We start from the raw sequence: 47,706 nt of genomic DNA, 5'->3' as shown, positions 1-47,706 counted from the left end.
GTTGAACTTCGCGCGGGGGATGCCCGCCTGCTCGCAGGCATCGAGAATCGCGACGCCGCACGGGTCCTCGGCCGGGACGTCGCGCAGCCGGACCGGGCCGTCGTGGCCGTGATGGTCGCCGGGCCGCGAGTTGTTCTCGAGCCGCTTGATCAACGGGAAGATCGCCTCGGATTCCCATCCGGCGCACCCGTACCCGGTCGCCCACTCGTCGAGATCCTCTCGCGGTGGCCAGAAGGCGATGCACGAGTTGTGCGAGGAGCAGCCGCCGAGCACGCGAGCGCGCGCGTGCCGCATGAACGAGTTGCCGTGTGCCTGCGGCTCGATGAGGTAGTCCCAGTCGAGACCCGACTCGAGCAGATTCATCCAGTCCTCGAGGACGAGCACCTCGTCGAGCCCGACGTCGCTCGGTCCCGCCTCGACGAGTGCCACCGTGACGGACTCGTCCTCGCTCAGCCGCGCCGCGACCGCCGCTCCCGCGGAACCGCCGCCGACGACGATGTAGTCGTACTCGTGCACCGAGCTCTGTCCGGCAGGATCGCGGTCCTCGGTCTGCATGAACGGCATGTCAGTTCTTCCCGTCTGCTGTGCCCGTGCGATCGGCGAACCAGCCGCTGACCCCGGGATCGATGTTCTGATAGACGTGCTTGGCCTCGCGGTACTCGTCGAGCCCGGTGGGACCGAGTTCGCGGCCGAAGCCCGATTCGCCGAACCCGCCCCACTCTGCCTGGGGGAGGTACGGGTGGAAGTCGTTGATCCACACCGTGCCCGCACGCATGCGATTCGCGACGCGCTGGGCGCGTCCGGCGTCCTGCGTCCACACCGCGCCGGCGAGGCCGTAGCGGGTGTCGTTCGCGATCCGCACGGCGTCGTCCTCGTCGGTGAACGTCTCGACGGTGACGACGGGCCCGAAGCCCTCGTCGACGACGACCGACATTCCCTGCTGCACGTCGTCGAGCACCGTCGGCAGATAGAAGAAGCCGTCCTCGAGGTCACCGGACCCCCATTCACCGCCACAGCGCAGGGTCGCACCCTCGGCGACCCCCCTGCGGACGTACTCGGTCACCTTGTCGCGGTGGGCAGCGGAGATGAGCGGGCCGGACTCCGCGTCGTCGTCGAACGGCCCGCCGAGACGGATCGCCCGGGCGCGCTCGACGAGCGCGTCGACGAACCGATCGTGGATCGACTCCTCGACGATGAGCCGCGCGCCGGCCGAGCACACCTGACCGGAGTGGACGAACCCCGCGTTGAGCGCGTTGTCGACTGCGGCGTCGAAGAGCGCGTCGGCGAACACGACGTTCGCGTTCTTGCCACCGAGCTCGAGCGCGACCTTCTTGACGGTCTGCGCGGCGGTGGCGGCGACGATCCGGCCGGTCACCAGTCCTCCGGTGAACGACACCATGTCGACATCCGGATGCTCGGAGAGCGGCGCTCCGGCGACCGCGCCGGCGCCGAGCACGAGATTCGCCGCTCCCGCGGGGACCCCGCACTCGGTGAGCAGATCCATGAGCAGGATCGCCGTCGCGGGCGTCAGCTCGCTCGGCTTGAGCACGAACGTGTTGCCGGCCGCGAGACACGGCGCGACCTTCCACGCGGCCTGCAGCAGCGGGTAGTTCCACGGCGAGATGAGGCCGCAGACGCCGACGGGCTCGTACTGGATGCGGCTCACGACGTTCGCGTCGCCCGCGTCGACGAGCCGCCCGGCGTCGTGCGCCGCGGTCGTGCCGAAGTACTCGAAGCACGCGGCGATGTCGTCCATGTCGATGCGGGCCTCGACGATGCGCTTGCCGGTGTCCAGGGCCTCGGCGCGGGCGAACTCCTCCTTGCGCTCGCGCAACCGGTCGGCGACACGGCGCAGGACACGAGCGCGTTCGGCGGCGACGGTGCGCGGCCACGGTCCGTGATCGAACGCCTCGCGGGCGGCGGCGATCGCCTGCGTGGTGTCGGAGGTCGTCGCCTCCGACACCGTCGCGACGTGGCGTCCGTCGGCGGGGCAGCGGATCTCGCGGGTACCGCCGTCGGAGGCGGCCACCCAGCGTCCGCCGATGTAGAGGCTGGTGGGTGCGGGGTCGGTCATGATGCTCACTCCAGGGTCGGTGTGTTGCGCAGCCGAAGGAACTCGATGTGCCGCTCGTACTGGTCGAGGACGTCGCCGATGAGTTGCTCGCGGGTGTAACCCATGACGTCGTACTGCTGGCTGCCCTCGGTGAGGTGGACCTCGAGGCGGTAGTACGCGGCGTCCTCGCTCTGCGAGTTCATCGCGAACGACGGGATGTCGTCCTTCTCGGGCCACAGCTGATAGTGGAAGCGTGGGTCGCCCTCGCCCATCTCGACGGTGAGGTCGAGATGCGGTATCCCGGTGCGTTCTTCGCGGTTCTCCTCGAGGTGTGCCGTGATGGACCGGGTCGCCAGTTCGTCGACGACCGCGGCGAGTGCGGGGCGCGCGGTCTCGTCGACGTAGCGCCGGACGCCCGTCCGGTCGGGATACGAGAGCGTACGGGCGAGGCGCTGGCGCCACGTTCGCTGCACTCCGCGTTCGCTGCCCACGCGTTCGGACAGCGACGAGTGCAGGACGGTGCGGCCGGTGCCGCGGAGCAGCACCTCGCTGCGGAGCGCTCGGTGCAGACCGGCCATGATGAGCAGCATCACGAACGAGAACGGCAGCCCCATGATGATGGTCGCGTTCTGGAGCGTGGTGACACCACCGACGATGAGCATCGCGAGCGTCAGCAGACCCGTGGCGACTGCCCAGAAGATGCGGCTCCACTTCGGGCCGTCGGTCTCCGGATCCTCCAGCCGCGACGTCAGATTCGTCATGACGAGGGCACCCGAGTCGGCGGACGTCACGTAGAAGAGCAGACCGGTGAACGTCGCGAGGCCCGCGCTGAACAACACTCCCGGGTACTGATCGAGTAGTGAGTAGAACGCGCTCTCGGGGGCGTTCATCGCCGTCTCGCCGAATGCGCCGTTGCCGCTGATGACGATGTCGAGCGCGGCGTTGCCGAAGATCGCGATCCACAGCGCGATGAACGCGAACGGGATCGTCAGCACGGCGACGATGAACTGGCGCAGCGTGCGGCCGCGCGAGATGCGCGCGAGGAACAGGCCGACGAACGGCGCCCACGCGATCCACCACGCCCAGAAGAACAGCGTCCACGCGTTGAGCCACTCCTGCGGCGCGTCGAATGCGAAGGTGTCCAGCGTCATTCCCGGGAACCGGCTGACGTAGTCGCCGACGTTCATCACGATGGCGTCGAGCAGGAACCGCGTCTTGCCGGTCACGAGGATGTAGAGCATGAGCACGAGTGCCAGCAGCGCGTTGAGTTCGGAGAGCCGCCGGATACCGCGGTCGACACCCGAGACGACGGACGCCGTCGCCATGAGGACGGCGACCGCGATGAGCGCGACCTGCATCGCGGTGTTCTGGGGGAGGTCGAACATGAAGCTCAGGCCGTAGTTCAACTGCACGACACCGATACCGAGCGAGGTCGCGATGCCGAAGATCGTGCCGATGACGGCCGCGATCTCGACGCCGTCGCCGACTGCGCCCTCGACCCGCTTGCCGATCACGGGATACAGCGCCGAACGGATCGACAGCGGCAGACCGCGGCGGTACGCGAAGTACGCGAGCGCGGCGCCCATGAGCGCGTACATCGCCCAGCCGGTGATGCCGTAGTGGAACAGCGTCCATACCACCGCCTGTCGCGCGGCCTCGGTGTTCGAGCCGTCCCCGACGGGCGGTGCGAGGTACTGCGTCACGGGCTCGGAGACCGAGAAGAACATGAGGTCGATACCGATGCCCGCCGCGAAGAGCATCGCGCCCCACGTGAAGACGTTGTATCGCGGGCGCGACTGGTCGGGGCCGAGCCGGATCGTCCCGTACCGGCTCAACGCGATGAACAGAACGAACACCACGATGAGGGTCGCGACGAGGAAGTACCACCAGCCGAATGCCGACGAGATCCATTCGACGACACTGCCGATCACGGTGTCGGCGTTGTCCGGCGCCGCGATCGCCCAGACCGTGATCGCGACGATGACGACGGACGAGATCGCGAAGACGGGTGTGTTGATCACCGCCTTCGCGGGAGATCTCGGCGGTGAGGCCGACTCTTGGTCCTCGGTCGAACTCACAGGTCCTCCTCATCGATGCGCGATGTCCGGTCCGGCGAGTGCGATCCGGCGAGTGCGGCCCGGGCGCGGACGGACGCTGCCAGGCTGCGCGCACTGCTCGGCAACGGATAGAAAGTACCGCCGCGACGTGCGGCCGCGGGGCGGTCCGGCGAGATCGGCGACGCCACGGGCCCGGCGCAGGTAGCCTCGCGCACGACGCAATTCGGGCAAGAAGTGCTGCGCACGACGACGATCGCGCGTGACCCGGAGTGCTCCGGTTCGGCCGGGTGGGAGTTCGCTCACACGGCGATCGGCGCGGTGCCGGGACCGCCGTCGGCGGCGCCCGGGCGGTCCGGGCGCGGACGCCGCGGCGGTATGGCCCTACTATTTCCGATTTGTGAACGATCGACACCGCGCCGAGGGCGCGCCCGGCCTCTCTCCCGCCGCCCCGGACCGGGGACGTCTGTTCGGCTGGACCCTCCACGGCGACGGCCGTTCGATCGGCGCCGGCGCGGTCGTCGCGCCCGACGAGCGGCTGAGCTGGCCGCGGACGATGGGCATCGGGATGCAGCACGTCGTCGCGATGTTCGGTGCGACGCTGCTCGTCCCGACGATCACCGGCTTCCCCGTCACGACGACCCTGCTGTTCTCGGGTATCGGTACGGTCCTGTTCCTGCTGATCACGCGCAACCGCGTGCCCAGCTACCTCGGCTCCTCGTTCGCCTTCATCGCACCGCTCACGGCGTCGGCCGGATCGGGCATCGGTGCTCAGCTCGGTGGCGTCCTCGTCGCCGGCGCGGCGCTGCTCCTCGTGGGCCTCGCGGTGAAGTTCGCGGGCGCCCGCGTGATCGACGCCGTGATGCCGCCCGTCGTGACGGGCGCCGTGGTCGTGCTCATCGGGCTCAATCTGGCGCCGGTCGCGACCGCGTCCTACGAGGCACAACCGCTCGTCGCGACGATCACGCTCGTCGCGATCGTCCTCGTGACCGTCGTCGGCCCGGGCATGCTCGGGCGGCTCGGCATTCTCGTGGGCGTCGTCGTCGGGTGGGTGTTCGCGGCGGTCTCGGGCGGGCTCTCGGAGGAGCGGGTCGCCGCACTCCGCGAGGCCGACTGGATCGGGCTTCCCACCTTCCACGCGCCCTCGTTCGAACTGGGCGTCATCGCGGTGACGCTGCCAGTCGTGATCGTCCTCGTGGCCGAGAACGTGGGTCACGTGAAGGCCGTCGCCGCGATGACGGGCCGTTCGCTCGACGACGTCGCGGGCGACGCCCTGCTCGCGGACGGACTCGCCACGACGCTCGCCGGCGCCGGAGGTGGATCCGGGACGACGACCTACGCGGAGAACATCGGCGTGATGGCAGCGACACGCGTCTATTCGACCGCCGCCTACTGGGTCGCGGCAGCGACCGCGATCGTGCTCGCGTTCTCGCCGAAGTTCGGCGCGCTCGTGTTCACGGTGCCGGACGGTGTGCTCGGCGGTGCGACGCTCGTGCTCTACGGCCTCATCGGCATTCTCGGCGTGCGCATCTGGATGGACGCGAAGGTCGACTTCACCGACCCGGTCAATCTCACGGTCGTCGCCGCCGCCCTCGTCGCCGGCATCGGCGATCTCACGCTCGCGATCGGCTCGGTCGAACTCGGCGGCATCGCCTGGGGTTCGGTCGGCATCCTCGTGCTCTACCCCGTGATGCGCCGGCTCGCGCGCCTGCGCCGGGCGTAGCCGCAGATCGCCGGGACCGCGGGCAACCCGACGAGTTCTCGGTCACGTTTCCCGATCGTCTGGGTCATTCACCACGTTCGCAGGGCGTCCTAGGCTCGTTCGCGAGGGGCCCGTGTGCGACGAGCGCCGGGCCGTCACTGGAACCGGCCCCGGGCGGGGCCGGAACGACATGAGGAGTCCGGCGTGGAACGCACCCTGTTCGAACCCGAGCACGAGATGTTCCGGGAGTCGTACCGGAAGTTTCTCGAACAGCACGTGGCGCCCTACCACGCGCAGTGGGAGGAACAGAACATCGTCGACCGCAGTGTCTGGGTCGAGGCCGGCAAGCAGGGGTTCCTCGGAACCGCAGTGCCGGAGGAGTACGGCGGCGGGGGAGTCAAGGACTTCCGGTACAACTCCATCGTCACCGAGGAGACGACCCGCGGCGGCTTCAGCGGAATCGGCTTCCCACTGCACAACGACGTCGTCGCGCCGTACCTGATCGAGCTCGCGAACGACGAGCAGAAGAAGCGCTGGCTCCCCGGCTTCGCGTCGGGCGAGATCATCACTGCGATCGCGATGACCGAGCCCGGCACCGGCAGCGACCTGCAGGGCATCCGTACCCGCGCGGTGCGTGACGGCGACGACTGGATCCTCGACGGCTCCAAGACCTTCATCACGAACGGCATCAACGCCGACCTCGTGATCGTGGTCGCCCAGACGAACCCGGAGGCAGGCGCGCAGGGCTTCTCGCTCCTCGTCGTCGAGCGCGACATGGAGGGCTTCGAGCGCGGCCGCAATCTCGACAAGATCGGCATGAAGGCACAGGACACGGCCGAGCTGAGCTTCTCCGACGTCCGCGTGCCCGGCGCGAATCTCCTGGGCGAGGAGGGCATGGGGTTCATCTACCTCATGAAGAACCTCCCGCAGGAGCGCCTCTCGATCGCCGTCGTCGCGGCCGCCGCGATGGAGGCGGTGCTCGATCAGACGACGCAGTACGCCCGCGACCGCAAGGCGTTCGGCAAGCCGATCGGACGCTTCCAGAACACGCGCTTCGTGCTCGCCGAACTCGCGACCGAGACCCAGATCGCGCGGGTCTTCGTCGACAAGTGCATCGAACTTCTCAACGCCGAGACGCTCACGGTCCAGGAGGCCGCGATGGCCAAGTGGTGGACGACGGAGAAGCAGGTCGAGCTGATCGACCGCTGCCTCCAGCTGCACGGCGGCTACGGCTACATGAAGGAATACCCCGTCGCGAAGGCCTACATGGATTCGCGCGTTCAGACGATCTACGGCGGTACGACCGAGATCATGAAGGAAATCATCGGCCGCGGCCTGAATCTCTGACACACGCGGCGGCCCCGGACGTCCGCTGCCGCCGTCCTTCTCGCCGACACGGGCCCGGCCACGCTTCGCGCGTGGCCGGGCCCGTGTCGTGTGTCAGGAGAGCTTGCGCATGACCGTGACGACCTTGCCGAGGATCACGGCGTCGTTGCCGTTGATCGGCTCGAACAGCTCGTTGTGCGGCATGAGCCATACGTCCTTGCCGGTGCGCTTGAACGTCTTGACGGTGGCCTCGCCGTCGATCATCGCGGCGACGACGTCGCCGTTGTCGGCGACGTTCTGCTGACGCACCACGACCCAGTCGCCGTCGCAGATCGCGGCGTCGACCATCGACTCGCCGACCACCTTGAGCAGGAACAGCGAACCCTGCCCGACCAGTTCACGCGGGAGCGGGAAGACGTCCTCGACGGCCTCCTCGGCGAGGATCGGGCCACCGGCGGCGATACGGCCCAGTACGGGCACCATCGTCGCCTCGGTGGGCGCGTCGAGCGTCGCGGGAGTCGTCTGCGGCGCGGGATCGGTGACGATCTGCACGTTGACCGCGCGGGGCCGGTTGGGATCGCGCTTGAGCAGCCCCTTGCGCTCGAGCGTGCGCAACTGGTGCGCGACCGACGAGGTGGAGTTCAGCCCCACGGCGTCGCCGATCTCGCGGATGCTCGGCGGATACCCGCGCTGCGCGACCGTGTCCCGGATCACGTTCAGGACGCGCCGCTGGCGGTCGGTGAGGCCGGCGAGCGGATCGGTGGGATCCGCCGCGGCGTCGGTCGAGGTCCTCTTCTTCATCGCGTGCCGTCCTTCTGCGTGCTGTGGGTTCTCGTCTGCTCGTGCTTACTGTTCGGTGCTTCGTACTTCGTGCTCGGTACTTCGTGCTCGGTACTTCGTGCCTCGGTGCTCGGTCGTCCGCAGGGGCCGTCGGCGCGTCCCGGTCGAGTGGATCGTTGTCGATGGGACGCAACGAGAGTCCTGTGACTCGAGTCGCCCCACGAATGTATCCGTTTCTCCGCGCGTTCTCAAACACGTGTTCGACGTCTGTGTGTTCGACCGGAGCTGTGGATGAATTCACTCCCTCGAACCGCCGAATCGAAGAAATGTTCGACGAATTCCTCGTTGCCTCGTGACAATGTCGGACCCGTCTGCAAGACTCGAACACACGTACTACGAAAGCGTGTTCGAGTGCCTCGAACCGTGAGTGGTCGGAAACGGTGAGTGGTCGGATTCGAGCGAGACGAGCGGGTGATGGGCATGCGAGCTGGGACGGCGGATATGGCGACGACGGCGATCGAGAAGGCTGTGGCGGCCGGGAAGACGAGGGCGGTGGAGAACGGGATGATGCTGCGTACGGTTCCGGGTACGGCGACCGCCGGTATGGCGGCACGTGCGGCAGGGGCCGAGCGACGCGCGCGGGTTCTCGATCGTCCCCGTGTGGCGGATCGGCGGCCACGCCCGGCGCAGCGCGGAACCCGATGCGCCGTGCCGGCCCGGCGTCCGGAGACGTCCGGATCGGCGGGGTGGCGAGGTGTCGCGGTTGCGGCGCTGGCGTCCGCGGTCTCCATTCTCGGTCTGGTCGGCGTCGCGAACCTCGCGGCAGGCCCCGCCCCGGCGCCGCTTCCCGCCGAGCACGTCGTCTCCGTCGAGCACGCCGGATCTGCGGCGGGGTCCTGATGCGCGGTGGGGCGAGCGGCCCGAGGTGCGGCGACCCCGTGCCACGCCCGGACACGTCGGTGCGGGGCCGGGTAGTCTCTGGCACTGACAGGCTCTCACTTCCACGTGGTCGTGGCCTCCGGGCCACGCACAGCGGCATCGACGTGCGTCGCGGCGGCCACGCCGGACCCGACGAAGGATCGCGCATGCACTGCCCGTACTGCCGTAACCCCGACTCGCGCGTCGTCGACTCGCGCGAGGTCGACGACGGGCAGGCCATCCGGCGTCGGCGTGCGTGCCCCGAGTGTGGCCGCCGATTCAGCACCGTCGAGACCGCGGTACTGTCCGTCGTCAAGCGCAGCGGCGTGACGGAGCCGTTCAGCAGGGAGAAGGTCAAGCGCGGTGTCGCGCGCGCGTGCCAGGGACGTCAGGTCGACGCCGATGCCCTCGACCAACTCGCCGCGCAGGTCGAGGACGCCGTCCGCGCGTCGGGTTCCGCGGAGATCCCGAGCAACGAAGTCGGGCTCGCGATCCTCGGACCGCTCCGCGATCTCGACGAGGTCGCCTACCTGCGGTTCGCCTCGGTGTACCGCTCGTTCAGCTCGGCAGAGGATTTCGCGCGGGAGATCGACGAGATGCGCCTTCACCGCGACGCCACCACGGACGACGCGTCCCGCAGCGAGAGTGCCGAGCAGCGCGTCTGAGCGGGAGGCCGCCCGTGTGGGTGGCCCAGTCGGTCCGCCGTCAGTCCTCGGTGCCGTCGTTGCGGCTCGGCGCGGCGCGTGTGCCTGCGGTGGTCGTGTCCGGGGTCTCCTGAGCAGTCGGAGCGACCGGCTCGTCTGTACCGGTCCCCGCGGCCGCGACCTGGAGCTGCGGAGCCCGCGCGCTCTCGATGCGAGCCGACACGACGAGTGCGGTGACGACGATCGCCACGCCCGCGGCCATGAGGCCGACGGTCATCGCGACGTCCGTCGACGGCGCGAGGAGATCGCGGCTCTCGCCGTCCCACGGCTGCCACGGCCACAGCGCGCGCAGCGATCCGGCGAGCAGTCCCGTCATGACGACGAGTGTGATGTGTCGATGCTCTTCGAGGAGCTTCTGCAGGACCTTGACGAACATCGACAGGCCGAGGAACGCACCCGTCGCGAACAGCAGGATGTAGCCGATCTCGCGGTTGTTGAGGGCGTCCATCGTCGTCGTGTACATGCCGAGAGCGAGCAGCATGAAGGCGCCCGAGAGTCCCGGGATCACGAGCGCGCAGATCGCGATCATCGCCGAGCCGACGACGAAGAGCGGTGCAGGATCGCTGACGTCGCTCGGGGGCAGTCCCGTGAGCATGAATGCCGCTGCGGCGGCCGCGAGTGCGAGGGCGACGTCGCGGGGTCGCCATGTGCCGCCGCTCGTCGAGAACGGCACCCACAGCGACGCCAGGACGAGCCCGAAGAAGAGTGCGTACGACCGCTGCGGGTGGGCTTCGACGAGCGGTGCGACGATGGCGGCGGAGATGACCACCATCACGGCCATGCCGGCGAGCACCCCGGCGACGAGCGGCCAGTCGATCCCACGGGCCTGCTCGCGTGCGCGCTGCGTTCCCGCTCCGCGCGGAACGTCGGTGACGACGGCGCGGATGCCGGACACGGCGTGCCCGGCGGACAGGATCAGCCTGTCGTAGATGTTGGTGATCAGGGCGACCGTCCCGGCGCTGACGCCGGGGATGGTCTCGACGACTCCCATCAGTCCGCCTCGGGCGATGTTGGCCGAGTGGGCACCCACGCCGGTGCGGGTCGACTGCTCTGCAGGGGCCGAAGTGCTCATCCGGCCGAGGGTAGTGGACCGGCCGGGGAACGGGGCGAAACGGACGCGCCGAGTATGACGCCACTCACAGCGCTCCTGGGAACCGCCCGGCCGTCAGCGCAGCGCGGCGATCGCGGTCGTGACCCGCTTCTCCGAGATCGGGCCGTCGGTGCCGAGCGACTGCGCGAACAGGCTCACCCGCAACTCCTCGATCGACCACAGCACGGCGTCCACCGCCCGCGAGGTCCGGCGCTGTTCGGGCATCCGGGCGAGCGCGGCGTCGAGCGCCCCGTACACGCGGTCGAGCGTGTCCATGCCCCGTTCGTCGCGGCCGGCCGACCCGGGAAGCGACTCGAGCCGCACCGCAGCGGCGGCGAGATAGCGCGGGAGATGCCGGAGCCGGGCGAGCCCGAGCTCGGCGACGAAGCCCGGGAAGACGAGCGAATCCCGTTGCTGCCGCACGTCCTCGACCGCGTCGCCCGATCCGCCGTCGAGCAGTGCCCGCACGCGACGATCGGCCTCGAGGACGGGGACGAGCGAACGGGCGAGGGCCGCGACGCCGCGCGCGAAGCCGGGGCGCACGTGCTCGGTGAACCGCGCGAACTCCTCGGGTGAGCGCACGGGGGAGTCGTACGTCGCGACGGCTCGGTCGGCGACCGCGCGTTTGCAGTCGTCGACGAGCGCGTCGATGCTTCCGTCGGGGTTCGCGCCGAGGGTGAGGCGATCGGCGTTGCCCAGCCCGCCGACGGCGGACCTCGTCGTGAGCGGCAGTGCATGGACGAGCAGCGTCCGCAACCCCGCGCGGTGGGCGGCGCGGGCCTCGGCCTCGGTCGTGAAGACGCGCACCGCCACACCCGGGCCCTCGACCGCGAGCGCGGGATGACCCGTGACCTGCTGCCCGGCGAGCGTGCGGGTGACCGACGGCGCGAGCGTGCCCAGTGTGTCCGCGGTCCACGTCGTCGCCGGCGGGCGTTCGGCACCGGTCGCGGCGCGCGAGACCTCGGCGCGGACCTTCGGCGCGAGGGAACGGCGCAGCGCGGCGAGGTCCTTGCCGCGGCCGAGTTCGCGGCCCTCCTCGTCGCGCACGACGAACGTCATCCGCAGGTGTGCGGGCAGTGCCGTCGGGTCGAAGTCGTCGGCGGCGATGTCGAGACCGCCGAGCCGCGACAGTTCGCGCGCGAGTGCCGAGGCGATCGGTTCGGACCGCGGCGTGACGGCGGCCAGCGCGGCCTCCGCGAAGTCGGGCGCGGGCACGACCTGACGGCGCAGGTGCTTGGGCAGCGTCTTGATCAGGGCGACCGCGAGGTCGGAGCGCATCCCGGGGACGAGCCAGTCGAATCCGACGGGCCGGACGACACCGAGGGTCGCGACGGGGATCGTCGCGGTCACGCCGTCGTCGTCGTGACCGGGCTCGAATTGATAGGAGAGCGGGAACTGTACGTCGCCCTGCCGCCAGGCGTCGGGGAACTCGCGGGCACTGACCGCGGCGGCGTCGGCGTTGAGGACGGTCGCCGTGGTGAAGTCGAGCAGATCGGGATCGCGGCGGCGTGCCTTCTTCCACCACGCGTCGAAGTGGCGCGCCGAGACGACGTCGGCGGGGATGCGTTCGTCGTAGAAGTCGTGCAGCGCGTCGTCGTCGACCACGATGTCGCGTCGGCGCGCGCGATGCTCGAGTTCCTCGACGTCGTCGAGCAGCGCCTTGTTGTCGTGGAAGAAGCGGTGGTGGGTCGTCCACTCGCCGTCGACGAGCGCGTGGCGGATGAACATCTCGCGCGCGACCTCGGGGTCGATCGCGCCGTAGTCGACGGCCCGCTTGGCGACGAGCGGAACGCCGAACAGCGTGACGCGCTCGTAGGCCATCGTCGCGCCGCGCCGAGAGGACCAGTGCGGTTCGGAATGGGTCCGTTTGACGAGCGGTCCCGCGAGCCGTTCCGCCCACTCGGGCTCGATGCGGCCGACGGTGCGCCCGAACAGCCGCGACGTCTCGACGAGTTCGGCGGCCATGACCCATCGGGGCGGTTTCTTCGCGAGGCTCGATCCGGGGAAGACGACGAACTTGCTGCCGCGGGCGCCCGCGAACTCGCGCGTCTCGCCCTCGCGGAGACCGATGTGCGAAAGCAGCCCCGACAGGAGCGAGCGATGGACGGCGTCCGGTCCGGCGGGGGCGTCGGCCTCGGTCCAGCCGAGGTCGCGGGTGATCCGCCGCAACTGTCCGTGCAGATCGTGCCATTCCCGGATCCGCAGGTAGTGCAGATACTCGTCGCGGCACATCCGGCGGAACCGGTTGGACGACAGGGCGTCGCGCTGCTCGCGCAGATAGCGCCACAGCGCGAGATAGGCGAGGAAGTCGGAGCCGTCGGCGTCGAAGCGGGCGTGCTTCTCGTCGGCCGCCTGACGGTGCTCGGCGGGCCGTTCGCGGACGTCCTGGATCGACAGGGCGGCGACGATCACGAGCAACTCGCGGAGTGCTCCCTCGTGGCGTGCCTGCACGAGCATCCGTGCCATCCGCGGGTCGACGGGGATGCGGGCGAGGTCGCGGCCGGTCGGTGTCAGCGTCGGATCGTCGCCGCGTGAGCCGGGTTCGAGGGCGCCCAGTTCCTCGAGGACGGCGATGCCGTCGCGGATGGCACGCGGGTCGGGCGGTTCGACGAAGGGGAACGCCGCGATGTCGCCGAGACCGAGGGCGGCCATCTGGAGGATCACCGACGCGAGGTTCGTGCGCAGGATCTCGGGTTCGGTGAAGGGCGGCCGGGAGAGGAAGTCCTCTTCCGAATACAGCCTGATGCAGATGCCGTCGGCGACTCGGCCGCACCTGCCGGTGCGCTGACGTGCCGACGCCTGCGAGACGGGTTCGATCGGCAGTCGCTGCACCTTCGTCCGGACCGAGTAGCGCGAGATGCGGGCCGTTCCGGGGTCGACGACGTACCGGATGCCGGGCACCGTGAGCGAGGTCTCGGCGACGTTGGTCGCGAGCACGACGCGCCTGCCGGTGTGGGAGGTGAAGACGCGGTTCTGTTCCGCGGCCGACAGCCGGGCGTAGAGCGGGAGGATCTCGAGATTGCGCAGTGTCAGCTCGGCGAGGGCGTCTGCGGTGTCGCGGATCTCGCGTTCGCCCGAGAGGAACACGAGGATGTCGCCGGGCGGTTCGGCGAGCAGTTCGCGGACGGCATCGCAGATCGCGTCGACCGGATCGCGGTCGACGATGCCGAGCGGCTCGGCGCGGTCGTCCTCGTCGTCGCCCCCGGTGGCGACCGCCAGCGGGCGGTACCGGACCTCGACGGGATACGTCCGGCCCGAGACCTCGACGATCGGTGCGGGGACGCCGTCGACGGCGAAATGCTGCGCGAATCGTTCCGGGTCGATCGTCGCGGACGTGACGATCACCTTGAGATCGGGCCGGCGGGGGAGCAGCTGCGCGAGATAGCCGAGGATGAAGTCGATGTTGAGGCTGCGCTCGTGCGCCTCGTCGATGATGATCGTGTCGTAGGCACGCAGCATGCGGTCGCGCTGGATCTCCGCGAGCAGGATGCCGTCCGTCATGAGTTTGACGAGGGTGTCGTCGGCGACCTTGTCGGTGAAGCGCACCGCGTAGCCCACCGCACCGCCGAGTTCGACGCCCAGCTCGTGCGCGATGCGGTCGGCGACGCTGCGGGCGGCGAGCCGGCGCGGCTGGGTGTGGCCGATTCGTCCGCGCACACCGCGGCCGAGTTGGAGGCAGATCTTGGGGATCTGGGTCGTCTTCCCCGATCCGGTCTCGCCCGCGACGATGACGACCTGATGGCGCTCGATCGCAGCGGCGATGTCGTCGCGGCGGGCGCTGACGGGCAGCTCGGCCGGAAAGCTCACGGGCGGCACGGCGGCGGCGCGGGAGGCGACGCGCGCCGCGGCGGCGTCGAGACGCTGCGCGGCGCGGGCGAGGGCCTGCTCGTCGCGGGCCTTGTCGATCGTGCGGCGCAGGCGTGCGGCGTCGGCGATCGAGACCTCGCTCAGGCGCTTCTTCAGCTCGGCTCGCGACGGTGTGTCGGACGCGGTGCGGTGATGTGTCGACATGACGGGTCCCAGGATATCGGGACGGGGACGCCCGGCCGTCGGGCGCGGGGTACGCGCAGGCGAGACCGACGCCGTCGTCGGCCGGCCGCCGGGGCGTGCGATAGTCGGCATCGTCCGAACGGGCGAACGGTGCACACGCCGGGCGAGTGGGAGTGGAGATCATGGAATCGAGCGAGAACAAGGCCGCGCGAGGCGAATTCAGGGCGTTGTGGCACGGCTTCGCGGACATGGGTGCGGTCACGGCGAACGGCCCCTTCACCCTCGTACGTGGTGACGGCGCGCTCGTGTACGACGATTCCGGACGTGAGTACCTCGACGCGACGGGCGGGCTGTGGTTCGCGAACGTGGGGCACGGCCGCCGGGAGATCGCCGATGCCGTCGCCGGTCAGCTCGGGACGCTCGCCCACTACTCGAACTTCGGCGACATCACCTCCGACATCACGTCGCGGCTCGCGGATCGGCTCGCGGCGCTCGCGCCGGTGCCCGGCAGCCGGGTCTTCTTCACGTCGGGTGGATCGGACTCCGTCGACACCGCCGCGAAGCTCGCCCGCCGTTACTGGAACGCCGTCGGCCGGCCCGAGAAGCGCACGCTCGTCGGCCGTCGGCGCGGGTACCACGGCATGCACGTCGCGGGTACGGCCCTCGCGGGCATTCCCGTCAACCACGAGGGCTACGGCGAGCTCATGCCCGACGCCCACAGCATCGAGTGGGACGACGCGAAGGCCCTGCTGCAGCTGATCGAGGAACGGGGCGCCGACACGATCGCCGCGTTCTTCTGCGAGCCGATCATCGGTGCCGGTGGCGTGTACGCGCCGCCGGAGGGGTATCTCGCCGAGGTCCGCCGGATCTGCCGCGACAACGACATCCTCTTCGTCGCCGACGAGGTGGTCACCGGGTTCGGCCGCATCGGCGGCGAGTGGTTCGCGTCCTCCCGCTGGGATCTCGAACCCGATCTGATGACGACGGCGAAGGGTCTCACGTCCGGGTACGTGCCGATGGGTGCGGTCTTCGTCGCGCCGCGCGTCGCCGAGCCGTTCTACGCCGGCGGGACGTGGTTCTGGCACGGATACACCTACGGCGGCCATGCGGGTGCGGCCGCCGCCGCGATGGCGAATCTCGACATCGTCGAACGCGAGGGACTGCTCGCGGAGTCGGCGCGACTCGAGGGGACGCTCGCGCAGGCACTGGCGCCGCTCGCCGATCATCCGCGGGTCGAGACGGTGCGCAGCGGCGTCGGAGCGGTCGCCGCGGTGCAGCTCGCCGATCCGGCGGAAGCGCCCGGATTCGTGCTCGACCTGCGTCGTCACGGTGTGTCGGGACGCGCGGCCGGGCAGGGGGCGCTGCAGATCTCACCGTCGTTCGTGATGACGGACGAGCAGGTCCAGGAACTCGCACGACGATTCGCCGCCGCTCTCGGCTAGGCACCGGCAAAGTTCCGGCGACCGTGACCTCACCGTTGCACAGCGGTGACGGAGACGACGTCGATCGGACATTGCGGACGCCCGAGCGGGGCCTTTCGGGTGGGGCTCGTCACAAACCGGCCGGTCCTGCTCGGGCGTTCGTGTGTCCGGGGAACGTGGCCGGAACAGCGCGGGAGTGCGCATCGCGCCCGTGTTCTGGTACCGGCGTTCCGTAAATATTGCTTCGTGACCTTTTCGTGATCATTGCGTTAGCGTCGATCGTGCCCGAAACAACCGGGCGAATGCCGGTCTCGCCACCGCTCTCCTCCCGCTCCGCGGGGTCGGCATGTTCCGAGAACACCATCGTCGGAGCGGGAGCCGCGCGAGGCGTGAGGTGAGCGGGCAACGAGAGGATGCAGCGCGCATGACCAAGATCTTCATCAAGCGAACCATGGGCGTCGTGGCCGCGACCGGATCGCTGATCGCGATTCCGCTCGTGCTCGGAACCGGTACCGCCGGTGCCCAGGGGTACGACTGGTCGGGCGTCGCTCAGTGCGAGAGCGGCGGCAACTGGAGCACGAACACCGGCAACGGCTACTACGGTGGCCTGCAGTTCTCGCAGAGCACGTGGGAGTCGCACGGCGGATCCGGCAACGCCGCGAACGCCAGCCAGTCCGAGCAGATCGCCGTCGCCGAGCGCGTCCTCCAGACGCAGGGCCCGGGTGCGTGGCCGACGTGCGGCCAGTACCTCACCGGCGGCACCACACCGGCGGCCTCCGGCTACACCGACACGAGCAGCCAGTGGACCGAGCCCACCTACCAGGAACAGGCGGCGTCCTCGCAGTGGACCGAGCCCACCTACACGGAGCCCACCACCACCGAGCCCACCACCACGGAGCCGTCCACGACGTCGGCGCAGTCGACCGGTTCGTCGAGCGCCAAGTGGGAGGGCGGCAACTACGTCGTGAAGGAAGGCGACACGCTGACCACGATCGCGGCCGAGCAGGGCGCGGACTTCGACGCTCTCGCCCAGCAGGTCGACGACGTCGATCTCATCTTCGTCGGGCAGCACCTCGACGTCTGATCGTGACGCCGGGTGATTGCCACCCGTGACATGCGCGGGGCCCCGTCCGGATGATTCCGGACGGGGCCCCGACGCGTGAGAAGGTGGAAGGTCCTACTGGATCTTCGCTTCCTCGATGGCGATCGCCTGGGCGACGCCGGCGAGGGTCGCGGCGACCTTGACGGCCTCCCAGACCTGCTCCTTGGTCAGCCCTTCCTTGCGGACGACGGCGTCGTGCGCCGAGGTGCAGTCGTGGCAGCCGTTGATCGTGGACACCGCGAGGCTCCACAGCTCGAAGTCGGCCTTCTCGATGCCGGGGTTGCCGATGATGTTCATCCGCAGCCCCATGCGCACCTGGGCGTAGTCACCGCCGAGGAAGCCCTTCGCGCGGTAGGCGACGTTGTTCATGCCCATGATCGTCGCGGCGCCGAGGGCGGCGTCGTACGCCTCCGCCGACAGCACGTCGGCGGCGTCCTCGGAGACCTCGCGCAGCACGGTCGCGTTCTTCGTCGCGGCGGCCGACGCGAGGAACGTGCCCCACAGCTGCTGCTCGCCGAGCTCGGTCGAGCGGGCGAGCGAGCCGAGGTTCAGCTTGAGATCCTTGGCGTACTCGGGCAGTGCGTTCTTGAGGTTCTCGATCGACATGGTGATCAGACGCTCGCGGTCAGGAGCTCGCCGGCGTCGATCGTCGGGTCGCCCTTCTTCCAGTTGCACGCGCACAGCTCGTCGGACTGCAGTGCGTCGAGGACGCGGAGGACCTCGTCGACGTTGCGGCCGACCGAGCCCGCGGTGACGGAGACGAACTGGATCTCGTTGTTCGGGTCGATGATGAACGTCGCGCGATCGGCGACACCGTCGGCGTTGAGAACGCCTGCGGCCGAAGCGAGTTCACGCTTGAGGTCCGAGAGCATCGGGAACGGGAGGGTCTTGAGATCCTCGTGCTGCGCGCGCCACTGGAAGTGCACGAACTCGTTGTCGACCGAGGCGCCGAGCACCTGGGCGTCGCGGTCGGCGAACTCGTCGTTCAGCTTGCCGAAGGCCGCGATCTCGGTGGGGCACACGAAGGTGAAGTCCTTCGGCCAGAAGAAGACGATGCGCCACTTGCCGGCGTAGTCGTCGCTCGTGACCTGCGTGAAGTAGTCGTCGGGCTGCTGCGCGTCGACCTTGGACAGGTCGCCGCCGATCACGGCCGTGAGGTTGTAGGCGGGAAACTGGTCACCGATGGTGAGCAGAGCCATGGTTCTCTCCTTCTCGTGGCATACGCCTTCGGGGAATCGAACGACCGAAGAGGCGCCGAACGTGGGGCACGACACGTGCACCGCTCGACGCCTTTTCTGGTGTGAGTCCAACTTTTCACGGGTCCTTTGAAAAGTAAAGGTGATAGCTCGCACTAGACTGATAGGCATGCCCGATCAGAGTTATCAGCCCACGCTGTCACAGCTGCGTGCCTTCGTGACGGTCGCCGAGTTTCGTCATTTCGGCACTGCCGCAGCGCATTTGAATGTGAGCCAACCCACACTGTCGCAGGCGCTCGCGGCGCTCGAGTCGGGGCTCGGCGTTCGGCTGATCGAACGATCGACGCGGCGCGTCATGGTGACGACGACCGGGAACCATCTGCTCGGGTACGCCAAGGCCGTCCTCGACGCATCCGATGCCTTCGTCACCGCGGCGGACGGCGTGGGCGAAGGTCTCACGGGACCGATCCGCATCGGTCTCATCCCCACGGTCGCGCCGTATCTGCTGCCCGCCATGCTGCCCGCGATGCACGAGGCGCTCCCGTCGGTGACGCCGCGCATCGTCGAGGATCGCACCGCGCGGCTCCTCGAGTCGTTGCGCTCCGGGCTGCTCGACGTCGCCGTCCTCGCGTTGCCGTCGGAACAGCACGGCGTCACCGAAATACCCCTCTACGACGAGGATTTCGTGATCGTGACGCCCGCGGCACACGAGTTCGCCGGCCGCCGGGAGGTCGCCGTCGACGCCCTCGACGGGCTGCCGCTGCTGTTGCTCGACGAAGGCCACTGCCTGCGCGACCAGGCGCTCGACCTGTGCCGCTCGGTCGATGCGCGCCCCGTCGCGCGGGATACGCGGGCGACATCGCTGTCGACGGTGATCCAGTGTGTCGCAGGAGGTCTCGGGGTGACGCTGGTACCCGACTCCGCAGTCGGTGTCGAGACTGCGCGCGCGCAACTGGGCACAGCGAGGTTCGGTGACCCGGCGCCCGGGCGCACGATCGGGCTGGTGTTCCGTGCGTCCAGCGCGCGAGCCGACGACTATGCGGCGCTGGCGGAGATCGTCGCCGCGGCGGCGCCGAGCCCGTGCCGCCGCCACTCGGCGACGTCCGCCGCCTGACCTGTCGGTGCTACCGGCGCCGTCGTCCCCGCGGCGAACCCGATCGCGTGCCCTTGGCTCCGGAGCGGCCGCGCTGCCGGGGCGGGTTCTCGCTCCGCTTGCGGCGCGCGTCGGACTCGCCGGTGCGAGTACGGGCCTCCGCTGGCGCGCCGCGGCCCCGTGACGAGTTCGCCGTCCTGCCGCGGACGATCCCCACGAGTTCCTCGGTCGCGTCGGTCGCGCGGTCCGCGAGCCACGCGAGGGCGACGGACGATCGGGGAGCGTCGGTGACCGTGCGGTAGGTGAGATCGCTCCGGTGATGCAGCCGGGCGAGCGAGAGCGGGACGATCACGCAGCCGAGCCCGCTCGCCACCCAGTCGACGGCGACGGCGGCCGACGCGGGGGCGTGCTCCGAGAAGCGCTGCTCCGGCGGCCAGTCGAGGACGTCGTCGGCGGGCCGGAGCAGCACGTCGTCGGCGAGATCGGCGAGGGAGACCTCGTCGGCGGCGGTCGCGACGTGATCCTTGGGAACGACGACGACCGAGACTTCCTCGTACAGTGCGATCGCCGCGATTCCGTCGCGATCACGCAGCCGGATCAGCCCGGCGTCGACCTCGCCCCGCCGGACGAGGGCCTCGGCGTCGGCGACGTCCACCGGAACCAGTTCCAGCTCGACGTCGGGCATCCGTTCTGCCCATACACGCGCCCATTTCGCAGGGGTGACGCCCGGCGCGAACGCGAGCGCGAACCGGGAGCGGGACGGCTCGCTCATGCCCGTGACGATACCCGCCGCGGTGAGCGAAAGCGGCCTCGCGGCGGGCCCGCTGTCCGCAGACTGTCGTCATGACGCACGTGTGGTGGTCGCTGGTGAGCATCCTCGCCTCGGGGCTCGCGGCGTCGTTCGTCGCGACGGCCCTGCGTGGGCGCATCCCCGAGGTCGTCGTGATGCTGGCGTTCGGCATCGCGATCGGCCCGCATGCACTCGGTCTCGCGTCGTTCGGCTCGGAGGTCGACATCCTGCGCGAGCTGGGCCTCGGCATGCTGTTCCTGCTCGCGGGGTACGAGATCGACCCGAACGAACTGCGCGGCCGCACCGGCCGGCGCGCGACCCTCACGTGGCTCGTGTGTCTCGCGCTCGCCTTCGCGCTCGTGTTCGGTCTCGCCGCCGCGGGCGCGGTCACGGCCGAGGTGGCCGTCGCGATCGCGCTGACCTCCACCGCGATCGGGACGTTGCTGCCGATCCTCACCGACAACGAGCTCACCGAGACGCGGCTCGGCCGAGTCGTGGTGTCCCACGGCGCGATCGGTGAGATCGGTCCCGTCGTCGCGATGTCGGTGCTGCTCGGAGCCCGTGGCGCGCTCGCCGAGCTGATAGCGCTCGCGGGCTTCGTGGTCGCCGCACTCGTCGTCTGGCTCGTGCATCGGCGGCTCGCCGCATCTGCGCTCGGCGCCGTCGTCGCGCGGGGACTCGAGACGACGTCGCAGACGCCCGTGCGTGCCGTCGTCGTGCTGCTCGTCCTGTTGCTCGCGGTCGCGTCGTCCTTCGATCTCGACATCATCCTCGGGGCGTTCGCCGCGGGATTCATTCTGCGCACGATCGCGCCGGACGACGCTCCGGTGCTCGAATCCAAGCTCGGCGCGATCGGCTACGGGCTGCTCGTTCCCGTCTTCTTCGTCGGCGCGGGGATGGCGATCGACCTCCGTGCCGTCGCGGCGCACCCGTGGCTGCCGCTGATCTTCGTGGGGCTGATTCTCCTGGTCCGCGGACTCCCGGTCTTCCTGGTCGAGCGCAGCTTCGCCGTCCGCGACCGGGTCCGCATCGCGCTGTTCGCCTCGACCGGCCTTCCCATCGTCGTCGCGGTGACGCAGGTGGCCGTCGCCGCCGGCGAGATGAGCGGGGAGAACGCGTCGGTCCTCGTGTTCGGCGGTGCGGTGACGGTGCTCGTGCTGCCGTCCCTCGCGCTCGCGCTCGGTGGCCGCCGGGAGGTCAGCCCTCGCTGACCTCGAACTCGTCGAAGATCACCTCGCCGGCGGCGTCGGACTCGGCCAGGTTCACCTCGCCGAGCAGCGCCCAGCCGTGATCGCCCTGTGGATCGGCGAGGACCTGACGCACACGCCACAGCGTCGGCGTCTGCTCGACCTGGAAGAGGAGCGGCCCGCGGGCATCCTGGCCGGTACCGATCTCGTCGTACTCGTCCCAGTACGGATCGAGCAGGTACTCCCAGTCCTGCGCGTCGAGCCCGTCGCCGAGGCCGGCGAGCTCGTCCCACCGGCGGCGGGACGCGAGCTCGATGCGGCGGAACATCGCGTTGCGCACCATCACCCGGAAGGCGCGGACGTTCTGCGAGATCGGGCGCGGGGTGTCTGTACCGAACGCGGCCTGCTCGTCGTCGGGCTGCGCCGCAGGATCGGTGAGCTGCTCCCACTCGTCGAGCAGGCTCGAATCGACCTGCCGCACGAGCTCGCCGAGCCACTCGATGAGATCCTCGAGCTCCTCGGTGCGGGCCTCGGCCGGAACCGTCTGGCGCAGTGCGCGATACGCGTCCGCGAGGTACCGCAGCACGCCGCCCTCCGAGCGTGCGAGCCCGTACCGGCTCACGAGATCGGAGAACGTCATCGCGCGCTCGATCATGTCGCGGACCACCGACTTCGGTGACAACCGGAAATCCGCGATCCACGGATGTGCGCCGCGGTACGTCTCGAAGGCGGGATGCAGCAGGTCGGCCAGCGGCATGGGCCACGTGACCTCCTCGAGCAACTCCATCCGCTCGTCGTACTCGATGCCCTCGGCCTTCATCTGCGCGACGGCCTCGCCGCGCGCGGCGTGCTGTTGGGCCATGAGGATCTGCCGGGGATCGTCGAGCGTCGCCTCGACGACGGACACGACGTCGATGGCGTACTCGGGTGACTCCGGATCGAGGAGGTCGAGCGCGGCGAGCGCGAACGGCGACAACGGCTGGTTCAGTGCGAAATCGCGCTGCAGGTCGAGCGTCAGCCGGACGCGGCGGCCCTCGGGATCGGGTTCGTCGAGCCGCTCGACGATGCCGGCGTCGAGCAGGCCCCGGTAGCGGGCGATCGCGTCGAGAATGTGGCGACGCTGCCGTGCGCGGGGTTCGTGGTTGTCCTCGAGCAGGTGCCGCATCGAGTCGAAACAGCTACCCGGACGGGCGATCACGTTGAGGAGCATCGCGTTGGTGACGGCGAACCGCGACGTCAGCGGCTCGGGCGGTGCGACGACGAGCTTGTCGAAGGTCGCCTCGCTCCACGACACGAATCCCTCGGGAGCCTTCTTGCGCTGCACCTTTCGCCGCTTCTTGGGGTCGTCGCCGGCCTTCGCGAGCGCTTTGATGTTCTCGATCTCGTGTTCCGGAGCCTGCACGACGACGGTGCCCATCGTGTCGAAGCCCGCCCGTCCGGCGCGTCCCGCGATCTGATGGAACTCGCGCGCCCGAATGTGCCGGGTGCGGGTGCCGTCGAACTTCGTCAGGCCCGTCAGCAGAACGGTGCGGATCGGAACGTTGATGCCGACACCGAGAGTGTCGGTGCCGCAGATGACTTCGAGCAGCCCGTCCTGTGCGAGCCGTTCGACGAGTCGGCGGTACTTCGGGAGCATGCCCGCGTGATGGACGCCGATCCCGTGCCGCACGAGCCGCGAGAGCGTCTTGCCGAAGCCCGTCGTGAACCGGAACGAGCCGATCGCGTCGGCGATCGCGTCCTTCCGCTCGCGCGAGAGGAGGTTGACGCTCGTGAGCGCCTGAGCCCGTTCGAGGGCCGCGGCCTGGGTGAAGTGCACGACGTACACGGGCGACCGGTGCGTCGTGGTCAGTTCCTCGATCGTCTCCGCGACGGGCGTCGTCGCGTACGAGAAGGTGAGAGGGACGGGCCGTTCGGATCCGGCGACGACGGTGGTCTGCCGCCCGGTGCGGCGCGTGAGGTCCTTCTCGAAGAAGCTCACGTCGCCGAGCGTCGCCGACATCAGCAGGAACTGCGTGTGGGGGAGTTCGACGATCGGCACCTGCCACGCCCACCCGCGCTGCGGATCGGAGTAGTAGTGGAACTCGTCCATCACCACCTGGCCGATGTCCGACTGCGCGCCTTCCCGCAGTGCGAGGTTCGCGACGATCTCGGCGGTCGCGCACATGATCGGTGCCGACGCGTTCACCGAGGCGTCGCCCGTCGTCATGCCGACGTTCTCGGCACCGAACACCTCGCACAGCGCGAAGAACTTCTCGCTCACGAGAGCCTTGATCGGCGCGGTGTAGTAGGTGCGGCGGCCCTGGGCGAGCGCGGCGAAATGGGCGCCGACCGCCACCATCGACTTACCGGACCCCGTGGGCGTGGCGAGGATCACGTTGGAGCCCGTCGCGAGCTCCATGATCGCCTCGTCCTGCGCCGGGTACAGCGTCAGACCGCGATCCGCCGTCCATGCCGTGAACGCGTCGTAGACGGAATCGGGATCGGAGACGTCGGCGGCGAGATCGGCGAGGGACACCGGTACAGGCTATCGGTCAGGTCGCGCTGCGCTCGTCGCTGCCCATGGCGTCGAGCACGGCCATCCGGGTCGACGCACTGCCGACGATCGTCGCCTCACCGGGACCGGCCAGCAGCTTGTCGCGCCAGCGGGACTCGTCGTACACGAGCGGGTGCGTCGCCGCAACGAAGCGCTCGACGACCTCGACGAAGCGCAGCGGGTCGTCGTGGAACGGGAAATGGCCGCCGCCCCGGAAGATGTCGAGATGCGAGTGCGGCATCGCGGCGTGCGCCAGATGCGCGTGCTCGACGGGAATGACGGCGTCCTCGTCGCCCCAGACCAGCTGGACCGGCAGGTCTTCCGTGAGATAACAGCGGTCGAGCATCGTCACGACCTGACCGCGCCAGTCGACCACGGCCCGCAGCGTCCGCAGATACGCCTCCTGGGCGGTCGGATCGGGCAGATCCCGCAGGATGCGGAAGAGATCCGGGGTGTCGTGGAGCATCGCGCCGGGCCGCAACCGGCTGCTGTCGATGGCCGCGAGAGCCGCGCCCAGCAGCCGCAGCGCCGTCGCGCTGCCGGGCAGCCGCAGCGCCTTGATCGCCTCGTTGAGCAGCGGCACCGTCGCGAGCCGCAGCAGCGGATGGACGTCCTTCGTCACGCCACCGGACGACACGAGCACGAGCCGCTCGACGAGTTGCGGGTACTGATACGCGAACTGCATCGCGACGCCGCCGCCGAGCGAGTGGCCCACGACCGTGACGCGGCCGACCCCGATCGTCGAGAGCAGATCGCGCATACCGTTCGCGTACGCCGCGACGGAGTAGTCGGCGCGCGGTTTGTCCGATCGCCCGTGCCCGAGCAGGTCGGGAGCGATCACCGTGTGTGTGCGGGCGAGATGCGGGAAGACCTCGGTCCACGTGGTCGAGTTGTCGCCGATACCGTGGACGAGCAGGATCGCGGGACCCTCTCCCGCGATGCGGAACGCCCTCCGGTAGCCGTGGACGGTGCGGAACTCGAGTCGCGGCTCGTCGTCGGGGACGGGCCGCAGCGTTCGTCGACTGCTGCTCATCGGTGGTGTCCCTTCGTCACAGTCGGCCGGAGGGCGGGATCGTGTGCCGTGCCGCACCGCGCTGGTCCGGCACGACTCGAACCTAACCGATCGGGCCGCGCCCGTCGCCTCCGGCGGGACCGGAGCCGTCGTCACCGGCCTGTTCGGCGAGGAAACGCTCGAACTCGGCGCCGATCTCGTCGCCGCTCGGCAGTTCGCCGTCCTGGGCGAGCAGGTCCGCGCCGCGTTCCTGTGCCGTGACGAACGCGTCGTACTGCGCCTCGAGGGCGGTGACGACGGCCTCGACCTCCTCGTTGCCGGTCACGTGCTCGTCGATCTCCTCGCGCACCCGGGCGGCCGCGTGTCCGAGCGCTACGAGCGGGAACTCGAGCCCGGTCAGTTCGGCGACGTTCTCGAGCAGCGTCTCCGCAGCGGCCGGATAGTCGGTCTGCGCGAGATAGTGCGGGACGTGGACCGACAGACCGGCGGCGTCGAAGCCGTGCTGCGCGAAACGCAACTCGATGAGCGATGACACGCTGCCCGGGATCCGGATGCGTCCGGGCCACTTGCGGTAGTCCGCGATGAGCGACTTGTCCGTCGAGTGCGCGGTGATGCCGAGCGGACGTGTGTGCGGGCTCGCCATGGGGACCGCGTTGAGCCCGATGATCTGGCGGACGCCGAGCTGCTCGGCGAGCAGGCGCAGCGCCGTCGTGAAGCGCTCCCACTTGAGATCCGGTTCGAGGCCCGCGAGCAGCAGGAACGGCGTTCCCGCGGAATCGCGGACCGCGTACAGGTTCAGTTCGGGCTCGTCGTATCCCGTGAACTGGTCGGACTCGAAGGTCATCATCGGCCGGCGCGACCGGTAGTCGAGCAGATCGTCCACCGCGAACGACGCGACGAGTTCGGTCTCGAGTGCCCCACGCAGGTGTTCCGTCGCGAGCCGGACGGCGTGACCGGCGTCGGAGAAGCCTTCGAGGCCGTGCACGAGGACCGGACCGAGGCCGTCGGGTGACGCCACCTGCGGGGCCGGAAACTCCAACTCGTACATCTTCGACTGCTCGTCCATCACGAACCCTTCCGCTTCATGCCGTGCCCCCGGTCACGCTCACCGTCCAGTGTCCCGCATTCGCTGCCACGACACCGCATCCGGGTACCGAGTGCCGAATCCGGGCGTCGAGTCGCACAACGCATGTGGGCGCCGCGCGATTCCGGCCACGCCGAGATTCGCGGTGCCGAGTTTCGGGGGGCGGTGTCGATCCGCCGTCGAGAGCACCCGCTGTGGCAGGGTTTGCGTCACCGACGGAAGGGGACGGTCAGGGTGACGACACGCGCGGGAATCACCACGACGGTGATCGCGGTCACCGTCGCCGCCCTCGTCGGGTGCGCCCCGTCGATCGACGGGTCCCCGCGCGCCGCCGCGCCCGTCTTCGCGGCGCAGCCCGGCGGCGATCTCGGTTCGCTGCTGCTCCCCGCGGACGAGTTCCCCGCCGCCTATCCCGCCACCGTCCTCGACCCGGCGGCCACCGCATCGGCGTCCGCGGATCTCGACGGCGTCGCACGCGGCGCCGTCGTCGACCCGCTGCGATGTACGGCGCCCCGTCAGGCCTACGGCGCCGCGAACGCCGCGATGGCGGTGGGAACCGACGCCGCGACGCGATCGAGCGTGTCGGTGCAGGTGCTGCGCTCGGGGGAGTCGCTGGACGCGCTGCGAAGCCGGGTCGGCGAGTGCGGCGAGTACACGGTCTCGACGTTCGGCGCGAGAGCCGACGTACGGACGGAGGAGCGCGCGGTGCCGGGCGCCGCGGAACTCGGGCTCTCGCGGGCGACCGCGTACGGCTACGCCCGTGAGATCACCGCCGACGTGGGTGACGAGCGCGAGGTGGTCGTGTACGTCGCGCAGACGGGGGCGATCCGCGTGGTCGCGAGCGTGCTCGTGTTCGGTGACGGCGAGGCCGACACCGCCGCTCTCGCAACGACCTTCGCCGACGCCGTCCGGTTCGCGAGCGCGCGCTGATCCGGTCGTACCGCCCGGACCCGTCGGTTCTCCACAGCCGACCCGTTCTCCACAAGCGGGGTTCGCGGCGCGCTCGTGACGGCGATTCCGTCGGTGCTCGCCGCGACCGTGCGGGGCATGACATCACATCCCGATTCACGAGACCGCTGCACCGGCCCCGACCCGTTCGCCGGCACGATCGTGCTCGACGCGCCGGGCGCCGTGTTCGCGGCGCTGCCCGCGCTCCTCGGTTTCCGGCCCGATCGGTCCCTGCTGGTGCTCGCGCTCGGCGCGCGGGGGACCTCGGGGACGATCGACGCGGTGATGCGGCACGATCTGTCCTTCGACGCGGCGGGCGGCATCGACGGGGCGGCCCGGGGAGCACTCGCGCACTTCGGTGCGGTGTGCGTCCGGGACGGTGCACGGGCGGTGATTCCGGTGGCGGTACACCCCGATCTCGGGGCGCCCGGCGCCGCACGGGAGGCGTTCGCCGACCTCGCGGCGGTGTTCGAGGACGTTCTCGCACCCTCGGGCGTCGAGGTTCCGGCGGTGCTGTTCGCTGCGGCGATCGGAACGGGAGAACGGTGGTACGCGATCACCGGCCCCGAGGACGACGTGCGCGGTGACGATCTGGGCGGTGAAGACCTGCGCGGCGGAGTGCAGTCCGACCCGCGGAACTCCGCCGTCGCTGCGGCCCACGTGTTCCGGGGCAGGCCGCTACGGGACTCGAGACGAGAACTCGAGAACCTTCTCGAGCCACGCCCGGACGCCGTCGCCGCAGCCGAACTCGCCCGCCTGCGCGAGGCGGCGCGAGGCAGTGGCGGGGACACGGACGCGGCGGAGGCCCGGTACGTGCTCGACACCGTGCGTCGTCACGCGCGCGGGGGAGTCGTGCACCCCGGGCGGTGGGCGAGGGCGGGTGCGGCACTCACGCGGCACCGGGTGCGCGACGCGATGCTCGCGGCGATCGACCGACCGGGATGCGACGGATTCTGGCTCGAACTCGCGCGCCGGCTACCGGGACGCGAGCGGGCGGAGGCGGCGACGCTCGTCGCGTTCGGCGCCTACGTCCGCGGTGACGGTCCACTCGCCGGCGTCGCGCTCGCGGCGGCACTCGACGCGTACCCCGGCCACCGGCTCGCCGCCATGCTCGACACCTCGCTGCACGCGGGGGTGCGGCCCGAGATCGTCGCCGAACTCGCCGACGTGGGACGGCAGGTCGCGGCGGACCTGGGTGTCATGGGCGATCCGGCCGACGGATGACGGCCGGATCGCACGGACCGGGGAGCGGGGACTCGAGGTCAGGGAGCGGAGTGAGCCCGATCGCCGAGGTCGCGCAGGAATCGCCACGCGTCGGCGACGATCTCGTCGAGATCGGTGTGCTCCGGCCGCCATCCGAGCTCGGCGATCGCGCGATCGCTCGACGCGACGAGCACCGCAGAATCACCGGGACGGCGTGGCGCCGCCTCGACGGGAATTGTGATGCCAGTGACGCGTTCGCACGCCGCGATCACCTCGCGCACGCTGAATCCGGCACCGCTGCCGAGGTTGTAGATGTCGTGCCGCCCCGGCTGCGCGGCGTCCAGCGCCAGCAGATGCGCCGACGCCAGATCGAGGACGTGGATGTAGTCGCGGATGGGCGTGCCGTCCGGCGTCGGCCAGTCGGTGCCGAACATCGAGATCTTGTCGCGGTGCCCCGCGGCGGCCTGCAGCACGAGCGGGATGAGATGGGTCTCGACGACGCGATTCTCGCCCGCACCGCGGTAGGCGCCCGCGACGTTGAAGTAGCGCAGGCTCACCGCCGCGAGTCCGTGCGCCGCGGCGTACGAGGTGATGGCGTTGTCGATCGCGAGCTTCGTCGCACCGTACGGATTCGTGGGACGGGTCGGGTCGGCCTCGGTGATGGGTGAGTGCTCGGGCTCACCGTAGGTCGCCGCCGTGGACGAGAACACCAGCCGGGGAGTGCCCGAGAGCCGGATCGCCTCGAGGAGTTCGAGTGTCGTGACGACGTTGCCGTACCAGTACTTCTCCGGCACCGCGACGGATTCGCCGACGAGCGACTGCGCTGCGAAGTGCAGGACGCCGTCGAAGCGCGGCTCGGCGAGTCCCGCACCGAGCAGTGACGGCGCGAGCGAGCCGACGTCGCCCTCGACGAAACGTGCGCCCTCGGGGACGGCGTCGGCATTGCCGGTCGACAGATCGTCCACGATCGTGACGTCGTGGCCGCGTTCGAGAAGGACTGTGGCGCAGACGCTTCCGACGTATCCGGCGCCACCGGTGACGAGTAGTCGCATCGAGTCAGACCTGCTTGACCTGGACGGCGTGCGCCATCTCGTTGGCCAGGGCGACCTCGTCGTGGCCCGAAGCGCTGATGAGGACGTGATCGGGCTTGACCTCGACGGTGATCCGCGCGTCCGGGACGACGCCGGCGTCGCGCAACCGCGCGATGACGTCCGGATCGGACTGGACGTATTCGGCGAGCCGGCGCACGACGACCGCGACGGGCCGGCCCTGCGAGAGTTCGGTGAGCCGCAGCAGCGACTCGCCGCCGGCGCTCGTGCCGTCGTGCGAGAGGCCGAGTTGCTCGAGACCCGGAATCGGGTTTCCGTACGGCGAGGTCGTCGGATTGTCGAGGACGTCGACGAGACGACGCTCGACCTCCTCGCTCATGACGTGCTCCCAGCGGCAGGCCTCGGCGTGGACGTCCTCCCACCGCAGCCCGATGACGTCGACGAGAAGCCGTTCCGCGAGGCGATGCTTGCGCATCACCGCGACCGCGAGTTCGCGTCCCTTGTCGGTGAGCTCGAGGTGGCGGTCGCCCGCGACGCGCAGCAGGCCGTCGCGCTCCATGCGCGCGACCGTCTGGCTCACGGTCGGGCCGCTCTGCTCGAGTCGTTCGGCGATACGCGCCCGAAGGGGCACCACGCCCTCTTCTTCCAAGTCGTAGATCGTCCGGAGGTACATCTCCGTGGTGTCGACCAGGTCCTTCACACTCACACCCCTTCGTCTGGAACGATTCTACATTTCGCGCGCGTGAACCGGGGATGCTCGATCGTGTGGGCGAGACGCCCGCTGCCTGCGCTTCCGGGGTCGCCGGTGATCGCCGGGACTTCCGTCCCGCCGCACAGTAGCGTGCACCACATGACCGCATCGCCACTCTCGCCGGAGACGGCCGTGCACGACGCCGGTGACGGCTCGGTGATCTGGACACCCGAGTATCTCGACTATCGGTGGAGCGCGACGCATCCGATGAACCCGACGCGGCTCGTGCTCACGATGGATCTCGCGGCCGGACTCGGTGTACTCGACGGCGTCGAGACCGTCCGTCCCGATCGCGCGAGCGACGACGAGATCCTGCGCATCCACACCCGGGCGTACCTCGACGCCGTGAAGGTGGCGGGCGAGTCGGGCCGCGACGGCGTGACGGCGCTCGACCTCGATCACGGGCTCGGCAACGACGACAATCCGGTGTTCCCGCACATGCACGAGGCGAGCGCCGCGCTCGCGGGTGGGTCGCTCGCGGCCGCACGCGAGATCGCGTCCGGCAGGGTGCGGCGGGCGGTGAGCATCGGGGGCGGGATGCATCACGCGATGCCCGACTGGGCGAGCGGGTTCTGCGTCTACAACGATGCCGCGATCGCCATTTCGTGGTTGCTGGACAACGGGTTCGACCGCATCGCCTACATCGACGTGGACGCTCATCACGGTGACGGCGTCCAGCACGCGTTCCTGTCGGATCCGCGGGTCCTCACCGTCTCGATCCACCAGCATCCCGCGACACTGTGGCCGAACACGGGTTGGGCGAGCGAGATCGGCGACGGCGCGGGGGAGGGCACGGCCGTCAATCTCCCGGTGCTCCCCGGCACCGTCGACTCGATCTGGCTGCGCGGCTTCCACGCCGTCGTGCCGGCCGCGGTCGAGGCGTTCGGACCGCAGATCGTCGTGAGCCAGTGCGGCGTCGACAATCATCGCGAGGATCCGCTCGCCGACCTCGCGCTCACCGTCGACGGACAGCGCGCGGCGTTCCTCGCGATGCGCGATCTCGCCGATCGGTTGTGCGAGGGGCGGTGGCTCGCGGTCGGAGGCGGCGGATACGGGCTGGTGCGGGTCGTGCCGCGCGCGTGGACGCATCTCATCGCCGCGGCACTCGGCCGCGATCTCGATCCCTCGACGCTCGTGCCCGAGCCGTGGCGCGCACAGGCCGCCGGGGTGATCGCCGACATCGAGCTTCCGGAGTGCATGAGCGACGGCGGCGACACCGCCTATCGCGCATGGGACGGTCCAGGTGGTACCCCGGAGACCGGAACCCCGGCCGTCGATCGCGCACTCACGCGCGTCGACGCCGCGATCGCCGCCACCCGCCGCGCCGCGTTCCCGCTGCTCGGCCTCGACCCGGAGGATCCCCGTGACTGACGCCCAGACCGCGGGCGCCGCCGACGAGCAGGCAGTGCTCGAGCAGGCGCACCGCTTCCCGAAGCACTGGGTCGCCGACGTCCTCGCGAACGACGGCGGCACCGTCGCGCTGCGCCCGATCGTTCCCGAGGACGCGGACAAACTGATCGCGTTCCACGGCAGGCTCTCCGAACGCACCCGCTACCTGCGGTACTTCGGCCCGTACCCGACGATGTCGCATCGCGACGTCGTGCGCTTCACGACCGTCGACCATCACGACCGCGTGGCCTTCGTGATGCTGCTGGGCGGCGAGATCATCGCGGTCGGACGCTACGAGCGGCTCGTCAACGAAGGCGACGGGAAGTCAGCGGAGGTCGCGTTCGTCGTCGCCGACCACCATCAGGGACGGGGGCTCGGGCCGATCCTGCTCGAGCATCTCGCCGCGGCGGCCGCCGAGAACGGGCTGACCGAGTTCGTCGCCGAGGTGCTCGCGGAGAACCGCAACATGGTGACGGTCTTCCGGGAGGCCGGCTACCAGGTCTCGCGCAGCTACGAGGGCGGTGTCGTCCGGCTGCTGTTCGCGATCGATCCCACCGAAGCGCTGGTGTCCGTACGCAATTCGCGCGAGCGCGCCGCGGAGGCCCGCAGCGTCCGCAACGTTCTCGCGCCGGAATCGGTCGCGGTGATCGGTGCCTCGTCGGATCCGGCGAAGGTCGGCGGCGCGGTCCTCGTGAACCTGTTGCGCGGTGGTTTCGCGGGCCCGGTGTTCCCCGTCAACGCCGAGCATCGGTCGGTACAGGGCGTCCGCGCCTATCCCACCGTGCGCGACATTCCCGACGACGTCGATCTGGCCGTCGTCGCGGTTCCCGCCGAGGCGATCGACGCCGTGCTCGACGACTGCCTCGCGAAGGGCGTGCGGGCGCTCGTCGTCGTCTCGTCGGGGTTCGGCGAGTCGGGACCCGAGGGTCGCAGCAAGGAACGTTCGCTCGTGCACGCCGCGCGGGAGCACGGGATGCGGGTCATCGGCCCGAACGCGCTCGGCGTCGCGAACAACGACACCGCCGTCTCGCTCAATGCGACACTGGCCCCGGTGCTGCCCGATCGCGGCAACGTCGGATTCTTCTGCCAGTCCGGCGCGTTGGGCATCGCGATCCTCGACGAAGCGCCCAGGACCGGCATCGGGGTGTCCTCGTTCGTGTCGGCGGGCAACCGCGCCGATGTGTCGGGCAACGACCTGCTGCAGTACTGGGACACCGACGCCGCGACCGAGGTGATCCTGCTGTACCTCGAGAGCTTCGGCAATCCGCGCAAGTTCTCGCGGATCGCGCGTCGCGTCGCCCGGAGCAAGCCGATCGTCGCCGTCAAGAGCGGACGGCACGCGGTACCGCCCGCGCTCGCGGCAACCGGCGTCGAGATCGACGACTCGATCGTGCGTGCGCTGTTCGAGCAGGCGGGTGTCATCCAGGTCGGCTCCATCGCGCAACTGTTCGACGCCGCACTGCTCTTCGGCTATCAGCCGCTGCCGAAGGGGCCGCGCGTCGCCGTCGTCGGCAACTCCTCCGCGCTGGGCGTCCTCGCGACCGACGCCGCGCGCAGCGAGGGACTCCGCGTCGAGACGAACATCGACCTCGGTGCGCAGGCATCGCCCGCCGAGTTCGCGGACGCCGTGGGATCGGCGCTCGCGTCGGAGTCGGTCGACGCGGTCGTCGCCGTCTACGTCCCGCCCGTCGCCGTTCCCGTCGAGCCTTATGCGCGAGCCCTCAAGGACGCCGTCGCAGGCACCGACAAGCCCGTCGTGACGACGTTCCTCGCCGCGGAGGGAATCCCCGACGTCCTGAGGGTGGTGGGGGAGGACGGCACCCCCGTGCGCGGCTCGGTGCCCTCGTATCCCGGGCCCGAGCGCGCCGCGCTCGCTCTCGCGCGGGCGTGGCGGTACGCGCAGTGGCTCGAGCGGCCCCGCTCGCGCGTCGTCCGGCCCGAGGGGATCGACCCGGAACGTGCGCGCTCTCTCGTCGAGGGCTGGTCGTCGGCGTCACCCGGGCGGTGGCTCTCGGACGCCGAGGCCGCGGACCTGCTGTCGTGCTACGGCGTGACCGTCGCGGAGTTCCGGATGGCGACGACCGAGGACGACGCCGTGCGCATCGCCGGGGATCTCGGGTATCCCGTCGCGGTCAAGGCGACGGGTGAGCTGTGGCGGCACCGGCCCGATCTCGGGGGTGTGCGGCTCGACCTGTGGAGCGCGGACGCGGTGCGCGTGGCGTATCGCGAACTCGCCCGCGCCACAGGTGATCCGCTCCTGCAGATCCAGCGGATGGCGCCGAAGGGTATCGGCTGCACGATCCGCGTCCAGGACGATCCGTCGTTCGGGTCGCTCGTGTCGTTCGGGCTCGCGGGCGTCATCTCGGACCTGCTCGGCGACCGCGCGTACCGTGTGCTGCCGCTCACCGAGGACGACGCCGCCGAGATCGTCGACGCGCCGAAGGCCGCACCCCTGCTCTCGGGCTACCGCAACGCGATTCCCGTCCACAAGCCGGCGCTCGTCGATCTCGTGCAGCGCATCTCGACGCTCGCCGACGACCTCCCGGAGGTTCGTGAACTCGTGTGCGAGCCGGTGCTCGCCTCCGCGGAGGGCGCGGCGATCACCGACTGCCGGGTCCGTATCGGTCCCGAGCCCAATGCCGTCGACCTCGGGCCTCGCAGGTTGCGCTGACCCCGGCGCAGCCGGCCCCCGAGCGCACGAGCCCCGGAGCACACGAGCCCTGGAGATACGAGCCCCGGACATACGAGAACCCCGCACCGGATCCCGAGGGGTATCGGATCCGGGGCGGGGTTCCCGCGGAGCATCCCGGCTGACGACGCGCAGGTGTGTGACGAGCGCTCCGGGATGCAGGTCCTTCCGCTAGCTCGCGTAGGAGCGCAGGCGCTCGGCCCGGTCACCCTGCCGCAGCTTGGTCATCACCTCGCGCTCGATCTGCCGGACGCGCTCGCGCGAGAGGCCGAACAGCTTGCCGATCTGATCGAGCGTGCGCGGCTGGCCGTCGTCGAGCCCGTACCGCAGCCGGATGACCTGCTGCTCGCGCTCGTCGAGCGTCGCGAGGACGCTGCGCACGTCGGTGTGCAGGAGTCCCGCGATGACGGCGGTCTCGGCGGACGTCGCCTCGGAGTCCTCGATGAAATCACCGAGTGGAGCCTCCTCGTCGCTGCCGACCGGCATGTCGAGGCTCACCGGGTCACGGCTGTGATCGAGCAGATCGGCGATCTTCGCCGCGGGGATGCCCGACTCGGCGGCGAGCTCGTCGTCCGTCGCCTCGCGCCCGAGCTGCTGATGCAGTTCGCGCTTGATCCTCGCGAGCTTGTTCACCTGCTCGACGAGATGGACGGGGAGCCGGATCGTGCGGCTCTGATCGGCCATGCCACGCGTGATGGCCTGACGGATCCACCAGGTCGCGTATGTCGAGAACTTGAAGCCCTTCGCGTAGTCGAACTTCTCCATCGCGCGGATGAGGCCGAGGTTGCCCTCCTGGATGAGGTCGAGCAGCGGCATCCCGCGACCCGTGTAGCGCTTCGCGAGCGAGACGACCAGGCGAAGGTTCGCTTCGAGGAGGTGGCTGCGCGCGCGGTCGCCGTCGCGGACGATCGCCGCGAGGTCGCGCTTCTTGGCCGCCGACAGCCGCTTGCGGGTGGCGAGCACGTGACGTGCGTACAGCCCCACCTCGATGCGCTTCGCCAGCTCGACCTCGTCCTCGGCGGTCAGCAGGGCCGTGCGGCCGATCCCGTTGAGGTACACGCGGACGAGATCCGCGGCCGGGCTCTGCGCGTCGAGATCGGCAGCGGTGGGGCGAACTCGAGTCTCGGTGCTGGGGCTTGTCATGACCTGCCTCCTGTTCGTGGTGTCTCGAAAGGATCAACGCTCACGAGGGGTGTCGTAGTTCCCGACGCTCACGTACCGAAAAGCCTTCGACCTGCATGTTCCCGTTCGGTGCCCTGAGAAGTTACTGAGAACACGTCGCGGCCCGGAACGCGGATGCGGCCGGGACGGGGGCGAAGTCGGACCGTCACCCCGGGAGTGCGATGCCGTGCCGGACCAGTGCGTGCACGAGGGGCACCGCCGAGGCTTCGAGCTCGCCGCAGTCGAGATCGTGTGCCGCGGCGAGCAGCGCGATCAGTTCCTCCAACGCGAGCCCACCCGGGTTCATTCCCGCGAGCAACGCCGCGCCGAGGTCGTCGATCTCGTGCTGCCACCGCGGTCCGTCGCCGCGGTGGACCCGCACGACGCGCTCGTCCCAGCCGTACTCGCCCGGAACGGAGACACGTTCGAGCGCCGTGGCCGGCGCCAGCCGAAGCCGCGACTGCAGGACGTCGTGCTCGCGCAGCCATGCGACCCGCTCGAAGTACGCGGCGGCCTCGTCGCCGAGCGGGTCGTCGAAACCGTGGGTGAGGTCCTCCGCGAGCAGGTCGGTCGGCGCATCGGTGCGGCGCAGGAAGACGAACCCGAACCCGATTCCCTCGACGTCGGCGGCGTGCAGGTGGGTGAGCCAATCGAGTGCGCGCTGGGCGGCGGCCGGGTCTCGCGGGTCCTCGCCGCTGTCACGGAGCCACGTCCCGACGTAGAGCGCCGGTTCGGCGACGTCGCGCTGCACGACCCACGCGTCGACGCCGTGATCGGGCAGCCACGATGCGACGCGATGCCGCCAGTCCTCGTCGCGGCGGTGCAGCCACGACGCGAGCAGGACTGCGGTGCCACCCGGCGCGAGGAAGTCCGGTGTGCGCGAGATCACCATCGCGCTCGCGCCGTCGAGATCGAGACCCGAGTCGCGATAGGTGTTGTGGACGCGTCCCTCACCGACGACGAACGGCGGATTGGCGACGACGAGATCGAAGGTGCGTCCCGCCACGGGCTCGAACCATGATCCGGTGAGGAGATCGACGTCGCCGTCGGCGACACCGTTGAGCACCATCGTGGCCCGTGCGAGCGCGGCCGCCCGGGGATTGACGTCCGTTCCCGTCACGTGCTCGCTGTGATCGACGGCACGCAGCGCCTGCACGCCCGATCCGGTGCCGAGATCGAGGACGGTTCCGACGGGTGTCGCCGGTATCGCGCGCAGCAGCGACACCGAGGCGTGGCCGACGCCGAGTACGTGGTCGCGCGTCGAGAGATGCGGGCGCAGCGCGCCGTCGAGGTCGGCGAGGATCCAGCGGTTGCCGCCGCCGAGATCGACGGGACGGACGTCGAGCAGCGTGCGGACGGTGCCGGAGGGCGTCGGGTCGCCGGCAAGCAGCCCGGCGGCGAGGGCGTTCGTGAGCGAGACCGGCGCGAGCGCCGCGCTCGCGTCCTCGGCGAGGACGTCGTCGGCGAGCAGGAACAGCCGGATCAGCGTGCCCAGTTCGCCCGAGCACGCGAGCCGCACCGGGACGGGCTCGCCGCGGCCGAGCGCGGCGTGGGCGTCGTCGCCGAGCATCGCGGCGACGGCATCGGTCGTGAACGCGGTGCGCTCGAACGCGGCGCGCAACGGCCGGCACAGCTCGACGAGCAGCGCCGGATCGAAATCGGGATCGGGATCGGGTGTCGTCACCGCTCCATCATCGCGTGGCGGTGCGCCGTGTCGCGTGGCGGTCAGCCGTCGATCGTGTACGGCCGCTGCGATTCGAGCGCGGGTGCGTCGGAACGCCCGTCGTACCTGCTGGGCTCGCTCGCGCGGCGCGGCGGCCGATCGTTCGCGATGAGAACCGCCGCCCACGGCAGCGGGATCGACAACGCGATGATTCCCATGGATACCCACGGGTTGGCCCAGATCCCGTACGCGATCGCCGCGAAGATGAGCGCCGGGAACCGGAAGACCATGATCGTCAGGTACTTCCGCACTCGTGCCCGATGCTGATCCTCGAACGAGGCCTCGGCTTCGGTGATGAGTACGGGGTTGCCGGGCGACCCTTCCTCGTGGGATGCGCCGTATCGTGCCATGGCTTCTACTGTGGCACCTCCCGCGCTGCCGTGACCAGTGGGGTACGGATATTGCGACGGAATCGACCGGCGCGCCCTCGCGGGCCGGGCGGCGCTGGCCGAGTCGGGGCGGGTGCGGCATCATCGACGTGTGAGCACCGATACCAAGGAACGTCCCGACGTCAGCACGGACGAGACCACCGACGACGACGCGCCCAAGGTCTTCCACTACGTGAAGAAGAACAGGATCGCGGAGAGCGCCGTGATGGGCACGCACGTCGTCGCGCTGTGCGGCGAGGTGTTTCCCGTCACGAAGTCGGCGAAGCCGGGATCGCCCGTGTGCCCCGACTGCAAGAAGGTCTACGACAAGATGAAGAAGGGCTGACCGGCCCTCACGCGGACGTGGACCCCGGGCGCGTGTCCTGCGAGCCGGCCCGGGGTTCCGGGTTCTCGCTGCTCTCGGCGTCGTGCTCGGTGTCGGCGCGGTGCGCGCGGTCGGTGCTCTCGCCATCGGTGCTGTCGCCGTCGATTCTCCCGCCCTCGGCCCGGGGCGGTGTCGGGCCCGCCTCGACCGGCACGCTGGGATAGGCCGCCCCGGTGCGCTCCAGCGCCATCGGGCCGGTGACGAGTTTCCACGTCAGTGTCGTCAGCGGCCCGCTCGCGTCCTCGCTGTCGACGGCGTGCGTCGCGATCCAGCCGCGGACCTGCTCGATGCGCGTGGCGCGTGCCGGCCACGTCTCCTGGATCGTCGCGTTGAACTCGGCGCCGAGCACGACGGCGAAGCCCAGGAAGAACGTGAACAGCAGGAACGCGATCGGTGTCGCGAGCGCCCCGTAGGTGTAGCCCGTCGACGTCACCCAGGCGAGGTATCGGCGCAGCACCATGCTCGCCGCGAGGAAGAACCCGCCCGCCAGCAGCGCGCCGCCCAACAGTCGGTGCCACGGCAGGGTGCGGGGCAGCGCGAGCTTGTAGAGCGTGGTCAGCCCGACGAGCAGCAGCAGGAAGACGGCCGGATAGTAGAACGAGTCGATCAGGTGCGCGCCGGTGTCGCGCCACGACTCGGGCAGCATCTGCGTGATCAGCGCGGGGCCCAGCGCGACGAGCGGCAGCGTGAACGCCGCGAGCACGAGGAACGCCACGTAGAGCAGCAACGCGAAGATCCGCTGCCAGATCGGGTTGCGGTGATCGAGCTGGCCGTGGGCCTCGCAGATCGCGTCCACGAACGTCGCGATCGCGGACGAGCCCGCCCACAGCGACAGCACGAAGCTCATCGACACGATCCCGGCGCGGCCGCGCGCGAGCATGTCGTCGATCGTCGGGCCGATGATGTCGCCGACGACGTTCTCGCTGAACACCGTGCCGCTGAACGTCACGATCTTGCTGCGGATGATCTCGAGCGTGTCGGGTCCGAACAGATCGCCGATGTAGCCGAGCATGCCGAGCAGGCCGAGCAGGAGCGGTGGCAGCGAGAGCGTCTGCCAGAACGCCGCGCCGGCCGCCTTGCCGAAGATCGAGTCGCCCCAGGCCTTGACCGCCGTGCGGGCCACGACATGCCACACCGTACGGAACGGCCCACGACGGACTCGCTCGCCACCCGAAGGCGAGGCGAGCCGTCCGGCGGACCGGGAGGCGTCGGGGGCACTCATCTCGCCGTCCATCGTTCCAGCACGCTCGCGACGGCGTGGGAGGCGCCCCGTGCCCCCGGCCTGCGTGTCGCGGTCCTCACCACCGGTCGCGCTGTCGGATGACTCATCCCACCTGTGTCGCGGTGCCGGGGGAGTCACCCGTGGGCGATAAGCTGCACCGCGATGTCGAGTGAAAGCGATGTCCGGCCGGATTCGTCCGCCGGACCGGTGATCAGTGCTGCCGTGGACCCGATCGCCGCAGGTGACGGCGAACAACGACCCGCTGCGGCGAGAGGTGCGCTCCGTGCGTGGCAGCGTCGTGCGCTCACCAAGTACCTCGCGACGAAGCCGCGCGACTTCCTCGCCGTCGCGACGCCGGGCGCGGGCAAGACGACGTTCGCCTTGCGCGTCGCGTCCGAGCTGCTCGCCGATCGCACCGTGGACCAGGTGACGGTCGTGGCACCCACCGAGCACCTGAAGCACCAGTGGGCCGAGTCCGCGGCGCGTGTGGGGCTCGCGCTCGATTCGCGCTTCTCCAATTCGACGGGTCAGACGTCGAGCGACTATCACGGCGTCGTCGTGACGTATGCGCAGATCGCGTCCCATCCGTTCAAGCATCGCGTGCGCACCGAGTCGCGGCGCACGCTCGTGATCCTCGACGAGATCCACCACGGCGGCGACGCCCGCAGCTGGGGTGAGGCGATCCGAGAGGCGTTCGGCGACGCGACCCGGCGGCTCGCTCTCACGGGCACCCCGTTCCGCAGCGACGACAGCCCCATCCCGTTCGTGAACTACGAGCCCGACGCGGAAGGGCTCATGCGGTCGGCCGCGGACCACTCGTACGGGTACGCCGACGCGCTCGCCGACGGCGTCGTGCGGCCGGTCGTGTTCCTCGCCTACTCGGGTGAAGCGCGGTGGCGCAACAACGCCGGGGAGGAGTTCTCGGCGCGGCTCGGCGAGCCGCTGAGCGCCGAGCAGACGGCCCGTGCGTGGCGCACGGCCCTCGACCCGAACGGCGAGTGGATTCCGTCCGTGCTGCACGCCGCGGACGTCCGGCTCGGCCAACTGCGCGCCGGCGGCATGCCCGACGCCGGTGGGCTCGTCATCGCGAGCGACCAGACGGTGGCTCGTGCGTACGCGCAGACGCTCGAATCGCTCACCGGCGAGGAACCGACCGTCGTCCTGTCGGACGATCCGACTGCATCGCGCCGCATCGCCGAGTTCGCGGCGAACGACCGCAAGTGGATGGTCGCCGTCCGCATGGTGTCGGAGGGTGTCGACGTTCCGCGCCTCGCGGTGGGCGTGTACGCGACGAGCGCGTCGACCCCGCTCTACTTCGCGCAGGCGATCGGCCGGTTCGTCCGATCCCGGCGCAAGGGCGAGACGGCGTCGGTCTTCCTGCCGTCGGTGCCGGTGCTGCTCGACCTCGCGAGCCAGCTCGAGACGCAACGCGATCACGTCCTCGGCAAGCCGCACCGCGAGAAGGAGGGCTGGGAGGACGACCTCCTCGCGGACGCCAACACGCAGAAGGACGAGCCCGGCGAGGAGGAGAAGGCGTTCACCTCGATCGGCGCCGACGCCGAACTCGATCAGGTGATCTACGACGGCTCGTCCTTCGGGACGGCCACCTTCTCCGGCAGCGACGAGGAGGCCGACTATCTGGGACTGCCGGGGCTGCTCGACGCCGACCAGATGCGGGCGCTGCTGCGCCGGCGGCAACAGGAGCAGATCGACGCGACCGCCGGCGACGCTCCCGCCGCGCCCGAACCGGTCGCGCCGCCCACACACGTGTCGGAGCGGGTCGCGGCGGCGGGCGAGCTCGCGTCGCTGCGCAAGGAACTCAACTCGCTCGTGGCGATGCACCATCACCGGACTGGCAAGCCCCACGGCGTGATCCACGGCGAGCTGCGGCGGGTGTGCGGCGGGCCGCCGACGGCGATCGCGTCGGTCGATCAGCTCACGACGCGGATCGCGACGCTGCGGCAGTGGTGATCGCCCCGCTCGGTGACGGGGTCACGAACGGTAGCGGACACGAACGGTAGGGAACACGAAACGGCGACGGGCCGGTGAGAGCGAACTCTCACCGGCCCGTCGCCGATTTCAGAGGGGTGCTGCGGCACCCGGACGATCAGACCGCCGCGCTCTCGTCCGCGACGATCGTCGCCTTCAGTTCACGCAGGCGATCGGAGTGCTCGTTGGCGTGATGGCCACAGAACAACAGCTCTCCTCCGGAGGGGAGCAACGCGCGAACCTTCGCGCCTGCTCCGCAGCGGTCGCAGCGATCCGTAGCGGTCAATGGGGGACTGGTCATCGTTCCGGGCATGACTCCTCCGTACTGGCTCGCGGTGTTCGCCACCGTCTGCCCTTGGGGCCGGGTCCGCCGCGTCGGGTGCCGCGGTACTTCCACTCTGTCAGACGTTTCGGGTTCACGCGTTGTTCCCATCCGCGTATGTCGGGGTCGTCACGTTGTCGAAACCCGCTGATCAGGGCATCTCCTCGGTGCGGGTTCGCTCACAGCGCACTAGGCTCGGCGCCGTGAACGGGCTCAGCGACGTCGAGGTCTTCCCGGACGCGAGTGGCGGAACTCCGCTCGTGCATCTGTGCAGCGAGTCGGAGTGGTCGGCGCTGCGGCGCGACGGCGAACGGCGGCCACCGGGTTTCGCGGCCGACGGGTTCGTCCACCTGTCGACGCCGAACCAGGTGCACCTTCCCGCGGATCGGCTGTTCCGGGGCCGGAACGACCTCGTGCTGCTCACGCTCGACGCCGCGCGACTGGGAGCGCCCGTGCGCTTCGAGCCGGGCGTGGCGGACGATCCGGCGGACGCGCGGTTCCCGCATCTCTACGGCCCGCTGCCGCTCGGTGCCGTGATCCGGGCCGAGCCGTACCCGCCCGGCCCGGACGGACGGTTTCCACCGCGCGAGACGTGAGCGGGGCGGCCACTACCGGATTCCGCCGCGCTCGAGCGGCGGTGCGGTGAGGATGGGCGCATGGGCACCGCAGCGAATCAGGTATCGAAGGTCTCGATCGTCGGCGCCGGAAGCGTCGGCGTCGCAATCGCGTACGCCGCGCTGATCCGGGGCAGCGCCGGTGTCATCGCGATGTACGACATCGACGGGACACGCACGCGAGCCGAGGTCCTCGATCTCGGGCACGGCTCGCAGTTCGTTCCGGGCGCTCAGGTGATCGGCTCCGACGACGTCGCGATCACCGCGGGCTCGGACATCGTCGTCGTCACCGCCGGCGCGAAACAGCGACCGGGCCAGAGCCGCCTCGAGCTCGCGGAGGCCAACGTCCGGATGACGCGGGCGCTGACGCCGCAACTGCTGCAGCACTCTCCGGGAGCGATCCTGCTGTTCGTGACGAACCCGGTCGACATCGTGACGATGGCGGCGCTGCGGGCGGGCAGCGGGGATCGCTCCCGCATCTTCGGCTCCGGCACCCTGCTCGACACGAGCCGGTTGCGCTATCTCATCGCACGGCGCGTCGACCTCGCCGTCTCCAACGTCCACGCGTACATCGTGGGGGAACACGGGGATTCGGAGATCACGTTGTGGTCGAGCGCGATCATCGGCGGAACGCCGCTCACCGAGTACCGCACCGACACCGGACGCGTCTTCGACGAGGTCGAGCGCGAGGCGATCTCACGCTCGGTCGTCGACGCCGCGGACGAGATCATCAGGGGCAAGGGCGCGACGAATCTCGCGATCGGATTGTCGACGGTCCACATCATCGAGGCGATCCTCCGCGATCAGCGGGTGATTCTGCCGGTCTCGACGCTGCAGAACGGCGCCCTCGGCATCGACGGTGTGTGCCTGTCGCTGCCGACCGTCGTCTCGGCGCGCGGCGCACGCCAGGTTCTCGACGTGCCGGTCTCGGACGAGGAACGAGCCGCTCTCCACGCGTCCGCCGCGACACTGCAGCAGACACAGGAGCGGCTCGGCCTGTGACAGGCCGAGCCGCTCCGAGTGTGATGGTTCTCGCGCGTCAGTCGAGGTAGTCGCGTAGCACCTGCGAGCGCGACGGGTGACGCAGCTTCGACATCGTCTTCGACTCGATCTGGCGGATGCGCTCACGCGTGACGCCGTAGACCTGCCCGATCTCGTCGAGCGTGCGGGGCTGGCCGTCGGTCAGGCCGAACCGCAGCCGGACGACGCCGGCCTCGCGCTCGGAGAGCGTCTCGAGGACGGACTGCAGCTGATCCTGCAGCAGCGTGAAGCTCACGGCGTCGACGGCGACGACCGCCTCGGAGTCCTCGATGAAGTCGCCGAGCTGGCTGTCGCCCTCGTCGCCGATGGTCTGGTCGAGCGAGATGGGTTCACGCGCGTACTGCTGGATCTCCAGCACCTTCTCGGGCGTGATGTCCATTTCCTTCGCGAGCTCTTCGGGAGTGGGCTCGCGGCCCAGATCCTGCAGCAGCTCACGCTGGATGCGGCCGAGCTTGTTGATGACCTCGACCATGTGGACGGGGATACGGATCGTGCGCGCCTGGTCTGCCATCGCGCGGGTGATCGCCTGCCGGATCCACCACGTGGCGTACGTCGAGAACTTGTAGCCCTTGGTGTAGTCGAACTTCTCGACGGCACGGATCAGGCCGAGGTTGCCTTCCTGAATGAGGTCGAGGAAGGCCATGCCGCGGCCGGTGTAGCGCTTCGCGAGCGAGACGACGAGACGGAGGTTCGCTTCGAGGAGGTGGTTCTTCGCGCGGTTGCCGTCGCGGCAGATCCAGTTGAGATCGCGACGCTGCGCGACCGGCAGCTTCTCGCCCTTCTCGGTGTACTCCGCCATGAGCTGAGTGGCGTAGAGGCCGGCCTCGATCCGCTTGGCGAGCTCGACCTCCTCCTCGGCATTGAGGAGCGCGACCTTGCCGATCTGCTTGAGGTACGCGCGGACGGAGTCGGCGGACGCGGTGAGCTCGGCGTCCTTCCGGGCCTGTCGCAGCGCCTCGGACTCCTCCTCGTCCCACACGAAGTCGCCGGACGCCTTGTCCTTCTCGGACGGCTCCTCGACCTCGTCTTCGACCTCGACCTCGGTGAGTTCGCCCTCGGCGACCTCGAGATCGCCGAGCTCGACTTCTTCGAGGTTCTCGTCGCCCTCGCCGTCGCCCTTCGCTTTGGACGTCGCCTTCTTGGCGGCGGTCTTCTTCGCTGCGGCCTTCTTGGCGGGAGCCTTCTTCGCCGGCGCCTTCTTCGCGGGAGCCTTCTTGGCGGCCGCCTTCTTCGCCGGCGCCTTCTTCGCGGGAGCCTTCTTGGCGGCCGCCTTCTTCGCCGGCGCCTTCTTGGCCGCCTCGGCGGTGCCGTTCGTCGTCGCCGTCGACTCCTGCGACTGCCGATCCTGCGGATCGCTGCCGCCCAGTGAATCCGGATCTGCGGTCTGACGTGTATCGGTGGCTGCCACGTACGCCCTTTCGTGACGGTCTCGTGCGGCGTCACGCCAGAGTGATCATCCGGCGGAGAGGTCTACTTGGTTCGGCCGGCGCGCAGCCGGGCTCTTTCATTGTAACGAGCAGATCGCGCGGCGCTGCAACGACGACCCGTACGGGCGGCGTCGGGATGCGATCGGAATCGGCAGTGCGACCGCGAGTGCGGTGCACCGGGCACCGTCACGGTGCGACGCCGGACGTCACAGCACGCGCCGCGCCCACGATACCGGCCGTGTTGAACAGCTGCGCCGGCACGACGGGCGTGCGGTTGGTCAGATGCGGAATCCACTTCTCGTGCTTGCGGCTGATTCCGCCGCCGACGACGAACAGATCGGGCCACAGGAGAGCCTCGTAGACCGACAGCACCCGCGAGACCTCCTTGGACCATCGCTTGTAGCCCCACTCCTTGGCCTCCTTGACCGCCGACGACGCGCGGTGCTCGGCCTCCTTGCCGTCGACCTCGAGGTGGCCGAACTCCGTGTTGGGCACCAGGTCGCCGTTGTGGAGGATCGCCGAGCCGATGCCGGTCCCGAACGTGAGCAGGATGATCACGCCCGTGGCGTCCTTGCCCGCGCCGTACTCGTCCTCGGCCATGCCCGCGGCGTCGGCGTCGTTGAGGACGGTGACCTCGCGCCCGCCGAGTGCGTCGGCGAACAGTGCGCGCGAGTCCGTGCCGATCCAGCTGGGATCGATGTTCGCGGCGGTCCGCACGATCCCGCCCGTGATCACGCTCGGCAGCGTCACGCCGACGGGACCCGTCCACTCCGCCTGCGCGACGATCTGCGCGACGGTCTCGGCGACCGCGATCGGCGTCGCGGGCTGCGGAGTGAGGATCTTGATGCGGTCTCCGACGAGCTCACCGGTCGTGAGATCGACGACGGCACCCTTGACGCCACTGCCCCCCACGTCGACTCCGAACCCTGTCGTCCCCATTGCGGTTTCTCCTGTCGTCGGCTGACGTAGAGCCTAGTGCGGCACGCGCGGAGCCGGAGCGGATCGACGCCGCACGCATCCTCACCGCGGCCCGGCGGAGTGTGGTCGGATGGAGGCGTGAACGCACCCCCTCCGACCACCCGTCCCGACACCGAGGGCCTCGACGTCGGAGCACTGCGCGACGTCGCGGTGGAGATCGCGCGCACGGCCGCAGACCACGTCCGCCGCCGCCGCGGGGAGCTGTTCGGGTTCGCCGGAACGGCGCACGCGACGAGCGAGACGGTGTCGGCGAAGACGTCGGCGACCGACCCCGTCACGGTGGCCGATCGCGAGTCCGAGGACGTCGTGCGATCGCTGCTCGCGCAGCGACGTCCCGGCGACGCCGTCCTCGGGGAGGAGGGCGGCGGTGCGGCATCCGACGACGGCGTGACGTGGGTGGTCGACCCGATCGACGGCACGGTCAACTTCCTCTACGGAATCCCCGCGTACTCGGTGTCGGTCGCCGCGCAGGTCGGGGGAGTGTCGGTCGCGGGCGCGGTGGTCGACGTCGTCGCGGACACCGTGTACTGCGCGGCGAGGGGCTCGGGGGCCACGGCGATCACCGCGGCGGGTGAGCGCGTCGCGCTCACGTGCAACCCGGTCGACGATCTCTCGCTCGCTCTCGTCGCCACCGGATTCGCCTACTCGGCGGCGCGTCGGGCACGTCAGGGCGAACTCGTCGCGGCGCTGCTACCGCGAGTGCGCGACATCCGGCGCATCGGCTCCGCGGCGCTCGACCTGTGCATGGTCGCGTCGGGACGTACGGACGCGCACTACGAGCACGGTCTGAGCGTGTGGGACTGGGCTGCGGGCGCGCTCGTCGCCGAGGAGGCGGGAGCGGCGGTGCGCGTCCCGGCGGCGACCGCGCCCGGCAGCGACGGACGGCTCGTCGTCGCGGCGGCACCGGGTATCGCCGACGAACTCGCGAAGGTGTTCACCGAACTCGGGACGGACGCGCCGATCCCGGCGTGAGCGGCGCCGTCCGCCGGGCGGTTCGGGTCAGCAGCGGCCGGCGCGCGCTGCGGCGAGCAGATCGGGATCGAGCGGTGCGGGACCGTCGCCGGGCGCCGTCTCCTGCAGCGCGCGGAGCACCTCCTGCGCGTCCGAGTTCGGGGAGAGGTTGCGGAAGTACGTGCCCAGCACGAGGTCGACCGTCGCGTCCTGCCGCTCGTCGCGGATGAGCTCGGCGCAGGGGGCGAGCAGCCAGACCGCGCTCGCTGCCGACTCGCCGTTCGGCCCGAACCGGAGCTGCCCCTGGCACTGCAGGTTCTGGTCGGTGTAGATCGGGTCGTTGCCCGCCTGGACGTCGGGGGCGTTGGTGAATCCGTAGTTGGTCAGTTCCGACGCGACGGTCGAGGCCTGCCCGGCCTCGCCGTTCGCGTTGTAGACGCGGACCTGGGTCGAGGACGGCGACGCGGGAGTGACGTCGGCCAGCTCGTCGCTGTCGACGTGCTCGCCGAGGGTGGGCGCTGCGGGATCGGTCGCGGGCGGGGGAGCGTTGCACGCCACGGCCTGGGCCGCCTGCTCCTCGTGCTGGAGCACTCGGATCCACACGACGACCGCGACGAGCGCGAACACGCACAGCAGCACGACGATCGGCACGATCCGCCGCCGGCGGAACGGGCGGCCCTGATCGTCGGTCGCACTGCCTTCCGTGATGAGTGAAACCACCCGAGTCGCCTCTCGTTCGGTCGGTGCGCGCCGCGCGCGTGCCCTGCCGCAGCGGGGTGCTGCGCGCTCCTACTCTAGAGCGCCGCCCCGGGTCGGCGGACAACCGTTCGCCACGCACCGGGCGGCGTGTCGCAGCTCACCCCGGTTCGACGGGAACAACCGCTGTGACCGGCGCGTTCGTGGGGGTGACGGCCCGGATATCCGGCACCGAGCGCGGTGGGCTACTGTCTGCCCGCCCGATTCATGGGACGACGCGAGTCGTGGTCGAGCAGGGGCCCCGACTGCCGGGCACTCCTCGGAGACCAGGGGCGTCGACAGGGCCGAGCGGCTCGCTCACCACGCGCCGGCGGGAGCCCACGCCGGGGCAGGAACGACAAGAAGAGGTAGGCACAACTATGGCAACCGACTACGACGCCCCGCGCCGCAGCGAGTCCGACGAGGTGTCGGCGGATTCGCTCGAGGAGCTGACGGCGCGTCGGAACGAAGCTCAGTCCGCCGTCGTCGACGTCGACGAGGGCGAGACCGTCGAATCGTTCGAACTCCCCGGTGCAGATCTGTCGGGTGAGGAGCTGTCGGTGCGCGTGGTACCCAAGCAGGCGGACGAGTTCACGTGCTCGAGCTGCTTCCTGGTCCATCACCGCAGCCGGCTGGCGGACGAGGACAGCAACGACATGCTGTGCCGCGACTGCGCCTGAGGGCGACACTCTCACCGGCACCGACCACTCACCGGTACGACGACGG

40 protein-coding genes are annotated in these 47,706 nt (G+C 70.1%); 18 read left to right on the top strand and 22 right to left on the bottom strand.

Features of this window, described 5'->3' with window-relative positions; all coding sequences use genetic code 11:
• The 3 genes from RR1_RS16255 to betT form a co-directional block, all read right to left on the bottom strand.
• On the bottom strand, window positions 1-555 hold a 555-nt coding region (locus tag RR1_RS16255), incomplete at its 3' end, for a GMC family oxidoreductase N-terminal domain-containing protein (protein ID WP_143153874.1).
• Between the two features lie 10 nt (window positions 556-565).
• The gene (locus RR1_RS16250; protein WP_040772118.1) at window positions 566-2,074 is read right to left on the bottom strand and encodes an aldehyde dehydrogenase family protein; all 1,509 of its coding nucleotides are present in this window, start codon (window positions 2,072-2,074) and stop codon (window positions 566-568) included.
• 5 nt (window positions 2,075-2,079) lie between these two features.
• On the bottom strand, window positions 2,080-4,131 hold the full coding sequence (gene betT / locus RR1_RS16245; protein WP_238558906.1) for a choline BCCT transporter BetT: 2,052 nt from the start codon (window positions 4,129-4,131) through the stop codon (window positions 2,080-2,082).
• A gap of 442 nt (window positions 4,132-4,573) precedes the next feature.
• On the opposite strand from betT, the gene RR1_RS16240 reads away from it, so the two are divergent.
• Window positions 4,574-5,830, top strand: a complete 1,257-nt coding sequence (locus tag RR1_RS16240; RefSeq protein WP_040772117.1) for a uracil-xanthine permease family protein — start codon at window positions 4,574-4,576, stop codon at window positions 5,828-5,830.
• A 183-nt stretch (window positions 5,831-6,013) separates the two neighbouring features.
• A complete protein-coding gene (locus RR1_RS16235) occupies window positions 6,014-7,156 on the top strand; it encodes an acyl-CoA dehydrogenase family protein (RefSeq protein ID WP_010836509.1) in 1,143 nt (380 codons plus the stop codon).
• Between the two features lie 93 nt (window positions 7,157-7,249).
• On the opposite strand, the gene lexA is transcribed toward RR1_RS16235, so the two are convergent.
• Window positions 7,250-7,936, bottom strand: coding sequence for a transcriptional repressor LexA (lexA, locus tag RR1_RS16230; RefSeq protein ID WP_010836508.1), 687 nt, complete (start codon window positions 7,934-7,936; stop codon window positions 7,250-7,252).
• Between the two features lie 453 nt (window positions 7,937-8,389).
• Between lexA and RR1_RS16225 the strand changes: the two genes are divergently transcribed.
• Complete coding sequence (locus RR1_RS16225; protein WP_143153871.1) at window positions 8,390-8,815, top strand: hypothetical protein; 426 nt, start codon at window positions 8,390-8,392, stop codon at window positions 8,813-8,815.
• A gap of 185 nt (window positions 8,816-9,000) precedes the next feature.
• The gene (gene nrdR, locus RR1_RS16220) at window positions 9,001-9,498 is read left to right on the top strand and encodes a transcriptional regulator NrdR (protein ID WP_010836505.1); all 498 of its coding nucleotides are present in this window, start codon (window positions 9,001-9,003) and stop codon (window positions 9,496-9,498) included.
• A 40-nt stretch (window positions 9,499-9,538) separates the two neighbouring features.
• Here the strand turns inward: nrdR and RR1_RS16215 are convergent, their stop codons facing one another.
• Both RR1_RS16215 and hrpA read right to left on the bottom strand, forming a co-directional pair.
• Window positions 9,539-10,609, bottom strand: coding sequence for a DUF368 domain-containing protein (locus RR1_RS16215; RefSeq protein WP_238558905.1), 1,071 nt, complete (start codon window positions 10,607-10,609; stop codon window positions 9,539-9,541).
• A gap of 93 nt (window positions 10,610-10,702) precedes the next feature.
• Window positions 10,703-14,638: an ATP-dependent RNA helicase HrpA gene (hrpA, locus tag RR1_RS16210; protein WP_010836503.1), complete on the bottom strand. Its 3,936-nt coding sequence runs from the start codon at window positions 14,636-14,638 to the stop codon at window positions 10,703-10,705.
• A 161-nt stretch (window positions 14,639-14,799) separates the two neighbouring features.
• Between hrpA and RR1_RS16205 the strand changes: the two genes are divergently transcribed.
• Both RR1_RS16205 and RR1_RS16200 read left to right on the top strand, forming a co-directional pair.
• Entirely contained in the window at window positions 14,800-16,059 is a 1,260-nt protein-coding gene (locus tag RR1_RS16205; RefSeq protein WP_040772116.1) for an aminotransferase family protein, read from the top strand.
• A 403-nt stretch (window positions 16,060-16,462) separates the two neighbouring features.
• Complete coding sequence (locus RR1_RS16200) at window positions 16,463-17,122, top strand: transglycosylase family protein (RefSeq protein ID WP_010836501.1); 660 nt, start codon at window positions 16,463-16,465, stop codon at window positions 17,120-17,122.
• A 93-nt stretch (window positions 17,123-17,215) separates the two neighbouring features.
• Here RR1_RS16200 and ahpD read toward each other — a convergent pair whose 3' ends face one another.
• Together ahpD and RR1_RS16190 are read right to left on the bottom strand one after the other, a co-directional pair.
• Window positions 17,216-17,746 (bottom strand): alkylhydroperoxidase, AhpD family, encoded by a 531-nt coding sequence (gene ahpD / locus RR1_RS16195; protein WP_010836500.1) that lies wholly within the window; start codon window positions 17,744-17,746, stop codon window positions 17,216-17,218.
• Between the two features lie 5 nt (window positions 17,747-17,751).
• Window positions 17,752-18,339, bottom strand: coding sequence for a peroxiredoxin (locus RR1_RS16190; RefSeq protein ID WP_010836499.1), 588 nt, complete (start codon window positions 18,337-18,339; stop codon window positions 17,752-17,754).
• Between the two features lie 166 nt (window positions 18,340-18,505).
• Between RR1_RS16190 and RR1_RS16185 the strand changes: the two genes are divergently transcribed.
• The gene (locus RR1_RS16185) at window positions 18,506-19,450 is read left to right on the top strand and encodes a LysR substrate-binding domain-containing protein (protein ID WP_010836498.1); all 945 of its coding nucleotides are present in this window, start codon (window positions 18,506-18,508) and stop codon (window positions 19,448-19,450) included.
• A gap of 10 nt (window positions 19,451-19,460) precedes the next feature.
• Here RR1_RS16185 and RR1_RS16180 read toward each other — a convergent pair whose 3' ends face one another.
• A complete protein-coding gene (locus RR1_RS16180) occupies window positions 19,461-20,201 on the bottom strand; it encodes a LysR substrate-binding domain-containing protein (RefSeq protein ID WP_040772102.1) in 741 nt (246 codons plus the stop codon).
• 71 nt (window positions 20,202-20,272) lie between these two features.
• On the opposite strand from RR1_RS16180, the gene RR1_RS16175 reads away from it, so the two are divergent.
• Window positions 20,273-21,430 (top strand): cation:proton antiporter, encoded by a 1,158-nt coding sequence (locus RR1_RS16175; protein ID WP_010836496.1) that lies wholly within the window; start codon window positions 20,273-20,275, stop codon window positions 21,428-21,430.
• Here RR1_RS16175 and RR1_RS16170 read toward each other — a convergent pair.
• The 3 genes from RR1_RS16170 to RR1_RS16160 all read right to left on the bottom strand — a co-directional run bounded on the left by RR1_RS16170 (window position 21,417) and on the right by RR1_RS16160 (window position 26,017).
• Window positions 21,417-23,921 (bottom strand): DEAD/DEAH box helicase, encoded by a 2,505-nt coding sequence (locus RR1_RS16170; protein ID WP_010836495.1) that lies wholly within the window; start codon window positions 23,919-23,921, stop codon window positions 21,417-21,419. The genes RR1_RS16175 and RR1_RS16170 overlap by 14 nt on opposite strands.
• Before the next feature lie 16 nt (window positions 23,922-23,937).
• On the bottom strand, window positions 23,938-24,972 hold the full coding sequence (locus RR1_RS16165; RefSeq protein ID WP_010836494.1) for an alpha/beta fold hydrolase: 1,035 nt from the start codon (window positions 24,970-24,972) through the stop codon (window positions 23,938-23,940).
• Window positions 24,973-25,054: 82 nt separating this feature from the next.
• Window positions 25,055-26,017 carry a proteasome assembly chaperone family protein gene (locus tag RR1_RS16160; RefSeq protein WP_010836493.1) on the bottom strand — a complete coding sequence of 321 codons (963 nt, stop codon included), beginning with the start codon at window positions 26,015-26,017 and terminating at the stop codon, window positions 25,055-25,057.
• 252 nt (window positions 26,018-26,269) lie between these two features.
• On the opposite strand from RR1_RS16160, the gene RR1_RS16155 reads away from it, so the two are divergent.
• Together RR1_RS16155 and RR1_RS16150 are read left to right on the top strand one after the other, a co-directional pair.
• Window positions 26,270-26,965 carry a hypothetical protein gene (locus RR1_RS16155; protein WP_010836491.1) on the top strand — a complete coding sequence of 232 codons (696 nt, stop codon included), beginning with the start codon at window positions 26,270-26,272 and terminating at the stop codon, window positions 26,963-26,965.
• Window positions 26,966-27,082: 117 nt separating this feature from the next.
• The gene (locus RR1_RS16150; protein ID WP_071990679.1) at window positions 27,083-28,207 is read left to right on the top strand and encodes a DUF4192 domain-containing protein; all 1,125 of its coding nucleotides are present in this window, start codon (window positions 27,083-27,085) and stop codon (window positions 28,205-28,207) included.
• A 38-nt stretch (window positions 28,208-28,245) separates the two neighbouring features.
• On the opposite strand, the gene galE is transcribed toward RR1_RS16150, so the two are convergent.
• Window positions 28,246-29,238, bottom strand: coding sequence for a UDP-glucose 4-epimerase GalE (gene galE, locus RR1_RS16145; RefSeq protein ID WP_010836489.1), 993 nt, complete (start codon window positions 29,236-29,238; stop codon window positions 28,246-28,248).
• 4 nt (window positions 29,239-29,242) lie between these two features.
• On the bottom strand, window positions 29,243-29,935 hold the full coding sequence (locus tag RR1_RS16140; RefSeq protein ID WP_040772113.1) for an iron-dependent transcriptional repressor DtxR: 693 nt from the start codon (window positions 29,933-29,935) through the stop codon (window positions 29,243-29,245).
• A 150-nt stretch (window positions 29,936-30,085) separates the two neighbouring features.
• On the opposite strand from RR1_RS16140, the gene RR1_RS16135 reads away from it, so the two are divergent.
• Together RR1_RS16135 and RR1_RS16130 are read left to right on the top strand one after the other, a co-directional pair.
• Complete coding sequence (locus RR1_RS16135; protein WP_040772101.1) at window positions 30,086-31,357, top strand: acetoin utilization protein AcuC; 1,272 nt, start codon at window positions 30,086-30,088, stop codon at window positions 31,355-31,357.
• Window positions 31,350-34,046, top strand: a complete 2,697-nt coding sequence (locus RR1_RS16130; RefSeq protein ID WP_010836486.1) for a bifunctional acetate--CoA ligase family protein/GNAT family N-acetyltransferase — start codon at window positions 31,350-31,352, stop codon at window positions 34,044-34,046. Before RR1_RS16135 ends, RR1_RS16130 begins: the two co-directional genes overlap by 8 nt.
• A 189-nt stretch (window positions 34,047-34,235) precedes the next feature.
• Here the strand turns inward: RR1_RS16130 and RR1_RS16125 are convergent, their stop codons facing one another.
• The 3 genes from RR1_RS16125 to RR1_RS16115 all read right to left on the bottom strand — a co-directional run bounded on the left by RR1_RS16125 (window position 34,236) and on the right by RR1_RS16115 (window position 37,298).
• Entirely contained in the window at window positions 34,236-35,207 is a 972-nt protein-coding gene (locus RR1_RS16125) for a sigma-70 family RNA polymerase sigma factor (protein ID WP_010836485.1), read from the bottom strand.
• Between the two features lie 184 nt (window positions 35,208-35,391).
• Window positions 35,392-36,909 carry a DUF7782 domain-containing protein gene (locus tag RR1_RS16120; protein ID WP_010836484.1) on the bottom strand — a complete coding sequence of 506 codons (1,518 nt, stop codon included), beginning with the start codon at window positions 36,907-36,909 and terminating at the stop codon, window positions 35,392-35,394.
• A gap of 41 nt (window positions 36,910-36,950) precedes the next feature.
• Window positions 36,951-37,298, bottom strand: coding sequence for a DUF3099 domain-containing protein (locus RR1_RS16115; protein WP_010836483.1), 348 nt, complete (start codon window positions 37,296-37,298; stop codon window positions 36,951-36,953).
• 130 nt (window positions 37,299-37,428) lie between these two features.
• Between RR1_RS16115 and RR1_RS16110 the strand changes: the two genes are divergently transcribed.
• Window positions 37,429-37,662 carry a DUF3039 domain-containing protein gene (locus tag RR1_RS16110; RefSeq protein WP_040772100.1) on the top strand — a complete coding sequence of 78 codons (234 nt, stop codon included), beginning with the start codon at window positions 37,429-37,431 and terminating at the stop codon, window positions 37,660-37,662.
• Between the two features lie 7 nt (window positions 37,663-37,669).
• Here RR1_RS16110 and RR1_RS16105 read toward each other — a convergent pair whose 3' ends face one another.
• The gene (locus RR1_RS16105) at window positions 37,670-38,923 is read right to left on the bottom strand and encodes a YihY/virulence factor BrkB family protein (RefSeq protein ID WP_081634061.1); all 1,254 of its coding nucleotides are present in this window, start codon (window positions 38,921-38,923) and stop codon (window positions 37,670-37,672) included.
• Between the two features lie 162 nt (window positions 38,924-39,085).
• On the opposite strand from RR1_RS16105, the gene RR1_RS16100 reads away from it, so the two are divergent.
• Window positions 39,086-40,894 carry a DEAD/DEAH box helicase gene (locus RR1_RS16100; RefSeq protein ID WP_010836480.1) on the top strand — a complete coding sequence of 603 codons (1,809 nt, stop codon included), beginning with the start codon at window positions 39,086-39,088 and terminating at the stop codon, window positions 40,892-40,894.
• Between the two features lie 136 nt (window positions 40,895-41,030).
• Here RR1_RS16100 and RR1_RS16095 read toward each other — a convergent pair whose 3' ends face one another.
• Window positions 41,031-41,225: a DUF7455 domain-containing protein gene (locus RR1_RS16095; RefSeq protein WP_040772109.1), complete on the bottom strand. Its 195-nt coding sequence runs from the start codon at window positions 41,223-41,225 to the stop codon at window positions 41,031-41,033.
• A gap of 212 nt (window positions 41,226-41,437) precedes the next feature.
• Here RR1_RS16095 and RR1_RS16090 point away from each other — a divergent pair, with 212 nt between their 5' ends.
• Together RR1_RS16090 and RR1_RS16085 are read left to right on the top strand one after the other, a co-directional pair.
• Window positions 41,438-41,830 carry a DUF952 domain-containing protein gene (locus RR1_RS16090; protein WP_051111004.1) on the top strand — a complete coding sequence of 131 codons (393 nt, stop codon included), beginning with the start codon at window positions 41,438-41,440 and terminating at the stop codon, window positions 41,828-41,830.
• 60 nt (window positions 41,831-41,890) lie between these two features.
• Window positions 41,891-42,850: an L-lactate dehydrogenase gene (locus RR1_RS16085; RefSeq protein WP_010836477.1), complete on the top strand. Its 960-nt coding sequence runs from the start codon at window positions 41,891-41,893 to the stop codon at window positions 42,848-42,850.
• Between the two features lie 37 nt (window positions 42,851-42,887).
• Here RR1_RS16085 and RR1_RS16080 read toward each other — a convergent pair whose 3' ends face one another.
• Together RR1_RS16080 and ppgK are read right to left on the bottom strand one after the other, a co-directional pair.
• Window positions 42,888-44,297: an RNA polymerase sigma factor gene (locus RR1_RS16080; protein ID WP_010836476.1), complete on the bottom strand. Its 1,410-nt coding sequence runs from the start codon at window positions 44,295-44,297 to the stop codon at window positions 42,888-42,890.
• Window positions 44,298-44,502: 205 nt separating this feature from the next.
• Window positions 44,503-45,255, bottom strand: a complete 753-nt coding sequence (gene ppgK, locus RR1_RS16075) for a polyphosphate--glucose phosphotransferase (RefSeq protein ID WP_010836475.1) — start codon at window positions 45,253-45,255, stop codon at window positions 44,503-44,505.
• 117 nt (window positions 45,256-45,372) lie between these two features.
• Between ppgK and RR1_RS16070 the strand changes: the two genes are divergently transcribed.
• Window positions 45,373-46,266, top strand: coding sequence for an inositol monophosphatase family protein (locus RR1_RS16070; RefSeq protein ID WP_010836474.1), 894 nt, complete (start codon window positions 45,373-45,375; stop codon window positions 46,264-46,266).
• A 27-nt stretch (window positions 46,267-46,293) separates the two neighbouring features.
• Here the strand turns inward: RR1_RS16070 and cei are convergent, their stop codons facing one another.
• On the bottom strand, window positions 46,294-46,965 hold the full coding sequence (gene cei, locus RR1_RS16065; protein ID WP_010836473.1) for an envelope integrity protein Cei: 672 nt from the start codon (window positions 46,963-46,965) through the stop codon (window positions 46,294-46,296).
• Between the two features lie 395 nt (window positions 46,966-47,360).
• Here cei and RR1_RS16060 point away from each other — a divergent pair, with 395 nt between their 5' ends.
• The gene (locus RR1_RS16060) at window positions 47,361-47,660 is read left to right on the top strand and encodes a DUF4193 domain-containing protein (protein ID WP_010836472.1); all 300 of its coding nucleotides are present in this window, start codon (window positions 47,361-47,363) and stop codon (window positions 47,658-47,660) included.
• The last annotated feature ends 46 nt before the right edge of the window (window positions 47,661-47,706 follow it).

The sequence above is a fragment of the Rhodococcus rhodnii NBRC 100604 genome (genome assembly GCF_001894925.1).
Taxonomy (GTDB): domain Bacteria; phylum Actinomycetota; class Actinomycetes; order Mycobacteriales; family Mycobacteriaceae; genus Rhodococcus_F; species Rhodococcus_F rhodnii.
The sequence above is the reverse complement of the archived record's forward strand: the minus strand, read 5'-3'. Positions and strand labels throughout refer to the sequence as shown.

Bases quoted from the DNA above. Each gene is read 5' to 3' on its own strand.
- RR1_RS16250 (WP_040772118.1), bottom strand. From the start codon at position 2,074: ATGACCGACCCCGCACCCACCAGCCTCTACATCGGCGGACGCTGGGTG.
- lexA (WP_010836508.1), bottom strand. From the start codon at position 7,936: ATGAAGAAGAGGACCTCGACCGACGCCGCGGCGGATCCCACCGATCCG.
- RR1_RS16225 (WP_143153871.1), top strand. From the start codon at position 8,390: ATGGGCATGCGAGCTGGGACGGCGGATATGGCGACGACGGCGATCGAG.
- nrdR (WP_010836505.1), top strand. From the start codon at position 9,001: ATGCACTGCCCGTACTGCCGTAACCCCGACTCGCGCGTCGTCGACTCG.
- RR1_RS16215 (WP_238558905.1), bottom strand. From the start codon at position 10,609: ATGAGCACTTCGGCCCCTGCAGAGCAGTCGACCCGCACCGGCGTGGGT.
- hrpA (WP_010836503.1), bottom strand. From the start codon at position 14,638: ATGTCGACACATCACCGCACCGCGTCCGACACACCGTCGCGAGCCGAG.
- RR1_RS16205 (WP_040772116.1), top strand. From the start codon at position 14,800: ATGGAATCGAGCGAGAACAAGGCCGCGCGAGGCGAATTCAGGGCGTTG.
- RR1_RS16200 (WP_010836501.1), top strand. From the start codon at position 16,463: ATGACCAAGATCTTCATCAAGCGAACCATGGGCGTCGTGGCCGCGACC.
- ahpD (WP_010836500.1), bottom strand. From the start codon at position 17,746: ATGTCGATCGAGAACCTCAAGAACGCACTGCCCGAGTACGCCAAGGAT.
- RR1_RS16190 (WP_010836499.1), bottom strand. From the start codon at position 18,339: ATGGCTCTGCTCACCATCGGTGACCAGTTTCCCGCCTACAACCTCACG.
- RR1_RS16185 (WP_010836498.1), top strand. From the start codon at position 18,506: ATGCCCGATCAGAGTTATCAGCCCACGCTGTCACAGCTGCGTGCCTTC.
- RR1_RS16180 (WP_040772102.1), bottom strand. From the start codon at position 20,201: ATGAGCGAGCCGTCCCGCTCCCGGTTCGCGCTCGCGTTCGCGCCGGGC.
- RR1_RS16175 (WP_010836496.1), top strand. From the start codon at position 20,273: ATGACGCACGTGTGGTGGTCGCTGGTGAGCATCCTCGCCTCGGGGCTC.
- RR1_RS16165 (WP_010836494.1), bottom strand. From the start codon at position 24,972: ATGAGCAGCAGTCGACGAACGCTGCGGCCCGTCCCCGACGACGAGCCG.
- RR1_RS16160 (WP_010836493.1), bottom strand. From the start codon at position 26,017: ATGGACGAGCAGTCGAAGATGTACGAGTTGGAGTTTCCGGCCCCGCAG.
- RR1_RS16150 (WP_071990679.1), top strand. From the start codon at position 27,083: ATGACATCACATCCCGATTCACGAGACCGCTGCACCGGCCCCGACCCG.
- galE (WP_010836489.1), bottom strand. From the start codon at position 29,238: ATGCGACTACTCGTCACCGGTGGCGCCGGATACGTCGGAAGCGTCTGC.
- RR1_RS16135 (WP_040772101.1), top strand. From the start codon at position 30,086: ATGACCGCATCGCCACTCTCGCCGGAGACGGCCGTGCACGACGCCGGT.
- RR1_RS16125 (WP_010836485.1), bottom strand. From the start codon at position 35,207: ATGACAAGCCCCAGCACCGAGACTCGAGTTCGCCCCACCGCTGCCGAT.
- RR1_RS16115 (WP_010836483.1), bottom strand. From the start codon at position 37,298: ATGGCACGATACGGCGCATCCCACGAGGAAGGGTCGCCCGGCAACCCC.
- RR1_RS16105 (WP_081634061.1), bottom strand. From the start codon at position 38,923: ATGAGTGCCCCCGACGCCTCCCGGTCCGCCGGACGGCTCGCCTCGCCT.
- RR1_RS16100 (WP_010836480.1), top strand. From the start codon at position 39,086: ATGTCGAGTGAAAGCGATGTCCGGCCGGATTCGTCCGCCGGACCGGTG.
- RR1_RS16095 (WP_040772109.1), bottom strand. From the start codon at position 41,225: ATGCCCGGAACGATGACCAGTCCCCCATTGACCGCTACGGATCGCTGC.
- RR1_RS16085 (WP_010836477.1), top strand. From the start codon at position 41,891: ATGGGCACCGCAGCGAATCAGGTATCGAAGGTCTCGATCGTCGGCGCC.
- ppgK (WP_010836475.1), bottom strand. From the start codon at position 45,255: ATGGGGACGACAGGGTTCGGAGTCGACGTGGGGGGCAGTGGCGTCAAG.
- RR1_RS16060 (WP_010836472.1), top strand. From the start codon at position 47,361: ATGGCAACCGACTACGACGCCCCGCGCCGCAGCGAGTCCGACGAGGTG.